The sequence below is a fragment of the Sinimarinibacterium flocculans genome (assembly GCF_003201205.1).
Lineage (GTDB): Bacteria > Pseudomonadota > Gammaproteobacteria > Nevskiales > Nevskiaceae > Solimonas > Solimonas flocculans.
In genome coordinates this window covers 57,672-112,239 of sequence record NZ_QICN01000012.1, presented here as the reverse complement: position 1 = coordinate 112,239, position 54,568 = coordinate 57,672, and the positions used below count along the sequence as shown (strand labels likewise).

At 68.6% G+C, this 54,568-nt stretch carries 53 protein-coding genes (2 of these 53 only partly in view); 15 read left to right on the top strand and 38 right to left on the bottom strand.

Translation table 11 applies throughout. The features are described 5' to 3' along the window. The 3 genes from C8D93_RS18100 to C8D93_RS18090 all read right to left on the bottom strand — a co-directional run. A protein-coding gene (locus C8D93_RS18100) for an ATP-binding protein (RefSeq protein WP_110266648.1) crosses the window boundary here: on the bottom strand, positions 1-789 show its 5' portion. It extends 375 nt beyond the left edge of the window; 789 of the gene's 1,164 nt are visible here — the first part of the coding sequence; its start codon is at positions 787-789; its stop codon lies off the left edge, out of view. 77 nt (positions 790-866) lie between these two features. Beyond that, the gene (locus tag C8D93_RS18095; protein ID WP_110266647.1) at positions 867-1,709 is read right to left on the bottom strand and encodes an alpha/beta fold hydrolase; all 843 of its coding nucleotides are present in this window, start codon (positions 1,707-1,709) and stop codon (positions 867-869) included. A gap of 21 nt (positions 1,710-1,730) precedes the next feature. After that, positions 1,731-2,006, bottom strand: a complete 276-nt coding sequence (locus C8D93_RS18090) for a hypothetical protein (protein WP_110266646.1) — start codon at positions 2,004-2,006, stop codon at positions 1,731-1,733. A gap of 132 nt (positions 2,007-2,138) precedes the next feature. On the opposite strand from C8D93_RS18090, the gene C8D93_RS18085 reads away from it, so the two are divergent. After that, positions 2,139-3,086 carry a LysR family transcriptional regulator gene (locus C8D93_RS18085; RefSeq protein ID WP_110266645.1) on the top strand — a complete coding sequence of 316 codons (948 nt, stop codon included), beginning with the start codon at positions 2,139-2,141 and terminating at the stop codon, positions 3,084-3,086. Between the two features lie 10 nt (positions 3,087-3,096). Here the strand turns inward: C8D93_RS18085 and C8D93_RS18080 are convergent, their stop codons facing one another. Next, the gene (locus C8D93_RS18080) at positions 3,097-3,729 is read right to left on the bottom strand and encodes a TetR/AcrR family transcriptional regulator (protein ID WP_110266644.1); all 633 of its coding nucleotides are present in this window, start codon (positions 3,727-3,729) and stop codon (positions 3,097-3,099) included. 114 nt (positions 3,730-3,843) lie between these two features. Here C8D93_RS18080 and C8D93_RS18075 point away from each other — a divergent pair, with 114 nt between their 5' ends. Then, the gene (locus C8D93_RS18075; RefSeq protein ID WP_110266643.1) at positions 3,844-6,246 is read left to right on the top strand and encodes a c-type cytochrome; all 2,403 of its coding nucleotides are present in this window, start codon (positions 3,844-3,846) and stop codon (positions 6,244-6,246) included. Here the strand turns inward: C8D93_RS18075 and C8D93_RS18070 are convergent. After that, positions 6,233-7,285: an AraC family transcriptional regulator gene (locus C8D93_RS18070; protein WP_110266642.1), complete on the bottom strand. Its 1,053-nt coding sequence runs from the start codon at positions 7,283-7,285 to the stop codon at positions 6,233-6,235. The two genes, C8D93_RS18075 and C8D93_RS18070, sit on opposite strands and share 14 nt — an antisense overlap. Positions 7,286-7,384: 99 nt before the next feature. On the opposite strand from C8D93_RS18070, the gene C8D93_RS18065 reads away from it, so the two are divergent. Next, positions 7,385-8,884, top strand: coding sequence for a flavin-containing monooxygenase (locus C8D93_RS18065; RefSeq protein WP_146216651.1), 1,500 nt, complete (start codon positions 7,385-7,387; stop codon positions 8,882-8,884). Positions 8,885-8,963: 79 nt separating this feature from the next. Beyond that, complete coding sequence (locus C8D93_RS18060; protein WP_110266640.1) at positions 8,964-9,656, top strand: acetoacetate decarboxylase family protein; 693 nt, start codon at positions 8,964-8,966, stop codon at positions 9,654-9,656. Between the two features lie 179 nt (positions 9,657-9,835). On the opposite strand, the gene C8D93_RS18055 is transcribed toward C8D93_RS18060, so the two are convergent. Genes C8D93_RS18055 through C8D93_RS18045 form a run of 3 tightly spaced genes read right to left on the bottom strand, consistent with a single transcriptional unit; the run spans position 9,836 to position 12,167 of the window. Then, positions 9,836-10,129, bottom strand: coding sequence for an addiction module antidote protein (locus tag C8D93_RS18055; RefSeq protein WP_110266639.1), 294 nt, complete (start codon positions 10,127-10,129; stop codon positions 9,836-9,838). Between the two features lie 3 nt (positions 10,130-10,132). Continuing rightward, positions 10,133-10,429: a type II toxin-antitoxin system RelE/ParE family toxin gene (locus C8D93_RS18050; protein ID WP_110266638.1), complete on the bottom strand. Its 297-nt coding sequence runs from the start codon at positions 10,427-10,429 to the stop codon at positions 10,133-10,135. 58 nt (positions 10,430-10,487) lie between these two features. Next, positions 10,488-12,167, bottom strand: coding sequence for an AMP-binding protein (locus C8D93_RS18045; RefSeq protein WP_110266637.1), 1,680 nt, complete (start codon positions 12,165-12,167; stop codon positions 10,488-10,490). A 316-nt stretch (positions 12,168-12,483) separates the two neighbouring features. Here C8D93_RS18045 and roxC point away from each other — a divergent pair, with 316 nt between their 5' ends. Further along, entirely contained in the window at positions 12,484-14,946 is a 2,463-nt protein-coding gene (gene roxC, locus C8D93_RS18040; RefSeq protein WP_110266636.1) for a putative rubber dioxygenase RoxC, read from the top strand. Here roxC and C8D93_RS18035 read toward each other — a convergent pair. From C8D93_RS18035 to C8D93_RS18015, 5 genes are read right to left on the bottom strand one after another with little or no spacing between them, the layout of a single operon-like run. Beyond that, entirely contained in the window at positions 14,933-15,211 is a 279-nt protein-coding gene (locus C8D93_RS18035) for a response regulator transcription factor (protein ID WP_110266635.1), read from the bottom strand. The genes roxC and C8D93_RS18035 overlap by 14 nt on opposite strands. Further along, the gene (locus C8D93_RS18030) at positions 15,208-15,444 is read right to left on the bottom strand and encodes a lipoyl domain-containing protein (RefSeq protein ID WP_110266634.1); all 237 of its coding nucleotides are present in this window, start codon (positions 15,442-15,444) and stop codon (positions 15,208-15,210) included. Before C8D93_RS18030 ends, C8D93_RS18035 begins: the two co-directional genes overlap by 4 nt. Further along, on the bottom strand, positions 15,441-16,472 hold the full coding sequence (locus tag C8D93_RS18025; RefSeq protein WP_110266633.1) for an alpha-ketoacid dehydrogenase subunit beta: 1,032 nt from the start codon (positions 16,470-16,472) through the stop codon (positions 15,441-15,443). Before C8D93_RS18025 ends, C8D93_RS18030 begins: the two co-directional genes overlap by 4 nt. Continuing rightward, complete coding sequence (locus tag C8D93_RS18020; protein ID WP_110266632.1) at positions 16,469-17,452, bottom strand: thiamine pyrophosphate-dependent dehydrogenase E1 component subunit alpha; 984 nt, start codon at positions 17,450-17,452, stop codon at positions 16,469-16,471. Before C8D93_RS18020 ends, C8D93_RS18025 begins: the two co-directional genes overlap by 4 nt. Further along, a complete protein-coding gene (locus C8D93_RS18015; RefSeq protein WP_110266675.1) occupies positions 17,442-17,879 on the bottom strand; it encodes a 2,4'-dihydroxyacetophenone dioxygenase family protein in 438 nt (145 codons plus the stop codon). Before C8D93_RS18015 ends, C8D93_RS18020 begins: the two co-directional genes overlap by 11 nt. Before the next feature lie 154 nt (positions 17,880-18,033). On the opposite strand from C8D93_RS18015, the gene C8D93_RS18010 reads away from it, so the two are divergent. Then, positions 18,034-19,017 carry an AraC-like ligand-binding domain-containing protein gene (locus C8D93_RS18010; RefSeq protein ID WP_170124097.1) on the top strand — a complete coding sequence of 328 codons (984 nt, stop codon included), beginning with the start codon at positions 18,034-18,036 and terminating at the stop codon, positions 19,015-19,017. Here C8D93_RS18010 and C8D93_RS18005 read toward each other — a convergent pair. The 7 genes from C8D93_RS18005 to C8D93_RS17975 all read right to left on the bottom strand — a co-directional run bounded on the left by C8D93_RS18005 (position 19,005) and on the right by C8D93_RS17975 (position 25,482). Beyond that, positions 19,005-19,664 carry a DUF4097 family beta strand repeat-containing protein gene (locus tag C8D93_RS18005; RefSeq protein WP_110266630.1) on the bottom strand — a complete coding sequence of 220 codons (660 nt, stop codon included), beginning with the start codon at positions 19,662-19,664 and terminating at the stop codon, positions 19,005-19,007. The two genes, C8D93_RS18010 and C8D93_RS18005, sit on opposite strands and share 13 nt — an antisense overlap. A 64-nt stretch (positions 19,665-19,728) precedes the next feature. Then, positions 19,729-20,124 (bottom strand): hypothetical protein, encoded by a 396-nt coding sequence (locus tag C8D93_RS18000; protein WP_110266629.1) that lies wholly within the window; start codon positions 20,122-20,124, stop codon positions 19,729-19,731. Continuing rightward, positions 20,121-20,945: a M90 family metallopeptidase gene (locus tag C8D93_RS17995; protein WP_245903982.1), complete on the bottom strand. Its 825-nt coding sequence runs from the start codon at positions 20,943-20,945 to the stop codon at positions 20,121-20,123. The genes C8D93_RS18000 and C8D93_RS17995 overlap by 4 nt, the downstream gene beginning before the upstream one ends. 135 nt (positions 20,946-21,080) lie before the next feature. Continuing rightward, complete coding sequence (gene uvrD / locus C8D93_RS17990; RefSeq protein WP_110266628.1) at positions 21,081-23,360, bottom strand: DNA helicase II; 2,280 nt, start codon at positions 23,358-23,360, stop codon at positions 21,081-21,083. 146 nt (positions 23,361-23,506) lie between these two features. After that, positions 23,507-23,875 (bottom strand): type II toxin-antitoxin system RelE/ParE family toxin, encoded by a 369-nt coding sequence (locus C8D93_RS17985; RefSeq protein ID WP_110266627.1) that lies wholly within the window; start codon positions 23,873-23,875, stop codon positions 23,507-23,509. Then, positions 23,863-24,120 carry a type II toxin-antitoxin system Phd/YefM family antitoxin gene (locus tag C8D93_RS17980; protein WP_110266626.1) on the bottom strand — a complete coding sequence of 86 codons (258 nt, stop codon included), beginning with the start codon at positions 24,118-24,120 and terminating at the stop codon, positions 23,863-23,865. Before C8D93_RS17980 ends, C8D93_RS17985 begins: the two co-directional genes overlap by 13 nt. 72 nt (positions 24,121-24,192) lie before the next feature. Further along, entirely contained in the window at positions 24,193-25,482 is a 1,290-nt protein-coding gene (locus C8D93_RS17975; RefSeq protein ID WP_110266625.1) for an alkaline phosphatase PhoX, read from the bottom strand. 125 nt (positions 25,483-25,607) lie between these two features. On the opposite strand from C8D93_RS17975, the gene C8D93_RS17970 reads away from it, so the two are divergent. Next, the gene (locus C8D93_RS17970; RefSeq protein ID WP_110266673.1) at positions 25,608-26,417 is read left to right on the top strand and encodes an SDR family oxidoreductase; all 810 of its coding nucleotides are present in this window, start codon (positions 25,608-25,610) and stop codon (positions 26,415-26,417) included. A 146-nt stretch (positions 26,418-26,563) separates the two neighbouring features. Here the strand turns inward: C8D93_RS17970 and C8D93_RS17965 are convergent, their stop codons facing one another. The 4 genes from C8D93_RS17965 to C8D93_RS17950 are packed head-to-tail and all read right to left on the bottom strand — an operon-like array spanning position 26,564 to position 29,990. Further along, the gene (locus tag C8D93_RS17965) at positions 26,564-27,157 is read right to left on the bottom strand and encodes an SPOR domain-containing protein (protein WP_110266624.1); all 594 of its coding nucleotides are present in this window, start codon (positions 27,155-27,157) and stop codon (positions 26,564-26,566) included. A 2-nt stretch (positions 27,158-27,159) separates the two neighbouring features. After that, complete coding sequence (gene argS / locus C8D93_RS17960) at positions 27,160-28,956, bottom strand: arginine--tRNA ligase (RefSeq protein WP_110266623.1); 1,797 nt, start codon at positions 28,954-28,956, stop codon at positions 27,160-27,162. Between the two features lie 51 nt (positions 28,957-29,007). After that, on the bottom strand, positions 29,008-29,721 hold the full coding sequence (locus C8D93_RS17955) for an alpha/beta hydrolase (RefSeq protein WP_110266622.1): 714 nt from the start codon (positions 29,719-29,721) through the stop codon (positions 29,008-29,010). Continuing rightward, entirely contained in the window at positions 29,697-29,990 is a 294-nt protein-coding gene (locus C8D93_RS17950; protein ID WP_146216649.1) for a DUF5808 domain-containing protein, read from the bottom strand. Before C8D93_RS17950 ends, C8D93_RS17955 begins: the two co-directional genes overlap by 25 nt. 99 nt (positions 29,991-30,089) lie before the next feature. Here C8D93_RS17950 and C8D93_RS17945 point away from each other — a divergent pair, with 99 nt between their 5' ends. Continuing rightward, complete coding sequence (locus tag C8D93_RS17945) at positions 30,090-31,895, top strand: amidase family protein (RefSeq protein ID WP_110266620.1); 1,806 nt, start codon at positions 30,090-30,092, stop codon at positions 31,893-31,895. Between the two features lie 7 nt (positions 31,896-31,902). On the opposite strand, the gene C8D93_RS17940 is transcribed toward C8D93_RS17945, so the two are convergent. Next, on the bottom strand, positions 31,903-34,059 hold the full coding sequence (locus C8D93_RS17940; RefSeq protein ID WP_110266619.1) for a primosomal protein N': 2,157 nt from the start codon (positions 34,057-34,059) through the stop codon (positions 31,903-31,905). A gap of 371 nt (positions 34,060-34,430) precedes the next feature. Between C8D93_RS17940 and C8D93_RS17930 the strand changes: the two genes are divergently transcribed. Further along, positions 34,431-35,345: a DMT family transporter gene (locus tag C8D93_RS17930; RefSeq protein ID WP_211307412.1), complete on the top strand. Its 915-nt coding sequence runs from the start codon at positions 34,431-34,433 to the stop codon at positions 35,343-35,345. Positions 35,346-35,396: 51 nt separating this feature from the next. Beyond that, a complete protein-coding gene (locus C8D93_RS17925; protein WP_146216648.1) occupies positions 35,397-35,927 on the top strand; it encodes a hypothetical protein in 531 nt (176 codons plus the stop codon). Positions 35,928-35,975: 48 nt separating this feature from the next. Here C8D93_RS17925 and C8D93_RS17920 read toward each other — a convergent pair whose 3' ends face one another. The 4 genes from C8D93_RS17920 to C8D93_RS17905 form a co-directional block, all read right to left on the bottom strand. Then, positions 35,976-36,632, bottom strand: a complete 657-nt coding sequence (locus C8D93_RS17920) for a TMEM175 family protein (protein WP_110266616.1) — start codon at positions 36,630-36,632, stop codon at positions 35,976-35,978. A 72-nt stretch (positions 36,633-36,704) separates the two neighbouring features. Continuing rightward, complete coding sequence (locus C8D93_RS17915; protein WP_110266671.1) at positions 36,705-37,610, bottom strand: NAD-dependent epimerase/dehydratase family protein; 906 nt, start codon at positions 37,608-37,610, stop codon at positions 36,705-36,707. Positions 37,611-37,620: 10 nt separating this feature from the next. Further along, on the bottom strand, positions 37,621-38,037 hold the full coding sequence (locus tag C8D93_RS17910) for a nuclear transport factor 2 family protein (RefSeq protein ID WP_110266615.1): 417 nt from the start codon (positions 38,035-38,037) through the stop codon (positions 37,621-37,623). Between the two features lie 77 nt (positions 38,038-38,114). Further along, a complete protein-coding gene (locus C8D93_RS17905) occupies positions 38,115-38,702 on the bottom strand; it encodes a TetR/AcrR family transcriptional regulator (RefSeq protein ID WP_110266614.1) in 588 nt (195 codons plus the stop codon). Positions 38,703-38,808: 106 nt separating this feature from the next. On the opposite strand from C8D93_RS17905, the gene C8D93_RS17900 reads away from it, so the two are divergent. From C8D93_RS17900 to C8D93_RS17890, 3 genes are all read left to right on the top strand, one after another. After that, on the top strand, positions 38,809-39,597 hold the full coding sequence (locus tag C8D93_RS17900; RefSeq protein ID WP_170124096.1) for an oxygen-binding di-iron domain-containing protein: 789 nt from the start codon (positions 38,809-38,811) through the stop codon (positions 39,595-39,597). A gap of 61 nt (positions 39,598-39,658) precedes the next feature. Then, entirely contained in the window at positions 39,659-40,111 is a 453-nt protein-coding gene (locus C8D93_RS17895) for an ester cyclase (protein WP_170124095.1), read from the top strand. Positions 40,112-40,178: 67 nt separating this feature from the next. Further along, complete coding sequence (locus C8D93_RS17890) at positions 40,179-41,534, top strand: pyridoxal phosphate-dependent decarboxylase family protein (RefSeq protein ID WP_110266611.1); 1,356 nt, start codon at positions 40,179-40,181, stop codon at positions 41,532-41,534. 10 nt (positions 41,535-41,544) lie between these two features. Here the strand turns inward: C8D93_RS17890 and C8D93_RS17885 are convergent, their stop codons facing one another. The 9 genes from C8D93_RS17885 to C8D93_RS17845 form a co-directional block, all read right to left on the bottom strand. Continuing rightward, positions 41,545-42,891, bottom strand: a complete 1,347-nt coding sequence (locus C8D93_RS17885; protein ID WP_110266610.1) for a short-chain fatty acid transporter — start codon at positions 42,889-42,891, stop codon at positions 41,545-41,547. A 21-nt stretch (positions 42,892-42,912) separates the two neighbouring features. Beyond that, positions 42,913-43,641, bottom strand: a complete 729-nt coding sequence (locus C8D93_RS17880; RefSeq protein ID WP_110266609.1) for a queuosine precursor transporter — start codon at positions 43,639-43,641, stop codon at positions 42,913-42,915. A 244-nt stretch (positions 43,642-43,885) separates the two neighbouring features. Beyond that, a complete protein-coding gene (locus tag C8D93_RS17875) occupies positions 43,886-44,722 on the bottom strand; it encodes an alpha/beta hydrolase (protein ID WP_110266608.1) in 837 nt (278 codons plus the stop codon). Positions 44,723-44,736: 14 nt separating this feature from the next. Continuing rightward, complete coding sequence (locus C8D93_RS17870) at positions 44,737-46,608, bottom strand: Lnb N-terminal periplasmic domain-containing protein (RefSeq protein ID WP_110266607.1); 1,872 nt, start codon at positions 46,606-46,608, stop codon at positions 44,737-44,739. 101 nt (positions 46,609-46,709) lie between these two features. Beyond that, a complete protein-coding gene (locus C8D93_RS17865; RefSeq protein WP_110266606.1) occupies positions 46,710-47,186 on the bottom strand; it encodes a DUF3015 domain-containing protein in 477 nt (158 codons plus the stop codon). Positions 47,187-47,369: 183 nt separating this feature from the next. Further along, the gene (locus C8D93_RS17860) at positions 47,370-48,530 is read right to left on the bottom strand and encodes an osmoprotectant NAGGN system M42 family peptidase (protein WP_110266605.1); all 1,161 of its coding nucleotides are present in this window, start codon (positions 48,528-48,530) and stop codon (positions 47,370-47,372) included. Then, a complete protein-coding gene (gene ngg / locus C8D93_RS17855; RefSeq protein ID WP_110266604.1) occupies positions 48,530-50,308 on the bottom strand; it encodes an N-acetylglutaminylglutamine synthetase in 1,779 nt (592 codons plus the stop codon). Before ngg ends, C8D93_RS17860 begins: the two co-directional genes overlap by 1 nt. A 13-nt stretch (positions 50,309-50,321) precedes the next feature. Then, on the bottom strand, positions 50,322-52,091 hold the full coding sequence (locus tag C8D93_RS17850) for an N-acetylglutaminylglutamine amidotransferase (protein ID WP_110266603.1): 1,770 nt from the start codon (positions 52,089-52,091) through the stop codon (positions 50,322-50,324). Between the two features lie 27 nt (positions 52,092-52,118). After that, positions 52,119-52,592, bottom strand: a complete 474-nt coding sequence (locus C8D93_RS17845) for a MarR family winged helix-turn-helix transcriptional regulator (protein ID WP_110266602.1) — start codon at positions 52,590-52,592, stop codon at positions 52,119-52,121. A gap of 169 nt (positions 52,593-52,761) precedes the next feature. Between C8D93_RS17845 and C8D93_RS17840 the strand changes: the two genes are divergently transcribed. Both C8D93_RS17840 and C8D93_RS17835 read left to right on the top strand, forming a co-directional pair. After that, positions 52,762-53,145 (top strand): DUF6394 family protein, encoded by a 384-nt coding sequence (locus tag C8D93_RS17840; RefSeq protein ID WP_110266601.1) that lies wholly within the window; start codon positions 52,762-52,764, stop codon positions 53,143-53,145. 17 nt (positions 53,146-53,162) lie between these two features. Next, positions 53,163-54,568, top strand: the 5' portion of a protein-coding gene (locus C8D93_RS17835; RefSeq protein ID WP_110266600.1) for a potassium channel family protein. 307 nt of this gene lie beyond the right edge of the window; 1,406 of the gene's 1,713 nt are visible here — the first part of the coding sequence; its start codon is at positions 53,163-53,165; its stop codon lies off the right edge, out of view.

Sequence of the window (54,568 nt, the reverse complement as noted above, 5' to 3'; positions counted from 1 at the left end):
CAGATGCAGCAGGCCGCTGTCGCGCACGTAGACCTTGGGTGATTTGACCTGCCGCTTGCCGATGTTGGCGTGCCAGGGCTGGAGCTGGCGGATCATCAACGCGTCGGTCAGCAGGTCCAGATAGCGTCTTGCGGTCGACTCGCTGACACCCAGCGCGCGCGCGGGCTCCGCCGCGTTCCAGGTCTGTCCGTGATAGTGCGCGAGCATCGTCCAGAACCGTTGCAGTGCGATGGCCGGCACGCGTACGCCCCATTGCGGCAGATCGCGCTCCAGGAGGGTCTGGATGAAGCTCTTGCGCCACGCCGTGCTGGCCGCCTCGCCGCGAGCCAGAAAGGCCAGCGGGAAGCCGCCGCGGCGCCACAGCGTGGGCTCGGCCTTCTCGCCGAGCTCGCTCAGCGTGAAACCGCCGATGACGATGCGCTCCATGCGCCCGGCCAGTGTTTCGGAGCTTTGCCGCAGCAGGTCGCCCGACGCGCTGCCGAGAATCAGGAAGCGTGCCGGTGCGGGGCGGCGGTCGGCCAGCACCCGCAGGACCGGAAAAAGCTCCGGACGGCGCTGCACTTCGTCGATGACGACCAGACCCTCGAGCGGGGCGAGTGCCGTCATCGGTTCGTCAAGGCGCGCGAGACTGGCCGGGTCCTCCAGATCGAAATAATTGGGCGAGCTTTCGTCGACGAGCTCGCGCGCCAGTGTGGTCTTGCCGCACTGGCGCGGTCCCACGAGCACGACGACGCGGCTTCGCCTGAGTGCTGCCGACAGCGCGCCGTGAATGGCGGTGCGTTTGATCATCGGCGCTGAATGTACCATGAAAAACCGTCATGACATCACCGATATTCATGTAGAAGGTTCGGCTGCCCGACTCCTGGTCAGGCCACCCGGCGCAGCGGTTCGGCGTTGACGAGGAAGTCGCTTGCCCGTCCGACCACGCGCGGGTCGGTGAGGATGCGCCAATGGCCGAGCCCTTCGGTGGCCAGGAACTCGGCGCCGGGCCAGGCTGCCGCCATGCGCTCGCCATGCTCGAACGGCACGAGCACGTCGTTGCGGTCGTGCACGATCAGTGCCGGCACCTGGTAATCGCGGGAGAGGTGGCGGATGTCGACCTCGTCCGGATGCACGCCGGTGTGGCGCGCGATCACGTCGAAGAAACGCGTCCGTGCGCGTGGCTGCAGGTTGACGCCGTCGGCGTACTGTTCGAGCACGCTGCGCAGGCTCGACGGCCCGCCGAGCAGCACCGCGCGCTGCGGCGACAGGCCCAGGCTGAGGGCGTAGCCGATCGCGCCGGCACCCATCGAGTGGCCGACCACCGCTTCGAGATTCGGGATCTCGACCGCAGCCTCGAGCAGCGCGTGCGTGAACAGGATCGCGTTGGACTCGTTGCCGGGCGATTCGCCGTGACCCGGCGCGTCGAGCGCGACGACCTGGCGACCGGCCTGCAGCAGCGGATCGATGAAATGCGCGAACTGTGTCGGCCGGCCTTCCCAGCCGTGCAGCATCAGCACCACGGGTGCGTCGCGCTCGCCCCAGCGCAGGGCCGAGAGCCCGAAGCGGAAGCCGACGCGCTCGGCGCGGGCGAGCGCATCCGCCTCCCAGGCTTTCGGCGCATGGGCGCGCGGCCGCATCAGCACGCGTCGCGAGACGCGGGCGCTGATACCCGGTGCCAGACGGCCAGTGACGGCGTTGAAGCGGCGCAGGGAATTGAGCAGGTTCATGGGGTTCTCCGGTGGGGCGAGTCAGTGCAGGGCGACTTCGACGGCGCCATCGATGCGTCGGCGCACCTCGGCGATCCACTTGCGCACCGGCGACTGCGGAGGCGCCGACGGGCGCGATGTGCGTGTTTCGGCGGGCGCGGTCGGCGTGGCGCTCACGTTGGCGACCGGGGCCTGCGCCTCGATCGTGCTGACGCTCATCGGCGCTGCCGATCCGTAGGCCTGGGCGGCTGCCGAAGGCGCGAGGATGGCGACGGTCAGGACGGCGGCCGCGAACCGGGACGGGGGGATGAGGCTCATGGCGGACTCCGGGGTCAGAGGGACGGAGCCAGACTATTCCTGTCGGAGAAGTTGATAAGCTGGGCAAAAGGCAAATGATTAATTCCATAGTGGAATGAATAGAAGAACGAATGAGGCGTGAGTGGAGCCGCGATGGACGATCTCAATCACGTGCTGACCTTTGCGCGCGTGGCCCAGGCCGGCAGCTTCGCTGCCGCTGCCGAACGGCTGGGCATTGCGCCATCGGTTGCGAGCAAGCACGTCGCCAAGCTCGAGCGCGCGCTGGGCGCGCGCCTGCTGCAGCGCTCGACCCGCAAGCTCTCGCTGACCGAGGCCGGGCGCGCGTACTACGAGCACTGCGCACGCATCGTCGAGGAACTGGAGCAGTCGCGCGCGGCGGTTGCGAGCCTGCAGGCCGAACCGGGTGGCCGCCTGCGGGTGACCTGCATCAACTCCTTCGCCGGCTGGGTGATCGCGCCGATGCTGCCGGCGTTCTTCGAGCGCTACCCGAAGATCGCGCTGGAGATCGTGACCAGCGACCGCATGATCGACCTGGCCGAAGAGGGTTTCGACCTTGCGCTGCGCATCACCGGATCGCCGCAGCCGAACCTGGTGGCACGGCGCATCACCGAGGTGCGCTTCCTGGTCGTCGGCACGCCGGAATACTTCGCGCGGCACGGCATGCCGGAGACGCCGTCCGACCTCGCCCGGCACAACTGCCTCGGCTTTCCGCTGAGCGTGGCCGAGCACGTGTGGCGTTTCACGCGCGGCGGCGAGCAGGTGGCGGTGAACGTCGGCGGCAGCCTCGACATCAACAACGTCGATGCGCTGCGCTACAACGCCCTGGCCGGCGTCGGCGTCGCCTTGCTGCCGAGTTTCGCCGTCGGCAAGTACCTGCGCGACGGCCGGCTGGTCGCGCCGCTGCCGGACTGGCGCGGCTTCAACGAGTCCACGCTCTACGCGGCCTACCTGCCGAACCGCTATGGCTCGCCGAAGCTGCGCGCCTTCGTCGACTTTCTCGTCGAGACCATCGGCGATCCGCCGTACTGGGACACGCTCGATCTGCCGGCCAATGCCCCGGTTGCCGCGCGACGCCGCTGAGCCGGCCGCGCTACAGCAGCTTGATCACCATGTCGACCAGCGTGCGCGTGAGCCGCTCGCGCGACAGATGCGCCGGCCGGTACAGCACGCTCTGCAGGATCGCCGACCAGACCATCGTCATCAGCAGGTAGGTGCTGGCTTCGAGGTCGTCGAAGTGGATCACGCGCTGGCTCTTGTGACCGCCCTCGCGGGCGATGTGCTGCAGCGTGTCCGACAGGTCGCGGACCTCCGGGATGTCCCAGAGAAATGGCACCTCGCGCAGGGCCACGCGCAACAGCGGCCCGCGTTTTTCCAGCGCCGCGGTCATTGCCCGCATCCAGTAGTCGATGCCGCCGCGCGGCTGGTCGTCCAGGGCCAGCGCGACGCGCATGCTCTCGGAAACCTCCTCGGCGATCTCGCGCATCACGCGCGCCAGCGCCGTGGCCACGATCGACTGCTTGTTCGGGAAGTACTCGTACAGCGAGCCGATGCTGACGCCGGCGACCTCGGCGACGCGGTTGGTCGAGACCGCGGCATACCCCTCCGCCGCGAGAAGCCGAGCCGCGCTCTCGACGATGGCGTCGAACGTCGCCCGTGCGCGGGCCTGCCGGGGCTGCTTTTTCGGCTGCAGCTCAAGTGCTTGACGGTGGCTGTCGGCGGTCATGCAGGGGACGCGGGTTTCCGAGTATTTCCGAGCTTTTATTCGGGATAAGCTTAGCGCCTTGGTCGTCAATCGGGCAGTACATCCGGTGGCGCGGCCGGGATCTGGGAGAGACACATGACGCGCAGCATCGCGCGGCGCACGGCCGCACTGCTGATCGCCCTGATGGCGGCAGGCTGCGCCGGCGACTACGAGGGTGCCCCCGGCGCCGGCAGCGGCGGCCCGGCGCCCGGCGGCAACGCGGGCAGCATCGACGCGTTCTACAAGCAGCGCATCGAACCGCGGCTGGCGTTCTGCCGCACCTGCCACGTGCCCGGCGGCGTCGCCGACGTCGAGGACGGGCGCCTGTTCATGCTGGGCGTCGAACCCGGCAACGACCAGCCGCTGCTGCGCGCCTCGTGGGAAGCACTCGGCGGCAACGGCGTCGGCGATCAGGCCGAGTCGCGCATCCTGTTGATGCCGTCGGGCCGCGACGCGCGCAGCCACAGTGGCGGCGCGCCGTGGCCGGTCGACAGCGCCGCCTATGCGGACATGGCGGTGATGCTGGCGTGTTTCGAGCATCCCGCGGGATGTCTGGACGGCACCGGCGGCGGGCCGGTGGTGGCGGACGCGCCGCTGCTCGGCAGCGCTCGCGGCGGTCACGCCTGGTTCGACTTCTGCGAAGGCCGGGACGATTCCGTCGCCTTGCCGCCCGACCCGCGCTCGCTGGTCGTGCCCGGCGTCAACGCCGGCAAGGCGGTGTTCTTCAATGCGTACTGGAAGGACTGCCATCGCGAGGACGTCCCGGTCGGGGAGGAAGACGCACCGACGACCTGCGGCGAACTGCGCGACCAGTGGGCGCGCGGCGAGGCGCTGATCAAGGGCGACGGCGCGATCGGCGCCGGCTGGTACTTCGGCGGCAGCGGCCTCGACGGCAACTTCAGCGCCGCCGACTACAACCTGCTGTGGCAGGCCTGGGGCCTGCCGGGGCGGCCGGACAACTTCGATCAGCTTGCCGCCGAGCGTTACGGCATGGCGCTGGGCACTGCGCGCAATCCGTATCCGATGCCCGGCGAAAATCCGGACGCGAGCGACGGCGGCAGCGGCCAGTTGCCGGTCGGCTTCACGCAGCTGCGCGGCAGCGACGGCACCTGGACCGGCAACATCGGCGTGAACTGCCATGTGTGCCACAGCGGCAAGGTCGGTGATCCCGACGAGGGCGAAGGTCTGGGCGTGGTCTTCGGTGGCAGCAACAGCCTCAGCGAGTTCGGCCAGATCGACATCGATCTCGGCGGCAGCGCGGTGCCCGGCGTGCCGCTGCCGCTCCCGGTGGTCGTCGGCAAGACGCGCGGCACCAACAACGCACTGGCGCTGCAGATCATCGTGTTCCTGATCGCGCAGGACATCCGGCCGCTCGATCCGGACTTCCTCGGCTTCGCGCTGCTCACGCCCAACGGCGGTTCGATCGACGCGCCTGCATGGTGGAACATGGGTCATCGTCCGGTGAAGTTCCAGGACGGCTTCCTGGCGATGGACGCGCTGCGCTCGGACTTCGGCTTCTACCTGCCGGGTCCGGGGCCCGGCGGCTTCGACTGGGTCAGGCAGCATGTGCGTGCCGGCGATACCTACATCAGTTCGCTGAAGGCGCCGGCGTGGCCGCAAGCGGTCGATACCGCGCTGGCCGAACAGGGGGCGGTGCTGTTCCACGCCAAGGACCTGTGGGCCGCGGAGCTGAACAACCCGGTGCCGCGCCCCGAGGCCGGCAACGGCTCCTGTGCGAGCTGCCACGGCGCCTATGCGCCGCGCTACGTCAACGATCCGGCCTTTCTCGACACGCCGGCGCTCGAAGGCATCGCCAGCTACATCGTGCCGCGCGACCTGATCGGCACCGATCCGGCGCGCGTCGACAGCGACAGCGAGGCGGCCGAGCAGCACGGCAAGGACAACTTCTTCGCCTATCCGGAAACGATCAACGCCGATCCGGATCTCGACTGCAGCACCCAGAACCGTGCCGAGATCCGCCAGGGCCGCGAGGTCGGCTATCTCGCGCCGCCGCTGTACGGCGTCTGGGCCAGTGCGCCGTACTTCCACAACGGCGCGGTGCCCACCGTCTGGGGCGTGCTCCAGCCTGCCGATCGCCCGACGATCTGGCGGCGCGTGTCGACGCCGACGCGGCCGGACCAGTTCGGCCAGGTGGTGATGGGCTACGACACGCGTTTCGCGCGCGCCTACGACCGCGAGCGGCTGGGCTGGAAGTACGACGTGCTCGCCTGCGGCGACGAAGGCACCACGCCCTACCTCGATTGCAATCCGTCGAACCATCCGGACGACCCGAACCTGTCGCTGCTGCTGAACCTGCTCAGCGGCAGCAACCCCTACACCTGGTACGTCGGCTTCGGCGCCACGCGCAACGAACAGCTCGAGGACCGCAAGATCTACAACACGGCGATGTATGGCCAGGGCAACCAGGGCCACGACTTCACCGCCGTGCTCACCGATCAGGAGCGCCGCGCGCTCATCGAGTACCTCAAGACGCTGTAGTGCGCGGAGGCCCGTCCTGTCCCGAGGTGCGCCGCTGTGCGCGATACGCGGTCGGTGTCATGCCCTTCCAGCGCTTGAAGGCGTGAATCAGGCTGGCGGGTTCCGAGTAGCCGAGGCGCTGGGCGACTTCTTCTAGCTTGAGGTCGGCGGTGGTCAGCAGTTCCTCGGCCAAGGTCTGGCGTACCTCGTCGCTCAGCGCGCGGAACGCCGTGCCCTCGGCCTCGAGCCGCCGGCGCAGGCTGCGCTCCGACATCAGCAGATCGCGGGCGACGGTGGTGGCATCGGGCAGCACGCCGGGTGTCTGCAGCAGGCGTTCGCGCACCTGGCCGGCGAGGCCGGTACGCGCCTGCCGGCGTGAGAGCAACTGCCCGCACTGTTCCAGGCACATGCGCGACATCAGCGGATTGGCCTGCGGCAGCGGCGCGTCGACGTCCGCGAGATCGAAGCGGGCGCCGTTGCGCTCGGCGCCGAAGACCGGCACGACGCCGCCAATCTCGGCAAAGCGCGCGGCATAGTCCGGCGCCGCGCAGCGAAAACGCAGCTCGCGGATCGGCAGGCCGCCGGGCCGCAGTTCGCGGATGACGTTGCAGCAGGCGGCGAAGTCGCGTTCCAGCAGGAACTGACGGACGTCGCCGGGAATCTCGTCGTCGTCCATGTCGACCCAGAAGGCGCTGCCGTCGTCGCCGAGACGAAAGCGCACGAAGGCGTAGGACAGATCGAGAAAGCGCGACACGACGTCGGCCACGGCGCGGAAATTCGGGCTGCTCAGCAGCGCGAAGCCCCAGATGCCGTAGGCGGACAGGTGGTAGCGCAGACCGGCGTCGAGCCCCAGGCCCGGGACATGACCCAGGTGCGCGACGAGATTGCGCACGAGTTGCAGTTCCTGCGCCGGCGCGATCTCGGCGTTCGGGTCGATCAGCGTCGGTCCATCGATGCCGGTGTCCCGCAGCGCGGCCTCGTGCGCCAGGCCGTGTTCGGCCGCGAGCTGCACGAGCAGCTGTGCGCTGACGACGGTGCGGCGGACGACGTTGTGCGGCATGGCCGGAATTATCAATCGATTGGCCAGCGCCGTCATCCCGCAGCGGGCGTCGAGCTGACAAGATGCGGCACGGCAACCCTGGTACAGGTGGAGGAGAACATGGCCGACGGCAGCAACAAGGCGGTCCTGAAGGTCGCGATCATCGGCAGCGGCTTCGGCGGCCTGGGCATGGCGTACTCGCTCAAGCAGTCCGGCATCGAGCACTTCGCGATCTTCGAGAAGGCGCAGGACCTCGGCGGCACCTGGCGCGAGAACACCTATCCGGGCTGCGGCTGCGACGTGCCCTCGCACTTCTACTCGTACTCTTTCGAGCCGCACTACCCCTGGGCGTGGCGCTACGCCCGGCAGGGCGAGATCCTCGCCTACCAGCATCACGTGGCGAAGAAGTACGACTTCGAGCGGCATGTGCGCTACGGCATGGAAGCCACCGCGATGACGTTCGACGAGGCGCTCGGCCTGTGGACGGTGACCTTCGCCGACGGCAGCACGGTCGAGGCCGAAAGCGTCGTCAGCGCGGTCGGACAGCTGCACCAGCCGGCGTATCCGGACATCCCCGGACGCGAGCGCTTTGCCGGCAAGACCTTCCACTCGTCCCACTGGGATCACGACTACGATCTGAACGGCAAGACCGTCGCCGTGATCGGTACCGGCGCCAGCGCCGTGCAGTTCGTGCCGGAGATCGCCAGACAGGTCGGCCGGATGCACCTGTTCCAGCGCTCGCCGGGCTGGACCTTCCCGAAGGTGGAAAAGCAGTTCTCGCGCTTCGAGCGCTGGCTGCTCGACACCGTGCCCTTCGTTCACGACCTCGACCGGCTGCGCATCTTCCTCATCTGCGAGCTGCTCGCGGCGGCGTACAACGGCAACCGGCCGCTCGCCTGGCTGGTGACGTCGATCTCCAAGCTGCAGGCTTGGTGGCAGGTGCGCGATCCGGCCCTGCGCGCCAAGCTGCGCCCGGACTTCCCCATCGGCTGCAAGCGCATCCTGCTGACCAATGCCTGGCTGCCGGCGCTGGCGCGCCCGAACGTCGAGGTCGTGGACGACGCGATCAGCGAGATCACCGAGAGCGGTGTACGCACGGCTGACGGCAGGCTGCGCGAGGTCGACGCCATCATCTACGGCACCGGCTTCAAGGCCACGCAGTTCCTGACGCCGATGCGCGTGCGCGGCCTCGGCGGCAAGGATCTGCACCAGGTCTGGAATCACGGCGCCGAGGCCTACTACGGCATGGCGGTGTCGGGCTTCCCGAACTTCTACATGCTCTATGGGCCGAACACCAATGTCGGCTCGGGTTCGATCATCTACATGCTCGAACGCCAGCAGCGCTATGTGACGCGGTTGCTCAAGGCGCGCGAGGCGCACGGCTGGGACTGGCTCGACGTGCGCGCCGAAGCACAGGCGGCCTATGCCGCCGAGATGCAGCGACGCAGCGAAGGCACGACCTACAGCGGCGACTGCCAGAGCTGGTACAAGACCGCGGACGGTCGCAACACCAACAACTGGGTCGGCTCGATGACGGAATTCTCGCGGCGGCTCAGACAGCCCGTGCTCGAGGACTACCGCGGGGTCACGCGACCGGTGGCCGTGCCCAAGGCAGCCTGATCCGCCCGGAGCGGTAAACCCCATTTCTCGCAGTGATCGCGACACACTGCGCATCCACCTGACGAACGAGCGCACGCCGATGCACGCCCGCCCGCCCGCCCAGATCACCGATGCGCCAGCGCCCTGGCGGCTGCGGGGTCGCGGCTACATCAGCCTGCTGCGCTTTCCCGGGAACAGCACGGCGCAGGACGCCTTCGTGCCGCCCAGCCTCGCCGGCCGGCGCTCGGGTTCGCGTACGGCGTGGATGATGTTCGTCGACTACGCGCACTCGGATGTCGGGCCGTACCACGAGCTGCTGTTCATTCCCGGCAGCTTCCCCTTCGAGGACGGCCGACGTCACCTGTCGATCAGCCGCATCTTCGTGTCGTCGATGGACAGCGTCGTCAACGGCCAGCGCAACTGGGGCATTCCCAAGGATCTCGCCCGGTTCGACGTGCGCTACGGCGACGACGGCATCGACGAAGTCACCGTGCGCCAGGACGGCGAGCTGATCGCCGGGCTGCGCTACCGCAGCTGGCCGCTGCCGCTGCCGTTTTCGACTGCGCTGGTGCCGCGTGCCTGGCGAACGCTCGGCCAGCACCGCGACGGCAGCAGCTTCATCTACACGCCGTCGGCAAACGGCTGGATCAGGCCGGCGCGTCTGCTCGAGGCGCGTTCGAATCCCGCACTGTTCCCGGATCTCGCCGGCGCCTCGTCGCCGCTGTCGGTCGCGGTGCCGCGTTTTGCGATGACGTTTCCGGTGTCGACGGTGCTGCCGCTGTCCATCGAGTAGTCTGGGCGGTAGAAACGCAGGCGGCTGCGGCTTCGCCGTTTCGGGCATCTTGCGCGTTGCTTCTCGGCCAATAGAACCCGCTATTGGCCTCAAACCAACGCGAAACCCGCCTCGAAACCGCTTTGACTCGCCTGCCAGCTTCCTACCGCCCAGACTCCTAGACGCGGCATGTCCGTCGCTCAGGCTGGAGCCAGCTTCAGCTTCAGGCCTAGCGCGCGAGCGACCTTGAGCACGGTCGCGAAACTCGGATTGCCTTCGCCCGACAGCGCCTTGTACAGGCCTTCTCGGGTCAGGCCTGTATCGCGCGCCAGTTGGCTCATGTTGCGCGCGCGCGCGATCACGCCGAGCGCATGGGCGATGTAAGCCGGGTCGTCGCCGCCCTCCTCCATCACCGCGTCGAGGTAAGCGACGATGTCTTCCTCGGTCTTCAGATAGTCGGCGCTGTCGTAGCGGCTGAATGTTTCCTTGACCATGCCTCAGTCCTTCCAGTCGGCAGCAATGCGCCTGGCCAGCTTGATGTCTCGTGGCTGGGAGGCCTTGTCGCCGCCGCAGAGCAGGACGATCACGAGCGAGCCGCGTCGCATGAAGTACACCCGGTATCCGGAGCCGAAATCGATGCGCATCTCGGAGAGGCCTTCGCCGATTGGCTTGACGTCACCGGGATTGCCGGTCGCCAGACGATCCAGCCGCGTCAGGGTGCGAGCACGGGTTTGCGCGTCACGCAGTCCGGTAAGCCAAGCGTCGAAGGTGGCGCTCCTGATGAGCTCGACCATATGTGAACTGTAACTGACAATCCGAAGGCCGTCAACTACAGTTCACATCTCGACGGGCTCACTCCCAGATCACCGCCTTGCGTGCGGCGAACCAGCCGTCGATCTTGGGCGCGGTGCGTTCCTCGATGATGTTGCGGCGGATCTTCATCGTCGGCGTGAGCGCGCCGTTGTCGATGGTCCACGGCTCCTTCATGACCACGGCGAAGGCGAGCTGCTCGTGCGGGTCGATGCCGGCATTGACTTCGTCGAGCAGCGATTTGAGTTCGCCCTCGAGTGCCGACTTCTGTTCGGCATCGGCCACGATCAGCTTGCGCGTGTCTTCCGACAGCAGCATCAGTGCGAACGTGGCCTGCTGGTTGGCGCCGCCGACGCAGACCGCCTCGACCTTCGGATGCGCGCCGAGCTTGTTCTCGATCGGCACCGGCGCCACGTACTTGCCCTTGGACGTCTTGAACAGCTCCTTGACGCGACCGGTGATGCGCAGCCGGCCCTGCTCGTCGATCTCGCCCATGTCGCCGGTCTTGAAGAAACCGTCCGGCGTGTAGCACTCGGCGGTCTTCTCCGGCTCCTTGTAGTAGCCCATCATCTGGCCGGGGCTCTTCACCAGCACTTCGCGCGTCTCCGGGTCGATGCGGCACTCCACGCCGACGTTCGCCTGCCCGACGTAGCCGATGCGCGCCGAACTCGGCCGGGTGAAATGCGAGTACGCCATGTTCTCGGTCATGCCGTAGGCCTCGAGCAGTTCGAGGCCGAGGCTGCGGTACCACGCGATCGTCGGCGGCGGCAGCGGCGCGGCGCCGGTCAGCGCGATGCGCACGTGGTCCAGCCCCAGGCCCTGCAGGATCTTGTGCTTGATCTTGCGGCCGAGGATCGGGATGCGGAACAGGACGTTCTGCTTCTTCTTCGGCAGCTTGGCCTCGACGCCGAGCTGGAACTTGGTCCATAGCCGCGGCACCGAGAAGAAGATCGTCGGGCGTGCTCGCTGCACGTCGGCGACGAAGGTATCGAGCGACTCGGCGAAGAAGACGTGGAAACCGTGATAGGTGGACTGCGTCTGCACGACCACGCGCTCGGCGACGTGGGCGAGCGGCAGGTAGGAGATCATGCGGTCGTCCGGGCTCGAAGGCATGATGTCGACCATCTTCGTACCGCAGACGTAGAACGAGCGGAAGCTCTGCATCACGCCCTTGGGCTGCCCGGTGCTGCCGGAGGTGTAGACCACCGTGGCCAGCTCGTCGAGGTCGCGGTCGGGCGTGCCCTGCAGCGGCGCCGTGCGCGCGACGATGTCGTCCCACTTCTCGCCTTCGGTCTGCGGCGCCAGCGGCAGCGTGATCACCGGCAGGCCGTCGGGCACGCCCGGCTTCATCGTCTCCCAGCCGTCGAGCTTGCCGACGAACAGGACCTTCGCCTCGCTGTGCGTGAGGATGTAACGCACGGTGTCGGCCGCCAGCGTGGGGTACAGCGGCACCGACACGTGGCCCGCCATCCAGATCGCCCAGTCGGTCATCATCCAGTGCGCGCTGTTCTTGCCGAGGATGGCGACGTTGCTCTTCGGCGGCAGGTTCAGCGACTGCAGGTGCGTGGCCATCCGCCGCACCTGATCCAGAATCTGCTTCCAGGTGTACTCGACGGCCTTGCCGCCGCCGACGGGCTGCGTGAGGTGGACGGTGTCGGGGCGTGTGCGCTCCCAGTGATAGAGGCACGCCAGCGGCGTACGCGGCGCTTGTGCGGCGGTCATCGGCAGATTCTCCTCCTGCTCGCGATTGGACTACCGGCACGGGCATGCCGGACAGGGGCGACTATATCCACCCGCCGCGTCGCCGGGAAAGGTCACCATCGCTTTCACGAGTAGGCCGGCGCGATCCGCACGGCCGCGGGCGGATTGTTCTTGGCAATTCATCCGCTTGCGGCTGCGCGCCGGCGTCCGGCAATCCGAGTGGAACGGAGGGGTCGGCGCAGGTAACGTAGGGCCACGATGAGAGCGGCGCATACGCCGCAGGCCTGTGCCCCTCGGTGCGGGCGCCGAGTGCGGAGGAGAGTCCGACAACGTGAACATGAAACTGAGCCGCTGTCTGCGCCCGGCTGTCGCCGCGCTGGCCATCGCCGTGGCCGGCTGCGCCGGGGAATACGATGGCCAGGCCGGTGGCGGCGGCGAAGGCCCGGCGCCCGGAGGCGGCAGCTACTCCGGCCCGCAGGACTTCTACGCCAAGCGCATCGAGCCGCGGCTCGCGTTCTGCCGCACCTGCCACGTCCCCGGCGGCGTCGCCGACGTCGATGACGGGCGACTGCTGATGCTCGGTCCCGAGCCCGGCAACGACTACGCCCTGCTGCGCGCGTCGTGGGAAGCGCTCGGCGGCAACAACCCGGTATCCCGCATCCTGCTGATGCCCTCGCAGCAGGACGAGAAGTCCCATTCCGGCGGCTATCCGTGGCCGGCCGGCAGCGCGGCCTACAAGGACATGGCCGTGATGCTCGACTGTTTCGAGGACCCGGCCGGCTGTCTCGACGGTGCCGGCGGCGGCCCGGTCACCGAGGATGCCCCGCTGCTCGGCAGCAAGCGCGCGCAGCACGTCTGGGCCCGCTACTGCGAAGGCAAGGACGACAGCGCGCTGCTGCCGCGCGACCCGCGCACCCTGGTGCAGCCGGGCACCATCGCGACCGACCTCGCGGTGTTCTACAACGCCTACTGGCAGGACTGCCACGCGCACATGCCCGAGGCCGAGCGGCAGGCGCAGACCTGCGGCGAATACCGCGCGCGGCGCGATCGCGGCCTCGCGTTCCTCATCGACGAGCTGCCGGTCGGCGCGACGAGCGCCGAGGACTACAACAACACCTGGCAGAAGTGGGGCCTGCCCGGGCGCCCGGACAACTTCGACCAGCTCTACACGCTGCGCTACGGCCTCAACCATGCGCCGTTCGACAACCCCTACCCGCTACCCGGCGAAGACCCGATGGCGACGGACGGCGGTTCCGGGCAGCTGCCGCTGGGGCTGCGCCAGCTCAAGGACGACAACGGCCAGTGGACCGGCGAGATCGGCACCTCGGCCTGCTTCCAGTGCCATGGCGGGCAGATCGGCGAGCCGGCGCAGGGCGAGAACCTGATCGGCCTCGACAATCTCGGGCTCGGCAACAACAACTACGACGTGGTCATCTCCGGCCAGGATGCGTCGCCGTTCGCCGGCACCTACTTCTCGACGCTGCTGCCGCCGCTGTCGGTGGATTCGCTGTTCAACATCGGCATCAAGCAGCGAGGGCAGAACAACGCCGTCGGCGCGTTCGAGTTTCTCGTCACCGTGCTCGACCTCGATTCGCTCGGCCTGAATCCGAATCCGCTGAAGACCATCGTCGGCGTCACCGGTGTCGTCGATGTCGCCCATCCCCTCGCGCACACGCAGGACACGCCGCCGTGGTGGAACATGGGTTCGCGGCCGCGCAAGTTCTTCGACGCCGGCGTCTCCAACGACTCCACGCGCATTATCATGGCCGCCGGTCCCGGTGAGTTCGAGGAGCTGGTGTCGGCCAGCGGCGATCTCTATCGCAATCGCATCGAGCAGTACGACCAGGATCTCGAAGCCTTCTTCCTGTCGCTGCGCTCGCCCCAGTGGCCGGGCGAGATCGACACTGCGCTGGCCGAACAGGGCGCGGTGCTGTTCCACACCAAAGACCTGTGGGCCGAGGAGGCCAATGCCGGCGCTCCGGCGCCGCTGGGCGGCAACGGCTCCTGCGCGAGCTGCCACGGCGCCTACTCGCCGCGCTACGTCGAGGACCCGGCCTACCTGCAGACGCCGGAACTCGAAGGCGTGGCCGGGCACATCTCGCCGCTGGACGTCATTGGCACCGATGCGGCGCGTTCCGACATGCTCACGCCGACGCTGCGCGAGCGCTGGGACACGACCTTCTGGGGCTACAACGACGGCGCCGAAGGCTATGTCGCGCCCGGCGACAAGGATCCGCTGACCGAACTGCTCGACGACATGTATCCGCTCGAACTGCGGCCGATGGGCGTCTGCGGCTGGGAGAAGGGCGTGATCGGCTACCAGGCGCCGCCGCTGTACGGCGTGTGGGCCACGGCGCCGTACTTCCACAACGGCTCGGTGCCGACACTGGAGCAGGTGCTCGATTCGTCGCAACGCCCGGCGATCTGGCAGCGCCAGTTGCAGGAGGATCAGGGCATCAGGGGCTTCGACCAGCGGTTTGCCCAGGCCTTCGATACCGAAGCCATCGGCTGGAAGCACACGGCGCTGGCCTGCACCGATATTCCGGGCAGTGCGGTGGCCAACTGCAATCCGGTCGACGACGAGGGGCCGTCGCTGGTGCAGATGACGCAGAACTTCCTCAACGGACTGGTGAGCTGGACCGGCATCGTCAACATTCCGGACCCGCTGCCGGGCGCCGTCGACAAGCGCCTGGTCTACGACACGCGCATCCTCGGCAACGGCAACGGCGGGCACACGTTCTCCGATGCGCTCACCGATGCCGAACGGCGCGCGATCATCGAGTACCTCAAGACCCTGTAGCCGTTGCCGTGCGCTGCGCCTGCTCGCGTACCGCGAGCACGGCGCAGACGCGGCCGTTGACGCCGAGCTTGCCGTAGATGTTCTTCAGGTGCCACTTGATGGTGTGATCGGTGAGCGCCAGCGCGCGGGCGATCTCGCGATTCGACCAGCCGCCGGCGACGTAGCGCAGCACCTCGAGTTCGCGGTCGGTCAGCGGTTCGCGCCCCGCCCAGTTGTCTGCAGCGGTCTCCGGCCAGTCCGCTCCCTGTGTGCCGCGGTCGATCATGACGGCTCGATCCTCGCGACGCGCATGCCGCGCGTGACCGGTTGCTCTGCCGCCACTTCGATGCGCAGCACGCCACTCGCCGGCGCGATCAGTTCGACGATCGCCTTGGACTCCATCAGCTCGGCGATGACCACGCCCTGCTGCACGGTCTCGCCGTCGTGCACCAGCCAGGTGGAGATCACCGCATCGCCGTCGTCGCCGAAGGCCTCCATCGGAATCCGCACCTCGCTCATACGACCTCCGCCTTCATCGATGCGCGCACCTGCGCGACGATCTTCGCTGCGTCCGGCAGCAGCGGATGCTCCAGCGCCGGCGAGAACGGGATCGGCACGTTCGGGTGGGTGACGCGCTGCGGCGCCATGCGCAGCGCGACGCCGCGTTCGCAGACGCTGGCGATCAGTTCGGCGGCGACGCCGCAGCTGCGGTAGTCGTCGTCGACCACCAGCAGCCGGCCGGTGCGTGCCACCGAGGCGCAGACCGTGTCGCGGTCGAGCGGCGCGAGCGTGCGCAGGTCGATGACCTCGGCCTCGATGCCGTCCTGTGCGAGCTGCCCCGCGGCGTCGAGTGCGTGATGCAGTGTCGCACCCCAGCCCACGAGCGTGAGGTCGCCGCCTTCGCGCACGACCGCGGCACGGCCGATGTCGAGCGTGTAGCGTTCCTGCGGCACATGCACGATCGAGCCCGGCACCGTGCCGAGCCAGCCCATGCCCTGCAACGCCTTGTGGAACATGAACACCACCGGGTTGTCGTCGGCGATCGCCGCGAGCATCAGGCCCTTGGCGTCGTGCGCATTCGACGGCATCACCACCTTGAGGCCCGGCATGTGCGCGAAGCTCGCGTACAGGCATTGCGAGTGCTGACCGGCATCGCCGTAGCCGCCGCCGACCGAGGTCATCAGCACCATCGGGCAGCGCACGCGGCCGCCGGAGAAGTACGACTGCTTGGCGGCGAGGTTGTAAATCGCGTCGAAGCAGACGCCGAAGAAGTCGACGAACATCAGCTCCACGACCGGCCGCATGCCCGATGCCGCGAGGCCCACCGCGGCACCGATGAAGCCGGTCTCGGAAATCGGCGTGTCGCGCACGCGCTCCGGTCCGTGCGCGGCGAGCAGGCCCTGCGTCGTACCGAACACGCCGCCGAGCTGGGCGATGTCCTCGCCCATGACCAGCACCGAGGGATCGTCGCTCATCGCCTGCGACAGCGCCTCGCTGATCGCCTTGGCGATCGTCAACCTGCGCGGCGAAGCGTGCGGGGCACTCATGCGAACACCGCGGTCAGCGCATCCGCGGCCTCCGGGTAGACGTCGTTACGCGCGAACGCGAACGCGCGTTCGACCTCGGCGCGCGCCTCGTCCTCGGCGCGATCCAGGGCGCCGGCGTCGTGGCCGGCGGCCAGCAGGCGCTCGCGGTAGGCCGGAATCGGGTCGCGCGCGCGCAGGCGTTCGAGTTCACCGCTGGGGCGGTACTGCTCGCCATCGCCCATGAAGTGGCCTTCGAGACGGTCGGTCTCGATCTCGATCAGCGTCGGTCCGCCGCCGCGGCGCGCGCGGGCAATGGCCTCGCCCGCGGCGGCGAAGATCGCGTCCGCGTCATTGCCCGGCACAAAGACGCCGGGCATGCCGTAGGCGGCGGCGCGTTCGGCATTGCGCTGCACCGCGGTCGAGGCGTTCTTCGCCACCGAGATGCCCCAGGCGTTGTCCTCGATGACGAAGACCGCCGGCACCTGCCACAGTGCAGCGAGATTGAGCGATTCGTGGAACGCGCCCTGGTTGGCGGCGCCCTCGCCGATGAACGACACCGCCACGCCGTCGCGCCCGCGCAGCCTGGCCGCCAGCGCGGCGCCCACCGCCGGGCCCATGCCCTGCGCGATGATGCCGGAGCAGCAGAAGTTCACCTCCGGATCGAACAAGTGCATGTGGCCGCCGCGACCGCCGGACAGCCCGTGGCGCTTGCCGAAGATCTCCGCGGTCATCGCGTCCAGTTTCACGCCCTTGGCGATGGCGACGTGATGCGGGCGGTGCGTCGCCGTGACCGCATCGTCGGTGCGCAAATGTGCGCAGACGCCAACCGCGCAGGGTTCCTGTCCGCTCGACAGGTGCATCTCGCCGGGAATCGGGCCCTTGGCCATGTTGAACAGCGGCTGCTTGCCTTCGAGGTAGGCGGGCTTGATCGCGTCCTCGTAGCAGCGGCTCTTGACCATGGTCCGGTACATCCACAGGCGCTGGCGCGCGTCAGGCTGCATCGCGTGCCTCCGTGTTCCCGGCCGCCCCTGCCGCGGCGAGTCCTTCAAGATAGCTGTGGTCGAGCATCGCCGTCACCGCGTCGTTCTCGCCGAGGAAGGCCACCGGCCCGTGGTTGGTGAACAGCAGCTCGGTGTACTCGGGAAAGGCCGTGTGATCGTGGATCGCGCCCAGCGGCTCGTAGCCCCAGGTACCGGCGAGTGCGCGGCCCATGCGGTACTCCATGCGGCCCTTGAGCACGTAGTACTCGCCGGCGCCGAAGTGGCGGTGACGCGGAAAGAAGCTGCCGGGCTGGCAGCGGAACATCACGGTCCAGCGGCCGGTCTCGGCGCTGGTGAACAGCAGACGAAAGTCGATGCCGGGCACGACTGCGTGCCAGGGCAGGGCCGCGGTCTCGCGCAGCATTTCGTCGGTCAGGTTCTCGCTCATCGGCTGGCTCCTCGTACGCACCGTCGGCGAAGGCTACGGCGCCGGTGCGGCGGCGTTCTTGGATTTGCGTGCACGCGCATGGCGACACGCGTGCATGGCGCCGCGACGGGGCGCGTGTAGACTGCGGGCACCGGTGCGAGTCCCGGAGGAGACAATGGCTGCCACAAGCCCACAGACGGGTGCCGCCCTGTCGGAATGGTCGTCGACGCAGCATCCGATGCAGCAGCGCTACGACGCCTGGGCCGGCGTGCTCGGCGAATACTTCCTGCCGTGGTCGGTGCAGACGCGGGCCCAGCCGGACTTTCGCGCACGTGTGCGCCAGCGCCGCATCGGCGATGCGCGGTTCCTGCGCTGCCGCTGCGAACCGCTGTCGGGCTACCGGGCCGCCACCGAACTGGCGCGCACGCCCGGCGACTTCTACAACATCCTCTACGTCGCCTCCGGCGCCGAGCGCCTGCGCCTCGACGGGCGCGAGGTGTCGCTGCGCGCCGGGCAGTTTGTGCTGTGGGACTCGGCGCGGCGCATGGACTTCGAGGTGCTACGCCCGCTCGACAAGCTCACGCTGATGGTGCCGGAAGCAGCCTTGCGCGCCGTGCTGCCGAACGCTGCCGATTACGTCGGCGTGGCACAGGACGGCCGCAGCGGGCTCGGCGCACTGTTCGCCGGGCATCTGCGCAACCTGACCCGCGAGGTGTGGACGCTGCCGGATTCCGAGGCCTGCGGCATCGTCGCGCCCACGCTGGAACTGTTCGCGCAGTCCTGCCTGCATCGCGACGGCCGGCGCCGGCCGCAGGGCCGCGAGCTGCTGCGCCAGCAGGTCTGCGATTTCATCCGCGGTCACCTCGCCGATCCGGAACTCACGCCAGCGCGCATCGCGGCCGCACACCGCATCTCGCTGCGCTACCTGCATGCGCTGTTCGCGGAGCAGCCGCACAGCGTTGCCGACTTCGTGCGCGGCGAGCGCCTGGAGCGCTGCCGGCAGGCGCTGGTGAACCCGGCGCTGGCGCACTACTCGATCACCGAGATCGCCGCGCACTGGGGCTTCGACGATCCGGGGCACTTCGCGCGCCTGTTCCGCCAGCGCTACGACGCCTCGCCGCGCGGCTATCGCGCTGCGTCTGCGGCTCAGTCGAAGTAGACCGGCTCCACGCCGCTGATCTTTCCGACGCGGGCGCTGCGGTGCACGCGCAGCTCGCCGGCTTGCTCGAACACGATCGGCCCGACGACGCTGTCGGCCCCGACGGTCACGCGCGGCTTGCCTTTTGAGGTCTTCGATCCGCGCGCCTCATGCACGGTGATCGCGCCGATCTTCGAGCCGCGCCCGGTCTCGATCTCGCCGGAAACGATCTCCAGCGCGCCGCGCACGCGCGCGCCGTCGAGCAGGATGCGGCCATTGACGGTGACCACGCTCTCGTCGACGTCGGCGCCGCGGCCGAGGCGGATGTCGCCATTGACCGTCTCCAGGTCGCCGCTGCAGCGCAACTCGACACCGGCGACGATGTCGCCGTTCACCGTCTCGGCACTGTCGATGCGCACGTTGTCGCCGACGTGAATGTCGCCGTTGACCGTTTCCAGGTCCTCGCCGCGGCTGTCGTCGCCGAGAAACACCGAGCCATTGACCGTCTCCAGGTCGCCGACGACCGAGTTCGCGCCCACCCGGATGCTGCCGTTGACGGTGTCGAAGCTCGAGCCGGGCGAGTCGATGCGCCCGACGTTGATGTCGGCGCAGGCGGCCAGCGGCAGTGCGAGCAGCGCCGCGAAGGCGAACGGTCGAAGACGAGACATGGCGGGCTCCCTGCAGTCGATGAACCGCGCTTTGACGCCTGGCCGGCCGCGCGGGTTTGAATGCTCAGCGCGCGAACCAGGCCACCGCGGCCGCCGCGGCGATCACGGCGGCCACGAAAACCCACGCAGACAGCGGGCGGCCCGGCGCAGGCGGCACCGTGGCGTCAAGCAGTTCCTTGGCCTGCTTCAGGCCGAGCCGGTTGCGTTCGCGCAGCAGCTTGATCGCCGCGATGCGCTGGCCCGACTGCGCGAGCTGGCGCACTTCCTGATCCACGTGCCGCGACTGCGGCGTCGAGGGTGACGGCGGCGGACGCATCGACGTCAAGGTGCCGGACAGGCGCTCGACTTCCGCCTTGGCCTCGGCCAAGCCCAGGCCACGGGTCTCGCGCAGCAGCTTGATCGCGTCGAGTTTGCGGTCGCGGGCGATCAGGCCGAGCACGTCATCATCGTTCGCCGTCATCGGTCGTCCCCTGCGTGTTCCGGCCACAGCGCGCGGTGCGCCGTCTCCACGCCATAGTAGTCGCGGAGCAGTGCGTACAGCTCGGCGTGGTGACGCGCCAGCGCCGGCCCGCGCTGGAAGAAGGCCTCGGTGACCACGCCAAAGAACTCGCCCGGACTTTCGGCGCCGTAGGGGTCGAGCACCGGCGGACGGCGGTGGCGCTGCAGGCGCTTGAACTCGCGATCCATGATCTCCGACCAGCGCGCGTAGTCGCGCATCGCCGGCGCGCCTTCCGTTTCCGGGTTCTCGTCGTCGAGCTGGTGTGCGAACTCATGAAGCACGACGTTGACTTCGTCCCCGTCCAGCGCTGCCTGCACGTCCGCCCACGACAGGATCACGCGGTCGCCCTCCCAGGACTCCCCGAGCTGCTCGACCGGCTCGTCGCTGACGAGCCCGAACTCGTCCGGTTCCTCGTGGCGCACATAGAAGCGATCCGGGTACAGCAGCACCGCGCGCACCATCGGGAACAGCCTTGCGCCGTCGCGCAGCAGCAGCAGGCAGGCGAGGCCGGCAACGGCGATGCGCATGTCGTCGGTGACCTCCAGGCCGTTGCAGCCGACGAAGCGCTTCTCGCGCAGGAAGCGGCCGACCGCGTTCCGATACCGGTCCTTCCGCTCATCGGGCACAAGCGCCGCCTGCGGGACCAGCGTGTCGATGCGTTCGCGCCAGCCAGCCGGTTCCGCGGCGACGACGCGCGGCGGGCGCGACCGGAACATCCAGCGCAGCAACAGCGCCAGCGCAATCGCCAGTGCGACGACGGCCTCGGGAGCGACGTTGCTCAATTCAATGCGCTCGCCGCACCGATCCCCTCGCCCGCTTGCGGGAGAGGGTGCCCCGAAGGGGCGGGAGAGGGCCGCGCGTAGCGCGGTGACGGCTGAGCCGTCCCTCCCGCCAATGCGTGATTACCGGGCACAAATCTAGGCCGGCACCAGATTGGCGACCGACAGCATCAGCCACTTGCTGCCGGCGGATTCGAAACGCACTTCCACACGCGTGCGCTCGCCATCGCCGTCGAACTGCAGGATCGTGCCCTCGCCGAAGCGTGCGTGGCGCACGCGCTGGCCGAGGTTCAGCCCCTGCGGGCCGCTGGTCTGACGCATGCTCTGCGGCAGTCGCGTGCGGCTGATCGGTGCCGATGCCGCACCCCATTTCCGGCGATATGGCTCGCGCACACCGGGCGCGAATGCGGGGCGCGAGACGTGCGCGCGCGGCCGCAGCTCGACGATCGCCTCGGCCGGAATCTCGCGCAGGAACTGCGACGGCGCGCTGATCTGCTCCACGCCATGCAGGCGGCGCAGCTCGGCATGGCTCATGTACAGCCGGCGGCGCGCGCGCGTAATGCCGACGTAGCACAGGCGCCGCTCTTCCTCGAGGTTGCCCTCGTCGGTCGCGCGCGCATGCGGGAACAGCCCGTTCTCCATGCCCACCATGAACACCACCGGAAACTCCAGGCCCTTGGCCGCGTGCAGGGTCATCAGCTGCACGCAGTCCTCGCCCGGGCCGGCCTGCTGCTCGCCGGCCTCGAGCGCGGCATGCGTCAGGAAGTTCGTCAGCGGGTCGAGTTCCGGCTGTCCTTCGGCCGGCGGTTCGATGGATAGCTCGAAGCTGCGCGTCGCCGAGATCAGTTCGTCGAGGTTCTCCAGGCGTGCTTCGGCCTGTTCGCCGCCCCCGCGCGTAGCGCGGGATTCGGACAGTGCCCCTTTCTCGTAGTGACCGCGCAGGCCGGAACGCTCGATCACGCGCTCCGTCGTCTTCGACAGCGACAGCTCCTTCGTCTCCGTCGCCATCGACTCGATCAGCGCGACGAATTCGCGCACGCGCGCCGCGGATCGGCCCAGCGCCGCATCGCCGCCGACGCGCGCCGCCGCCCACAGCGACAGGTTGTGACTGCGCGCGTAGTCGCGCAGCTTCTCCACCGTCGTGCTGCCGATACCGCGTGTCGGCACGTTCACCACGCGCTCGAAACCGCTGTCGTCGTCACGGTTGTGCAGCAGCCGCAGGTAGGCAAGCGCGTCCTTGATCTCCTGGCGTTCGAAGAAGCGCAGGCCGCCGTAGATGCGGTACGGCATGCGCGCACGGATCAGCGTCTCTTCGAGCACGCGCGACTGCGCGCCCATGCGGTACAGCACGGCGGTATCGTCGTAGCGGTGGCCGCCATCCACGTGCTCGCGGATGCGGTTGATGACGAACTCCGCCTCGTCGTACTCGTTGTAGGCCGCATAGAGCTGCACCGGCTCGCCGGCGCCGGTGTCCGTCCACAGCTCCTTGCCGAGCCGCGAGGTATTGCGCGCGATCAGGCCATTGGCAGCGTTGAGGATCGCGCCGGTGGATCGGTAGTTCTGCTCCAGCCGCACGATCTCGCAGCCGGGAAAATCCGTCGGCAGCCGCATCATGTTCTCGACGCGGGCACCGCGCCAGGAGTACACGCTCTGGTCGTCATCACCCACCGCGAACAGCACACCCGTCGGTCCGGCCAGTGTGCGCAGCCAGCGGTACTGCAGCGTGTTGGTGTCCTGGAACTCGTCGACGAGGATGTGGCGGAAGCGGCGCCGGTAGTGCACCTGGATCTCCTCCACGTCGCGCGTCAGCTCGTAGGCGCGCAGCAGCAGCTCGGCAAAGTCGACCACGCCCTGACGCTGGCAGGCCGTCTCGTAGGCGGTGTAGATGCGCACGAACTGGCGCTGCGTGTAGTCGCCTTCGTCGGCGAAGTGCTGCGGTCGGCGCGCCTCCTCCTTCTGCGCATTGATCCAGCCCGCCACGGTCTTCGGCGGCCACTGGTCGTCCGGCAGGTCCAGTCCCTTGAGCACGCGCTTGACCAGTCTTACCTGGTCGTCGGCGTCGAGAATCTGGAAGTTCTGCGGCAGATCGGCTTCGCGATAGTGCATGCGCAGCATGCGATGCGCGATGCCGTGGAACGTGCCCACCCACATCGCCCGGATCGGCACATCCACCAGCTGCTCGATGCGCGAACGCATCTCCGCCGCCGCCTTGTTGGTGAAGGTGACCGCGAGAATCGACAGCGGCGAGACGCCCTCCGCCGCAATCAGCCAGGCCACGCGGTGCGTCAGCACCCGCGTCTTGCCGGACCCGGCCCCGGCGAGCACCAGCCGGTGCTCCGGCGGCGCCATCACGGCGTCACGCTGGGCGGGATTGAGCGAGGCGACGAGGGGGGAGGTATCGAACGAGGAGAGACGCATCGGGCGATTTTAACCGCCGGGGGCTGCGGACCACCGGACACGCACAATGACAGAATCGTTTACAGCTTCAATGCCTCAGGAAGCTGCCGTACCCGCGACCTGCGTGACTGGCGGCTGACATTGACATGGTCGAACGCATGCGAGGTTCAAGGACGTTTCCGCCGAAGGCGAGGATGTCCCCTCGAACCAGTAGTTGTCGTTTCGACGCTGCGAGCACGGGCTGTCAGCTGCTTCGGTTTCAGCAGCCGCTCGGCCCTCATCACGTACAGGATGTAGACGCGCTCGCCGTCCTCTCGATAGAAGACACGGCAGGGAGGTTCGATTATCTGCCGGTAGCGCCAACCTTTCAGTTCGGGAGGCTTGGGTCCGCTCTTGGGGTGTCGCGCGAGCTGCTCGACATGCCGAAACACCTTTTGCACCAGCGCCCGAGCCGCCTCGGGATTCTCCAGCGCAATGTAGTCGGCAATGGCGTCGAGATCGGTGAGCGCCGGCTCGGTCCAGACTACCTGAGCCATCTGGCCATGCGCTTCTTCGCTTCGGCATGAGAAACGGTACGACCTTCCTCGATGGCCTTCTCTCCTCTGGCGATACCTTCCAGCAAGCCCATTCGCTGCTGCAAGGCTTCATACGTCTCGACGTCGACGAGATAGGCGCTGGGCAGGCCGTGCTGGGTAATGAGGATGGGCTCCCGGCTCTGCTCGATCTCGGACAGAAGCTCGGTCGCTTGGCGTTTGAGGGTAGTAACGAGTTCAGTGCGCATGAAGTGATACTAAAGTGGCACTTCGAGATGGGCAAGTCGCGCAGGTTCAGCGGCGAGCCCGCACAAGGCAGGTCATGCCGCAAACCAGGGCCCACTGACGCAATAGGTGATGCCGGCGAATCCGGTGACGCCGTTGGCGCCGGGGCCGCGCTGGGAGCTGAAGTAGAAGTGGCGGCCGTCCGGCGAGAACGCGGGGCCGGTGACTTCGCTGCCTTCCTGCCCGGCGAGTTCGATCATCGGCAGGATGCGGTTGTCGCGGGTGATGGCGACGGCCTGCTGGTTGGCTTCGGACTTGTCCTCGACGACGATGAGGTCGCCGCCCGGGGTGATGACGATGTTGTCGACGGAGTCGAGGATCGGTTCGGCGAACATCGCGTCGTCGTAGATGCATTCGACGGTCTGCGCGACCGGGTCGTGCGCCCAGATGCGGCGGTCGCCCTTGGTACCGAAGTAGACGATGCCGTCGTGATACCAGATGCCTTCGCCGCCGTCGAAGGCGGTGCTCTCGGGCACCTGCAGGCGCGTCGGATCGCCGGTGAGCACGCCGCCGAGTACGGGATTCGGGTTGGGCACGGTTAGCCATTCGACCGGCAGCGGGCCGAAGGTGCCGGGGGCATCGACCTCGTCCTGGGTGGCGAGCACGCGCATGACCTGCAGCGTGCCGGCGGTCAGGTCGGCGCGGCCGCCGACGTTGGGCGTGTCCGGCACGAAGCGGTAGAAGCGGCCGTCGGACTCGTCCTCGGTTTCGTAGACGTAGTTCGTGCGCGGGTCGACCGCGGCGGCTTCGTGGGCGAAGGTGCCGAGCGCGCGCAGCGGGCGCGCGAGCGCGTTGCCGAAGGGATCGCACTCCCAGATCAGGCCCAGCTCGTATTCCTCGCCGGAGAACCAGGTGTTCCACGGCGAGATGCCGCCGCCGCAGTTGATGCGCGAGACCAGGCCCGACAGCACGTTGTAGCCGTCGACGATCTCGCCGCTGGCATCGAAGCGCAGCGCGTTGGCGCCGCCCGGCAGGAACTCGCGGTTGGAGACGTAGATCCAGCCACCGTCGTCGGTGGCGTAGGTGGCTGCGCCGTCCGGGTCGGTGTGCCACAGCAGGCTGGTGTTGGGCACGATGCGGTTGGCCTCGGCGATCACGCGGGCGGTGAAGCCTTCGGGAATGCGGATGCCGATATCCAGCGGTTCGCCGAGCGGGCCGATGTTGCCGAGCCGGCCGGCGCCGCCCGCGCCGCTGCCATTGCTGCTCGATCCGCAGCCGGTCAGCGCGCGCGCCAGCGCGAAGTAGCCGACAGCCTGTGCGCCGCCGCTGAGCAGCTGGCGGCGGGAGATCGGACGTTTCCAGGGCGAGGCGGATCGGAGCAGCATGGCGGGCGGCAGGGTGCGGGAAGGAACGCACCAGCATAGTCGCCGATTGCGACACGCCGATGAAGTGGGCGATGCCCGCACCCGGCCTGCGGCCGATACACTGCCCGGACATCGACGACGGGGGCATGACCATGAAGACCATCCTCATCACCGGCGCCAGCACCGGCATCGGCAGGGCGACCGCGGAGCTGTTCTTCGCGCGCGGCTGGAACGTGGTTGCGACCATGCGCACGCCCAAGTCCGAACGAGAGGACGGCCGCTGGCTGGTGACGCGGCTGGACGTGACCGATGCCGATTCGATCGCCGCCGCGATCAAGGCCGCCAACGAGCGTTTCGGCCGCATCGACGTGCTGGTAAACAACGCCGGCTACAGCCTCGTCGGCACCTTCGAGTCGATGGATGAGGACCGCATCCAGCGCCAGTTCGAGACCAATGTCTTCGGCCTGATGCGCATGTGTCGCGCGCTGATCCCGCAGTTCCGCGAGCAGGGCGAGGGCACGCTGGTCAATGTCGCCAGCATGGGTGGGCGGCTCACGTTCCCGTTCTACAGCGTCTACCACGCGACCAAGTGGGCGGTCGACGGTTTCACCGAGTCGCTGGCCTTCGAACTCGCGCCGCTGGGCATCCGCGTGAAGCTGATCGAACCGGGTGCGATCAAGACCGACTTCTACGAGCGCTCCGCGGATTTCGTCCACGACCGCGAGCTGAGTGCGTACAACGCCATCGTCGACAAGGGCATGCGGCGCATGGGCAACGCGGTGAACAAGGGGGCGGAGGCCGACGCCGTGGCCGATGCGATCTGGAAGGCCGCGACCGACGGCTCCTCGCGGCTGCGCTACGTCATCGGCAACGACGCCAAGGGCCTGCTGGCGATGCGCCGCGTCGTGCCGGACGGGGCGTATCGCAGCCTGATCGCGAAGCAGTTGTTGGGGTGAGGGATCGTGTCTTTGCGAGTGCCGATGGCACTCGCAGCGATCCCGAACGCCCGGCCAAGGATGGCCGGGCAGGGGCTTCGGTCGGCGCTGCGGTTGCGCCACGGATGGCTTGAGCGAAGCGTCATGGCTGCGGCTTGAGCCGCGCCTTACTGCAGCTTGATCAACAAGGCCTCGATGCCGTTCTCGTCGAGGCGCGCCATCGTCGACTGCACCTTGCGCCAGTCGTTCTCCGGGCCGACGCGTACGCGGTAGTAGGTGTCCTTGTCGTCGATGGTCACGCTTTCGATGCGTGACTCGATGCCGATCAGCGCAAGGCTGGCCTTCTGCCGCTCGGCATCGTCCTGCGCGCGGAACGAGGCCACCTGGATGATGTAGCGGTCGCTGCCGGCCGGCGCGGCGCCGGGCGCGGGGGCATCCGGGTCGCGCGCCTGTTCCTTGGGCACGACGACTTCCTGGCTCTTGAGGATCTCGTAGAAGGTGAAGCGCGCCTTCTCCTTCGGCGGCAGCGGGATCGGCGCGTTCTTGTTCGGCTTGGCCGGCACGACCGCCGGCTCGGTGCGCACAATGGTCTTCTGCTCGACCGGCCGCGAGATGTAGACGAAGGCGGCGACGACCAGGCCGGCCGAGAGGCCGACGACCATCCAGATCCATCCCGGCAGCCCGCTGCGGGCGGACGATCCGCGGCCCCGGGCCTGATGCCGGCCGCTGCTGCGGCCGCGCTGTGCGTAGTCGCGGGCCATGGTTACATCTTCTCCGGCGCGGACACGCCGAGGATTGCGAGGCCGTTGCGGATCACCTGGCCGGTGGCCTGGATCAGCGCGAGGCGGGCGGCCTGCAGCTCCGGATCGTCCTCGACGAGGAAGCGGTGCACGTTGTAGTAGCTGTGCAGGGCCTCGGCGACGTCCTTGAGGAAGAACACGACGGTATGCGGCGTGTACGCCGCCGCTGCGCGCTCGAGCATCTCCGGATAGCGCGCGAGCAGCGTCAGCAGCGCCTTCTCGTGCTCGTTGGTCAGCCGGTGCAGGGTCAGGCGCGCGGTATCCGCGTCCCACTGCCCGTTCTTGTCGGCGAGCTGCTGGAACACGCTGCAGATGCGCGCATGCGCGTACTGCACGTAGTAGACCGGGTTGTCGTTCGACTGCGAGCGCGCGAGGTCGATGTCGAACTCCAGGTGCTGGTCGTGCGAGCGCATCAGGAAGAAGAAGCGCGTCGCATCGGCGCCGGCCTCGTCGATGAGGTCCTGCAGCGTGACGAAGTTGCCGCTGCGCTTGCCCATGCGGCCGCTCGACAGCGTGACGAACTGGATGAGCTGCACGTTGAGCGCGTCCTTGCGGCCGGTGAGCGCCTCGATGGCGGCGCGCACCCGCGCGATGTAGCCGTGGTGGTCGGCGCCCCAGACGTCCATCAGCACCGGCGGCACGCTGCTCTCGCCCTGCGTGCGCGCGAGCTTGTCGATGTGGTACGCGAGATCGTTGCAGAAATAGGTCGCGGCGCCGTCGGCCTTGACCAGCACGCGGTCCTTTTCGTCACCGAAAGCCTCGGTGCGCATCCACAGCGCGCCGTCCTTCTCGTAGGTGAGGCCCTTGTCCGCGAGCTGCGCCAGCGCCTTGGCGACGAAGCCGCTGTCGACCAGGGTCTTCTCCGAGGTCCACTGGTCGAAGCTCACGTTGAAGTCCGCGAGCGTCTTGCGGATGGTCGCGAGCTGGTCGGCGAGTGCGGCGGCCTGGATCTGCGCGTAGCCGTCACCGAGCAGCGATTTCGCGCGCTCGATCAGCGCGTCGAGATAGCGCTCCTGCTGCGTCTTGGCCTCGTCCTTCTGCGCGTCGGTCGCATTGTCCGGCGTCGCCGGGTCGGGCGGCAGGCCGGCCAGCACTTCGGCGGCCGGCTTGCGGAAGGCCTCGCCGTGCTGATCGATGAGCGTCGCCGCGGTCTGCCTGATGTAGTCCGCCGGGTAGCCGCGGCGGGCAATTTCGAGGGTCTCGCCGCAGGCCTGCAGGTAGCGCGTCCACACGCTGGTCGCGAGCACGTCCACCTGGCGGCCGGCGTCGTTGATGTAGTACTCGCGCCACACCGTCCAGCCGGTGGCGGCGAGCAGCTTGGCCATGGAGTCGCCGTAGGCGGCGCCGCGGCCGTGGCCGACGTGCATCGGTCCGGTGGGATTCGCCGAGACGTACTCGACGTTGATCCGCCCCTTGCGCCCCGAATCGTCGCAGCCGTAGGTCTCGCCCTGGGCGAGCACCTCGGACACCACCGACTGGAATGCCGCCTGCGCGAGAAAGAAGTTGATGAAGCCGGGGCCGGCAACCTCGACCTTGGCCACGCGCGTCGACTCCGGCAGGTGGCGCATCAGGATTTCGGCGATGGCGCGCGGCGGCTTGCCCAGCGGCTTGGCGATCTGCAGGGCCAGGTTGGTCTGGAAGTCGCCGAACTTCGCGTCGCGCGTCGCGTCGAGCTGGATCGTCGGCGCCAGATCGGCGCCGGCGTCGGCCAGGGTGCGCTTGAGCGCCGTGGCCAGCAGCTCCTGCAGGTGTTCTTTCATCGATACCGCTCGCAGCAAAAGGCCGCGAATTCTACCCCTTACGGCAGGCCGTCACGGGGCGGGGCGCGGTTCTGCCGGTTGCGCGCCGGCCGGGTCGGTGCCGTGCACCCAATCCAGCAGCGGAACGACCCATTCGTCCTGCGGCAGGAAGAAGGCGCCGTGGCTGCGGCCGGTGGCGATGGCGATTTCGGTGAAGGACGCCTCGCCGCCGCCGGACAGCAGCGCCGCGCAGCTTTCGCCGAGCGGGTCCGAACGCTCGTGGATCGACAGCACATGGGCGGAGAGCGTCAGCGGCCCGCGCATGCCGGGTGCGCAGCCGGCCAGCACGACCAGCCGCAGCGGCTCGGGCAGACCGGCGGCGGCGAGCATCGCAATGGCCGCCCCCTTGGAGAAGCCGACGACGACGATGCGCGGCGCCGGCACGCCGGCGGCGAGCAGGGCGCGCACCTGCTCCTGCACCGCTTCGGCGTCCTCGCGCACGCGGCTGCCGGGTGCGCGCTGTCGCGCGACCACGATCGCATCGCGCGCCGCCAGCGCGCGGCTCACCGCTTCCAGGTCGTAGAGTCCCCACTGCGGGTGCATCGCCCGCGGGCCGCGATCCTCGATGATCCGTCCGTGCAGGTAGAGCAGGTAGGTTGCCGACGGGTCGACGGTCATCGGCAGCGAATCGAGCACGGGCCCGGCGCCCGCGGCGGCACCCCCGGCCAGCAGCAGCGCCGCCGCGAGGCCGCGGCCGGCGATCAGCCCGCGCCGGCGCAGGGACATGCGAAGGCCAGCACGCCGATCAGCACCGCCGTCGGCAACAGCAGCAGGCCGAACATCCAGGCGACGCCGGCGGGGTGCGCGAGGTTGACGGTCCAGCCGAGGCCGGGCCGTGTCTTGGGCACCCAGATGCGCGGGTCGGCCTTGCTGAAATAGACGCCGAGCGGCCCGCGCGTGCTCCAGTTGGCGGGGTTTTCCCACTCGGCCTGCTGGATCTGTTGCGGCGTCACGATGCGTTCCTTGACGGGGTCCGCCGCCACTGTAGCGCGCATGGACGATCGGTGGGCACGACATTCGCCCGTCTCTGGCGCGGATCGTGCGTCCACGCCTGTCAGACGTGGCCGATCGGGCCGCGCGGGAGAGAAAACACCATGACGATCCGTAGTCCACTGCCGCTCGCGGCGGTGCTGGCGCTGGCCGCCTGTGGCGGCAGCGACCGGCCCGGCCCGGCGCTTCCCACGAGCGAGGCCGAGCCCTTCGCACTGATCGAGGCCGACCTGTTGCAGGTCCACGACGCACTGGCCGGAAGGCGAACGCTGGCCGACGGCAGCACGCTGAGTTGCGTCGGTCTCACGCAGATGTACATCGACCGCATCTTCGCCTACAACGACGCGCCGCAACCGAGCGGCCTGCTGCCGGTGCGCGGCGTGCTGATGATCAATCCGCATGCGCTCGACGAGGCCGCCGCGCTGGACGCGCTGTATGCGCGCGACGGCGGCATCGGCGAACGCGCGCTGCACTGCATGCCGGTGCTGCTCAAGGACAACTACGACACCTACGACCATCCGTCCACGCAGGGCTCGTACGCGATGCTCGGACATCAGGCCGGCGTCGATGCGCATTCGGTGGCCGGTCTGCGCAAGGCCGGCGCGGTGATTCTCGGCAAGGCGAACCAGGACGAGTTCGCGTTCTTCACCACCGGCTTTTCCGGTCGCGCGATCCAGGTGACGAACCCGTACAACACCAGCCAGAGTCCGGCCGGATCGTCGTCGGGCACCGGCGCGTCCATCGCCGCCAATTTCGCGCTCGGCGGCACCGGCTCGGATACCTGCCAGTCGATCCGGCATCCGAGTTCGGTCAACGGTCTGGTCGGCATCCGCCCGAGCCTCGGCGTGATCTCGCAGCACGGCATCTTTCCGCTGTCGCACCAGCGCGACACCGGCGGGCCGATGACGCGCACCGTGCGCGACGCGGCACTGATGCTCACGGCGATGGCCGGCGTGGACCCGCGCGACCCCAAAACCCTCGACTACCCGGCCGAGGCGCGTCCGGCGTCCTACGCCCGGTACCTCGACCGCGCGACGCACGGCGTTGCCGGCCGGCACATCGGCGTGCTGCGCCAGCTCGGCAGCAACACCAGTCCGGCCGGTACCGATGCGCAGGGTGCGTTGATCGCCGCGGCGGTCGAGCAGCTCGCGGACATGGGCGCGATCATCCATGACGTCTGGTTGCCGGACTTCGCCAGCCTGGGCGCCGGTTCGCGGCATTTCGACATGAACGACTACTTCCGCCAGTTCGAACTCGAAGGCGGGCACAGCGCGCGCCACTGCGTCAGCAGCACCTTCGCCACCTCGGCCAACGGTCGCGAGTCCTGCCTGCTGCGCGACGGCATCGTCGAGACGCTGCTGGTCGATGCCCGCTCGGCCGGCATCATGGGCACGGTGGCCCTCTCCGATCCCGACCAGGAGCCGACCGAGGCCGAACTGCAGGCCATCGTCGACATGCGCGCCTACGTCACCGGCGTCATGGACGCGCTGGTCGACGCCGACGGCGAACCGGTGCTCGACGACAGCGGCGCGCCGGTGCGGCTCGATGCGCTGCTGCTGTCGCCGGGCCCGACCGGCGGACGCACCTGCGATTTCGGCTCGACGACGCAGATGGGGTCGATCGTCGTGCCGGTGGGCTTCGACGAGACGGTCGGCGTACCGCGCGGCATGGAGATTTTCGTGCGCCGCTTCGACGAGGGCACCGGCATCGGCATCGCCTACGACTACGAGCAGGCCACGCATCACCGCGCGCCGCCGGCGCTGCTGCCGTCGCTGCTCAGCCTGCACCCGAGCATCGCCGCGTTCAATGCGCATCAGCAGCAGGCGCTGATGACGGCCACCTCGGTCGCGCCGGAGGATCTGCCGGTGGAGGTCTACCTGCAGGCGCTGCGCGAGCTGACCGGAACCTGAGGCGGCGTCACATCAGATCGTAGGGGTCCACGTCCACCGACCAGCGCAGGCGGCGCGCCTCCGGCATCTGCTGGAGCCTCGCCACCGCCGCGCCGAGGCTGCGGTGCAGCGCGGCGCGGCTGGCGGACTGCAGCAGCAGCTGGGCGCGCGCCAGGCCGGCGCGCCGTTCCATGCCCGACGGCAGCGGCTCGTAGACGGTGACGTCGGGCGCCTCGAAGCAGGGGCGAACGAGCTGCAGGAAGCGCAGCGCCTGCCCTGCTTCGCGCGCCTCCGCCCGCAGCAGGGCCAGGTGTGCGTACGGCGGCAGGCCGGTGTCGCGCCGCTCGGCCAGCAATGCGTCGCACAGCGCGCCGTAACCGTCCCGGGCCAGCGTCTGCAGCAGCGGGTGTTCGGGCTCGTGCGTCTGCAGCCAGACCTCGCCCGGCTGGCCGGCACGTCCGGCGCGCCCAGCCACCTGGGTCACGAGCTGGCCCATGCGCTCCACGGCACGGAAATCGGTGCCGTACAGCGCCTGGTCGGCGGAGACGATGCCGACCAGCGACAGGCCGGGAAAGTCGTGCCCCTTGGCGAGGATCTGCGTGCCGACGAGGATCTGCGTCCGGCCGTCGCGGATGTCGGCGAGCTGGCGTTCGAGCGCCTCGTGGCTGGTGATGCGGTCCGAGTCGAAGCGCGCGACGCGGTACTGCGGGAAGCGGTTGGCCAGCGCCTGTTCGATGCGTTCGGTCCCCGCGCCGACGGCGATCAGGCTGGTCGCCGAGCATGACGGGCAGTGGCGCGGCACCGCCTGCTGCGCACCGCAGTGATGACAGATCAGGCGGTTGCGTCCCCGGTGCAGGGTCAGGTGGGCGTCGCAGTGCGTGCACGGGGCGTTCCATCCGCAGGCATGGCACAGCAGCACCGGCGCATAGCCGCGCCGGTTGAGAAACAGCAGCGCCTGCCCGCCCTGGTCGAGATGACGGTCGACAGCCTGCAGCAGCGGCGGGGACAGGCCGTGATCCAGCGGCAGGCCGCGGACGTCGAGCACCCGCACCTGCGGCGGCGGCGTGTCGTGGACGCGGCGCTGCAGGCGGATGTGGCGATAGCGTCCGCTGCGGGCGTTGTGCAGGCTCTCCAGCGACGGCGTCGCGGTGCCGAGCAGCACCGGCACGTCGAGCCGCTGCGCGCGCAGGATGGCGACGTCGCGCGCCGAGTAGCGGAAGCCGTCCTGCTGCTTGTACGAGGTGTCGTGTTCCTCGTCGACGACGATCAGCCCGAGCCGTGCGAACGGCAGCCATACGGCGGATCGCGTGCCGACGACGATGCGCGCGCGCCCGTCGCGGGCGCGCAGCCACACCTGCTCGCGCGCGCGATCGGTCAGCGTCGAGTGGAAGCGGTGGACGCCGTCGCCGAAGCGCTCGCGCAGCCGCGCATCGAGCTGCGGGGTCAGGCTGATCTCCGGCGCCAGCAGCAGCGCCTGGCGGCCCTCGGCGAGCGCGGCCTCGATCCGCCGCAGGTAGAGCTCGGTCTTGCCGCTGCCGGTCACGCCTTCCAGCAGGTGGACGGCAAAGCCGGCATCGCCGGCGGCCAGCCGGTCGAGCGCTGCCGCCTGCTCGGGCGTGGGTGTCGGCGTCCCACTTGCGGGCGTCGCCGCCGGCGCGTCGGCGGCTTCGATCCAGCCGGCGTCGAGTGCGCGGCGCAGCACCGCCGCCGTGGCGACCAGATCGGCGCGGGACCGCGGCGCGGTGCTCAGGGCCTGCAGCAGGCTGCGCTGCGCGCGGTGTCGCGGCGGCAGGGTCTCGAGCGCCGCGCGTCCGGCCGCGGTCAGCGCGTAGCCCTCGGTCTGCGCGGTGGCCGGCATCGCGCCGCGGCGCAGCGCCGCCGGCAGGGCGGCAGCGAGCACCTCGCCCAGCGGGTGCAGGTAGTAGTCGGCGGCCCACTCGCACAGCGCGAGCAGTTCCGCCGGGATCGGCGGCTCGTCATCGAGCACCGCCTCGATGTCGCGCAGTTCGTCGGCGCCTTCGGGCAACTCGCGCGGTGCGCCGACGACGACACCCACCAGCGTGCGCCGCCCGAACGGCACCCGTACGCGGCAGCCGCGGCGCAGCCGGCCAGCCAGCGCCGCGTCGACCCGGTAGTCGAAGCTGCGACGCAGCGGAACCGGCAGGCAGATTGCCGCGGCCAGCATGCTCAGAGCCTGTGGATAACTGTGTGGATGCGCGATCCGTCGCCGGAGTGGCCTTTATCGGCCGCGCGGCCCAAGCGCGCCATCATCGTCCGAGTTCCCGGAATATCATCATCACAATCATTGGCTTGCAAGAACATGACGAGATTTTGACGGAAGTCGGACTTGATTATGTCGGCCGCCCGTGATCCTGCTGCGTTGTGCATAAGGAACGCCCGGTCACATGTGCGGACCCGCATCATATCGGTGCGAAACCCGGTCCGCAGACCGGGTGGACTGCTAGTCTTGCGCGCCATGAATCCCCCCTTCGGCCGTCGATCCGGAGCACCGCTCACCCGTCCGGCCCGGCCGGCGGGAGGGCGCGGGCGCGCGACGTGAGTCCCGCCGCGCGTGCGCTGCCGGCGCTGATCCTCGGCGCCGTGCTGATCGGCCTGGCGCCGATCTTCGTGCGGCTGGTGGAGGTCGGTCCCAGCGCCGCTGCCTTCTGGCGTCTGGCTCTCGCGCTGCCGCTGCTCGGGCTGCTGCTGGCGGCCCGGTCCGGCGATCGGGACGGTGCCGGACCCGGCGGGTCCCTGCGGTCGCTGCGCTGGCTCTGGCTCGCCGGCCTGTTCTTTGCCGGCGATCTTGCGGTCTGGCACCAGTCGATCGAGTTCACGTCGGTGGCCAACGCCACGTTGCTCGCGAACATGGCGCCGGTCTTCGTCACCCTGGCGGCGTGGCTGCTCTACGGCGAGCGCATCAGCCGCGGGTTCGCCCTGGGCCTCGCGCTGGCGCTCGCCGGCGCCGCCTGCCTGGTGGCCGACAGCCTCAGCGTGAGCCGGCAGACGGCTTTCGGCGATCTGCTCGGCGTGCTCGCGGCGATGTTCTATGCCGGCTACATCATCGGCGTGAGTCGCCAGCGTCGCGTGTTCGATACCGCGCAGGTCATGTTCTGGACCACGGCGGCGGGCGTGCTCGTCACGCTGCCGCTGGCGCTCGCCCTCGGCGAGACGATCTGGCCGACGTCGGCGCGCGACTGGGCCTTGCTCGTCGGCCTGGCGCTGCTGTCGCATGTCGGCGGCCAGGGCCTGATCGCCTATGCGCTCGCCCATCTGCCGGCCGCGTTCTCGTCGGTCAGCCTGCTCGTGCAGCCGGTCGCCGCGACGCTGTTCGCCTGGCTGCTGCTGGCCGAGGTCTTCGGTCCGCTGCAGGCGCTGGGCGGCGCCATCGTGCTCGGCGGCATCCTGCTGTGCCGCCTGGCGATGCTGCGCCCTGCCGGCGTCATGACGGCGAAATCCCCGCCGGGATAGCATCGGCCGCGCAGGGCGCCCGAAGACGCCCGGAACGAGAGAGGCAGGCAGATGAGATCGGCACTGTGTGCGGTTCTGGTCGTGCTGGGTACGGCGGCGGCGTCCGCCGGCGAGCCGCAGGTGCTCGAGCCGGCCCTGCAGATGAACTGGCAGTTCGGATCGCGCGCGATGTCGGCCGCGCCGCAATGGCGACTGGGCCTGTATCCCGGCGATCTGGCGTGGCGGCGGATATGCGCGGACCTGGGTATGCGCGAACTCGCGGAACGGTCTCCCCGCCCGGAGCTCCTGGGCCTGCAGATCGGCGGCACGTCGCGCTGGCATCTGGGCGGACTGGCGCTGGACGCGACCGAATCCTCCGGGCCGAACTGGCCGCTGCGCATCGGCATCGGTGTCGCTGTGGCCGCCGGCGTCTGGGTCGTGGCGATCGACAAGGTCGGCGAGGCGCTGGCCGAGGGCCTCGGCCCGCAGCCGGGTGAAACCGACGACGATGACGATGCTCAGGGCGGCATTCTCTGCATCGACGGCCAATGCGTGCTGCCCTGCGGCACCATCGGACCGGTCAACGGCTGTAACGGCGGCTGAGGTCCGCGGTGACACGCGCGGGCGCAGGCCCCGCTGCGGCAGGGCGAATCAGGCGCGTTCGCCCGTCCAGTCGTGCCGGGCGGCGAACAGGCCGATCAGGACCGGCAGCAGCGAGTAGACCCAGGGCGAGAACGGCGCCGTGGCGCGGAACTGCGCCAGCGCCGCCGACGCCAGTCCGCTGCCGCAGAGCAGGCTCCAGATGACGCACTCGCCGATCACCGCGGATCGGGTGGGCCCGGCCCCGGCGAGCTGACGCAGGCCATTGGCGAAGAGACCCAGCACCGCGGCCGACATCGCCGCGAAGCCGAGGCCGTAGAGGGTGAACAGTCCGGCGAGATCGGCGCCGCCGAGCCCGGACGGCTGGCCGCGGAAGTAGTCGACCATCGATCCCGCCATGATGCGCAGCGGATAGACGTAGACCAGCACGAGGAAGACCAGCGAGAAGGTCAGCAGCACCGATGCGGTGTCGCCGCTGCCGCAGAGACGGCGCCAGCGCAGGTGCGCATGCCAGAACATGCCGATCAGGGCGAAGCCGACCGCGAAGGCGGGAATGTCCCAGACGGCCTGGCGCAGCGCGTCGAAGCTCGCCGGGGCGTCACCGCCGCCGATGACCAGCAGCGTCACCGCGAACGCGAAGGCGGCATCGGTGAACGCGTCGATACGCGCCGCGCTGTTGTCATCCGTTGATGCCGGCTCCGGGCGCATCCGCGGATTAAAGCGGTCCGCACCGGCGCCGGCAAGCGTCGCGCCGACGGCGGGCGTATGCGGGATGCGACCTCAGGTCGCGTCGCGATAGAAGGCGACGATCTCGGACAGCGTCGCCTGCATGTCGCCGCGGCGGTAGCCGAGCAGGGCGGTTTCGGCGGCGTCCGGCTCGTAGTGGATCGTGCCGCCGCGACCGGCGTAGAGGATGGCGTCCGGCAGCAGCGGGTGCTCGCGGTCCAGCACCGGCAGCGGATCGTTTCTGCCGGCGGCGCGGAACAGGGCGCCGAAGTAGTCTGCAAAACCGAGGTTCTCGTCGCCCACGAGATAGGCGTGGCCCGGCGCGCCGCGCTGCAGTGCACCGGCGATGGCTTCCGACAGGCTGCGGGTGGACATGAAGTTGACGCCACCGGGAATCGCGAACGGCGGGATCTGCGGCAGGCGCCCCAGTGCGTAGGCCGCGTGCGCCGCCAGCCCCGGCACCACGAGCCCCGGAACGGTGCCCGCGACGAAGGGTGCGTTGACGCTGCACACCGCAAAGTCGTCGCCGGCCAGCGCGCGGGCACCGTCGTCCGCGAGCTTGCGCCCCCGCACATAGGCGTCGCGATCGACGAGGGCCGGCATGGCCTGCGGATAGAAGCTGCCGACGAGAACCGCGCGCCGGATTCCGGCGTCGCGTGCCTGCGAGAAGAAGCGCGGCACGCCCTCGGCGTTTGCGCGCTGCCAGTGCGCGTCGGCATCTGCGTCGGGCGGCACGTGGCGGATGTCGTTGCCGGCGCAGAACACCAGCGCGTCGAACCCGGCGAGTGCGTCCGCCTCCGCGTGGAGATAGTCCAGCGGCGCGAACGGCAGCGCCGCCATCGGCGTGGCCGCTGGCGGCGGATGGCGCGCCGCAATGTGCACCGTGTGCCCGAGTGTCCGCAGGTGCAGTGCGGCGTGGCCGCCGATCAGTCCGGTGCCGCCGACGACGAGAATGCGCAAGGCCATCGTCTCAGGCCGCCGGCGGGCGCTGGCCGCCGCAGAGAATGGCAGTGACGCGCTCGGTGTCCATGTATTCCTTGAATTCCACGACCTTGCCGTCGCGGAAGCGGAACAGGAAGTGGTACTCGTTGGTGTAATGCTGGCCGGAGGCGTGTCCGCCCTCGGATTCCGCCTCGACGGCGACGCGGTCGTCCTCGGCGGTCATCGTGCGGATGTGGAAGCGGATGCCGGTGGGGAAGGCCTCGAAGATCGCGCCGGCGGCCGCCGTGATCTGCGCCTTGGAGAACGTGCCGGAGATCAGCGTGCGTCCCATCGTCACGCAGCGCCCGTCCTCGGCGTACAGGTCCAGCAGGGCGGCGACGTCGCCGCGATTGAGGGCGTCGAAGAAGGCTTCGACCTGTCGCTTGTTGCTGCCCGGTGTCGTCATGCCTGCGCTCCGTCCGCGACCGTACCGGCGCAGTGTGTGCACGCGGAGCGCTCGTGCCCTCCCTGATTCGGAGTAGGTCAGTCGATGCCGTCGAGCCAGCGCAGCACCAGCGCGGCGGCCTCGCCGTCGGACAGGCCTTCGCGTGCCAGCGATGTCCAGGTCGCAAAGCGGACGGCGTGGCGCAGCGTTGCCGCCCGCTGCCTGCGCACGCGTGCCGCGCCGCGCCAGCCGGCGAGCAGGCTGTCGGCCAGTCGCTCGGTATAGGCGTGGAAGGCGGCCATTGGCGCCTGCAGGCCCGGCACGTCGGCTTCGTCGCGATGCGAGACCGTCCACATGCGCTGCGTCGCGCGGTAGTACGCGTATAGCGCACCGAGTCCGCTCGTCACCCGCCGCCGCGGGTCGGGTTCGTCCTGCCACTGCGCGGGGTCCGGCGGTGGATGCTCGCCGAGCCAGCGCGAGGTGCAGGCCTGGAACAGCTCGCTTTCGTCGGTGAAGTGCCGGTAGACGGTCAGGCGCTGCACGCCGGCGCGTTCCGCGATCGCGGAGATCGTCGCTGCGCGCGGGCCCAGTTCCTCGTGCAGGCGCATCGTCGCCTCGACGATGCGCGCATGGGTTTCGTCTCGGCTCTCGGCGCGCTTTTTCTGGACGTAGGGTCGTTTGCTCATGTGAACATCAGTGTATACCGAAATTGACAACGAGGCGTCGCCGCCGTACAGTCACATTCAGTGAACAACAATGTTCCATGAATTAATCCGACGATTGGAGATGCAGATGTCCGAACTCGACGATATCCCCGAGCCGCCACGGCAGACCGAAGCGCGGACGCTGGGAGACGGCATTGCCGTGCTGCCCGCCGTGCTGCCGGTCCCGGGACTGGGCCGGCTCGCGGTCAACGCCTTTGTCTTCGACGGCACCGAGCCGCTGCTGGTCGATACCGGTCTTGCCGCGCTGCACGAGAACTTCGTCGACGAACTGGCGACGCGCTGCGATCCGGCTGCGCTGTGCTGGATCTGGATCAGCCACATGGATGCCGATCACACCGGCAATCTCGTAGCGCTGCTCGAGGCCGCACCTCGCGCGAAGGTCCTGACCTCGTTCCTCGGCCAGGGAAAGATGATGCTGGCCGGGCTGCCGGTCGACCGTGTGCAGGTGGTCGAGGACGGCGTTCCGGTGCGCATCGGCGAACGCGAGCTGTTGCCGCTGCGTCCGCCGTACTACGACGCACCCGAGACCTTGGGTTTTCTCGATCGCGCAAGCGGCAGTCTGTTCGTCGCCGACGCCTTCGGCGCCGTCCTGCCGGAGGTACCGGCGAGTGCCGAAGCGATCGCGCCGGTGACCTTGCGTCACGGGCTCGCGCAGTGGTCTGCGCTCGACGCACCATGGCTCGCGCTGGCGCGGCGCGATGCGCTCCAGCGTGCACTCGATGCCATGACCCGCCTGCAAGCGCGGCGGCTGCTGTCCGCACATCTGCCGCCGGCGGCCGACACGGCTGCGCTGTGCCGGCACGTGATGAACGCGTATGACGCCGCAACGGCATCCGTCGTCGGCCGCGCCGCGTGACCGGTGCGGCGCCGCCTTCCCCGTTTCACTCCCCTCTCAAACCTTTCTTCTGGAGAACGACATGAATGACATTCCCGCCATCGCCGAACACAACCGCCGCGTCGTCGAGCACTTCCTTGCCGGTACCCACGCACCGGATCTCTCCGGCCTGTCGGTCATCGACGAGACCGTCGATCCGTCGATCCGCGGCTACGGATTCCCCGGCGGTCTGGATCCCGTCGACCTCGAAAGCTACAAGCAGTTTTTCCGCGTCTTCCGCGGCGCCTTCGGCAACATGACGTTCAAGATTCATTCGCTGGTGGCCGACGCGCATCACGTTGCGGCACGCTTCGAGGTCCACGTGGATCACGTGGCGCCGTTCGCCGGTATCCAGCCGGACGGGCGCCGGGTCGTCTTCGAAGGCATGGCGCTCTACGGCATGAAGGACGGACGCATCGTCCGCACCTGGCTGCAGATCGACCAGCTCTCGCTGCTGCAGCAGATCGGCGCCGTCCCGGTGGCGCGCGCAGCCTGATCCACGTCGCGGTACCGGGGCGCGGGCGCGCCCCGGTATCCTGCGAACGCAAACGAGGGGACCACCGTTGAACGAACTGGAACTGATCGCGAAGGCCGACGAGCGTGCCCGCCGCTATCTGGCCGGCGTCGAGGAGCGTCCGGCCTTTCCGTCGGACGACGCCGTGCGGGCCTTGGCGGCTTTCGACGAGCCGCTACCCGCTGTCGGCCACGACGCCGGGACGACATTGGCATTGCTCGACGAGATCGGATCGCCGGCAACGGTGGCATCGAACGGACCGCGCTACTTCGGCTTCGTCATCGGTGCGAGCCTGCCGGTGGCCGCCGCGGCAGACCGGCTCGCGCTGAGCTGGGATCAGTGCGCGTCGTCTGCGGTGAACTCCCCCGCGGCGGCGGCCATCGAGAGCACGGCCGCACGCTGGCTGCTCGAGATCCTCGACCTGCCGCGCGGCAGCGGCGTCGGCTTCGGCACCAGCGCCACCGCCTGCGGGCTGGCGTGCCTGGCCGCGGCGCAGCGCACGCTGCTCGGGCGCCTCGGCTGGGACTTCGACCAGGATGGCCTCGCCGGCGCACCGGAGCTGCGGGTCGTCGTGTCGGAGCTGGCGCACATCACTGTGCTCAAGGCGTTGCGCCTGCTCGGTTTCGGCATGGGTCGCGTCGTGCGCGCCCCGGTCGATGCGCGCGGGCGCATCGATCCGCTGCGGCTGCCGCCGCTCGACGGGCGCACCATCCTGTGCCTGCAGGCCGGCGAGGTGAATACCGGCGAGTTCGACCCCTTCGAGCCGCTCGTGGATGCGGCGCGGGCCGCCGGTGCGTGGGTGCACGTCGATGGGGCCTTCGGACTGTGGGCGCGCGCCTCACCGCAGCATGCCGCGCTGACCCGCGGAATCGAGCAGGCCGACAGCTGGACGACCGACGGGCACAAGTGGCTGAACACACCCTATGACGGCGCGTTGTCGATCTGCCGGGACGCCGATGCGCTCGCCGCGGCGATGAACGCGGACGCCGTCTATTCCACGGCAGCCCGCGATGCGCAGAAGAATCTGACGCTGGAGTTCTCGCGCCGCGCCCGCGGCGTCGCCATCTGGGCCGCACTGCGCACGCTCGGGCGTGACGGCGTCGCCGGAATGGTCGGGCGGCACTGTGACCAGGCGCGCCGCCTGGCCGACGGGCTGCGCGACGCCGGATTCGAAGTGCTCAACCAGGTGCCGCTCAATCAGGTGCTGGTCCGTTGCGATGACGACGCCATGACCCACCGCGTGCGCGACTCGGCCATCGCATCGGGCGAGATCTGGTTCGGCCCCACCGTCTGGCAGGGCCGGCCGGCGTTCCGTCTGAGCGTGAGCTCCTGGCGCACGCGCGACGAACACATCGACCGCGCCATTGCCGTGCTTGCGGCGGCCCGCCGCGACGCGGCCGGCTGAGGCCGGCAGGCTAGGCGGCCAGCAGCAGGGCCGCCACGAAGATCAGACCGCTCCACAGCATCGCGATCAGCGAGTAGCCGATGACGGCGCGCGCGGCGATGCCGGCGACGGTCAGCACCGGCAGCAGGATCAGCGGGTGAACCAGGTTGGTCCACTGGTCGCCCAGTGCCACGCTCATCGCCACCAGCGGCAGGTCGGCACCGAGCTGCTGCGCGGCGCCCATCATGATCGGCCCCTGTACGGCCCACTGTGCGCCGCCGGAGGGGATGAAGATGTTGAGGATGCCGGCGCTGAAGAAGCCGAGCACCGGCAGCGATCCGGTGTCGGCGATCGTCGTGAACAGGCCGACGATCGAGCCGGCGAGCCCGGAGCCGGCGATGAGTCCGGCGATGCCGGCATAGAACGGGTACTGCAGCAGGAAGGGCACGGCGATGCCGCCCCCGGCGACGACGTTCTGCGCGTACGTGCGCAGCGAGCCGGCGCACAGGATGCCGAGCATCAGCAGGGTGAAGTTGACCGAATTCAGCGTCAGCCCGGGGCCGTCGCCGGCGAAGTACCGGACCAGGGCGAGCAGTCCGAGTGCGACCACGGTTCCGGCGAGCAGGCGCGAACGTTCGAGCTTCGATGCAGGTGCGTCGGCGGACGCATCGGCATCCGTGACCTGTTGGGTGGATTCCGGCTCGCCCAGCGGATGGTCCGGCGCTTCACGGATCGCGTCGTCGGAGCCCGGGTGCAGGCGCCCCATCACCCATGGAAGGCTGACGATGACCAGCAGCGCGGTGATCAGGCTCCACCGCGAGAACAGCGTCTGCGAGGTGGCGATGATGCCGACCTGCGACTCCAGAAAATGACCGGGCGTCGCCAGCGTGAGGGGAATCGATCCGGACAGGCCCTGGTGCCAGACGACGAAGCCCGAGAATGCCGACGCCACCAGCAGCGGGTAGTGCACGCGCACGCCGCGTCGCTTGCATGCCTCGCCCACCGCGCGCGACAGGATGCCTGCAGCCACCAGCGCAAGCGACCACGACAGCAGTGCCAGTACGCCGGTGACGACCGAGACGATGGCGTAGGCCATGCGTGCGGAGCGCACGTGCCCGGCGATGCGCAGCAGCAGCCGGCGCACGATCGCGGCGCTCGCGAGCGCGTACCCGAACAGCAGCGTCAGGGCGATCTGGTTGGTGAAGGACAGCAGCGTCCAGAAGCTGTCGCCCCACAGATCGACGGCGGCCAGCGGCGCCATGCCGCTGACGGTGATCGCCAGCACGAAGGTGAGCAGGGTCAGGCAGACGGCGATGACCAGGGAGTCCGGGACCCAGCGCTCGAAGAAGCGCACCAGCAGTCCGATCGCCGTATTCATCGCAAGCTCCCCCGGATGTATTCAGTCGCGTGGACGGCGAACGCGGCCTTCGTCACGCAACGAGAACGGTGTGAAGTGGGTGTCGGTGTCGTAGACGTCCACGCCTTCCGCACGCTTGAGTCCGTTGACGACCACATAGGTCACCGGCGTCATGACGACCTCGACGGCCACCTTCATCGTGAAGTTGAACGCGATCACCGCGATCAGCGCATCGTTGGTCCAGATGCCGTAGAAGGCGATCGGGTAGAACAGCAGCGAGTCTGCGCCCTGCCCGCAGATCGTCGAGCCGATCGTGCGCGTCCACAGGAAGCGTCCCTGCGTCCACAGCTTCATCTTCGCCATCACGTAGGAATTGACGAAGTCGCCCACCCAGTAGGCGAGGATGCTGGCGGCGACGATGCGCCAGGTGTTGCCGAAGACGATCTCGAGCGCAGGCTGCAGCGTCGCGTTCCAGGGTTCGTCCGGATGCGCGGGAATCGCCAGCACGATCGCCGACATGATCGTCGCGAAGATCATGGCGCCGAAGCCCGCCCAGATCGCGCGGCGAGCGCGGGCGTAGCCATACACCTCGGTGAGCACATCGCCGAAGATGTAGGCGACCGGGAAGAACAGGTTGCCGGCGCCGAAGGCGAACGCGCCGATCACCGGCAGCTCGATCACGCCGACCTTGCCCGGCCCGATCAGATTCGAGCACAGCAGAACCGCGACCATGCCGGCGACGAGAAAGTCGTAGTAGCGGAAGCTGTGCATCAGCAATTCGTCTTTATCGAAGCAATAACGGGTCGCGGTCCACCAGGCTCGGCATCCATGCCTCGCCAAGTGGATCCGGCCAGGGGCATCCGCTGCCCTTGGCGTTCGCCGCGCTCGCAAGCCGTGCTTGCGAAGCAGCGCGGCTCACCCATGCCGGCGACGAGGAAATCGTGGTAACGGAAGCTGTGCATCAGCGGCCCCAAACCCTGACCCAATGATGCCGCAACATCGCGGGCAATGCGGTTCAGCCGCCCAGGGTACGGTGCAGGTATTCGATCAGCCGGTCCTGTACCGCCCTGCGACGCAGGGCGTCGATGTGATCGCCGTCCGGAATGCGCCAGAAGGTCTTCGGCTCGCGCGCGGCGTCGTACAGGCGCTGTGAGTGCCGGGCGTCGACGATGACGTCGCGCCCGCCGTGGATCAGCAGCAACGGGATGGGGCTGATGTCGGCAACGACGTCGACCGCGGCGAAGCGATCGGAGATCAGCAGCGACAGCGGCCATTGCAGTGGCCAGGTCAGCCAGGGCTCGGCGAGCTTTTCGCGCGCAATGCGCCGGTAGGCCGAGAACGCACTGTCGGCGATCACCGCACTCACGTGCTCGCGCAGCGGCGAGGTGGCGACGGTACGGATCGCCACCGAGCCGCCGATGCTCTGGCCGAAGACGACCAGCGGGCCGGTCCGGGCGGTGCCGCGCCCGACGAGCCAGGCCAGCGCGGCCTCGGCGTCCTCGTGCAGCGCGTCGACGCCGGCGTCCCCTTCCGAGCGGCCGTAGCCGCGTGGGTCGAGCGCGAGCACGGCGTAGCCGCGTGCCGGCAGCCAGCTCACCAGATGCACGTGGGAGCTGAGGTTCTCGGCGTTGCCGTGCAGGTGCAGCAGTGTCGCCCTGGGCGTGCCCTGTGTCGGCAGGTGCAGGGCGTGCAGGCGACTGCCGTCGCGCGCGTCGATCCAGACATCCTCGGCATGCGTGCCGAGCGGGCGGTCCGCCAGGTGCTGCACGCGATCCGGGTACAGGAACACCGAGGTGCAGCCGCTCAGCAGGATGCCGAGCAGCGCCAGACCCAGCCGCGCGTATCGACGCATGTCGAGTCTCCGCCTCAGTAGTAGTGCTGGTAGCGCACCCCGATGGCCAGCGTGTCCTCGGGCTGCTGATCGCGCCACAGCACTTCCAGATGCAGCGCCTGCTGGCGCGACAGGCGCAGATTGTGGCGCAGCTCCGCACGCAGGCGCGTGTGGCCGTTGGCGAAGCGTTCCGCGCCGAGGCCCCAGTGCATCGTTACCGGCCCGAGGTCCTGGAGCCAGCCGGCACGCAGTCCCGCAGCCGGCTGCAGGGGATCGGCGAAACCGTGGTTGTATTCGAGCCGCGCCGTCGCCAGCGCATAGGCGAGGCTGCCGGACCACGGCGTGCGGCTGACGCCGGCGCCGCCGTTGACGTGCGCGACGCGATGTTCGCTGCCCGCGGTCCACTGGCGCTCGATGCCGGTGGTCACGGCCCAGGACAGCGGCTTGAAGAAGCGGTCGCGCGGGCTCAGCGAGACGATATCGACGATGTCGAGGCGGTTCAGGTCGACATCGCCGTCCTCGTCGATGCGCAGGTCGAAGTTGCCGAGGTTGATCTGTGCGCCCATCGGAAAGCCGTTGCGATTCTCCTCGAGGCTGTGCAGCGACATGCGCAAACCCAGGCTCAGGTACTCCTGGTTCTCCTCGCTCCAGGCACCGATCGCGAGGCGGCGGCTGCCGTGGCTGAGGTCCGGCGACGTGCCGGGGTCGGCCAGCGCTGTGTCCGGCGGCAGCGCCGCGGCCTGCTGCTGCAGGGCCTGCAGCAGCTGGTAGCTGCGCCGCGCAATGTCCGGATCGCGCGTGGTCTTGTCCTGCGAATAGCGCAGGTAGCGGTACGCCGCCTCGATCAGGCGTGCGCGATCGGTGGCCGGCATGGTCTGCAGGTCGGCGTCGTCGAGACGCTGCGGAGCCTCGCCGAGCTCGACGACCGCAGCGCGCAGGTTCTCCGGCAGCGCGTCGATACGCTGCTTGAGGACCGTGCCTTGCGCCGGGCGGAACGACTTGTCGTCGACCATGCCGGCCCCTTGCACCGCGCGTACGGTATCGATCGGAATTGCGGTCAGCGGAAAGCCGCTGGTCAGGTCAACGCCCGGACGCGCCACCTCCAGCAGTTCGAGCACGCGGTACGAGCAGTTCTCGTCGAAGAAGTAGTAGGCGAAATTGATCTGCCGCAGCTCCCACAGGTGCCGGATCAGGCGCTCGGTCTCTTCTTCGTTGAGATTGAGCGGATATTCCCAGATGTCGCGGTTCTCGCTGCGGTTGTATTCCTGGATTTTCTTGTAGTAGTGATCGACTTCGAACTGGCCCGAGTAACCGCCGGCGAGGCCCTTGAAGGCATAGAACAGGCCGTTGTCGTCGGCGTCGACCAGCGCGCCGAAGTTGACCGCGAACGACAGGTACTCGGAGCCGCCGTCGGCAGCGCCGCGGTCGAGGCGCAGCAGCGTGTGGCCGAACATCGACGACGGGCTGTTGAGGTAGTACGACGGAAACACCAGGACGACGCGCGTGGCCTGGACCAGCGCGCGAAACTCGCGGTACTCCGCACAGTCCGGCTGCGGCAGCTCGGGCAATTCGAGCTCGGTACGCAGCCAGTGCAGGCGGGCGACGAAACGGCACTGCGCATGGGCATCGCCCAGCTCGGCCGGCGCCGCGAATGCGGCCAGCGTCGCTTCGAGTTCGGCGCGGGGATCTTCGTGACCGCGTTCGTCGAGGAAGAAACGCGCGTCGTCTGCATCGCTCGCCCAGGTGCCGGGCCACGCGCCGGCCTTGTAGTGGCCGAGCTTGAGCCACACGTCGTGCTGCCACAGGGACTTGGCCTGTGCCTGCGTCCACGCGTCATCCGCCGATCGCGCAGCGGCCGGCATCAGCAGGATCAGCAACGACATCAGGACCGCAACGGGTGCGCGCATCGGATCCGGGGTTCAGGCGCCAACAAAAAGCCCGGCATCTCGACGATACCGGGCCCGATGATGCGACCGGGCTGCCGCGACGAGGCGGCAGTCGCGGCGGATCAGATCACGTACTGCGACAGCTGCATGTCAGCCTTCATCAGCGTCTCGAGTTGGGCAACCACTTCATCGGCGGTCACGCTCTCGTTCGGGAACAGCACGGCGAAGTTCTGGTGCGTCAGCGCCGCGAACGCCTCGCGATCTTCTTCGGCGACGCCGTATGCGACCGCAACGGCGGTCAGCGCATTGCCGTGGCCGACGGCGACGTCGGTCGAGAACTCGTCGAGCATTGCGTTGACCATGGCCTTGCCGCCGTAGGTCAGGGTGCCATTGACCGAGCAGCCATTGGTGCCCGAGGTCATGCCGAAGGTGGCATTGCCGGAGGTGCCGTTGGTGGTGCTGGCCAGGAAGTGCGGACCCATGCCCGACTTGCCCTTCATCAACATGTTGCCCCAACCGCAGTTCGGGCCGCCCGGGGCCTCGGCAAAGGCAACCGACGAAACCGCGAGCAGAACCGCGCCAGTCATCAGCTTCTTCATGTACGTCTCCCAGTGGTGTACGGAATGAATGGACATCGACCGCAAGCCGCGCCCGATACTAAGTCCGCCGCGAACGTAACCGCAAGGCGCCGGTCGGCGATGTGTCGCAGTTCTCGGTTCGCCCTGCGCAACAGGGTCGCCGGCGCGCGTCTGCGGCATGGCGGCCGGCGACACGCCGTTTTCCTACAGGAACTCCTTCGGATGCGGCAGCGGCGCCGGCGGTTCGAGGTCCTCAGGCTTGTACTGGTGGGGAAAGCCTTCGATCGGGCCGATGGCCTTGCGGTCGCGGGCAATGACCGGGCCGTTCTGGGCGTAGAGCGAGATCAGCTCGGCCACCGCGACCAGCGCCGACAGGTGGGTGCGCTCATAGCCATGGGAGGAATCGCCGCCGAACCCGATCAGAGCATGTCGGATGTCGAAACCCGCCCGCAGCGCCGCCGCGGAATCCGAGAAGTAGTACGGAAACACGTCGCGCTGGTGCTGGATGTTGTGACGCTCGCACAGGCCGATCAGCTCGCGCGTGAGGTGGTAGTCGAACGGACCGGAGGAGTCGCAGATCGCGACGGTGACGCCGTGCTCGCGAGAGTTCTGCCCGGTGGCGGGAATCGCGATGTCGATGCCGACCATCTCGCTGATGCGTTCGTCGAGAATCGCCGAGGCGCCGAAACCGACTTCCTCGGTGACGGTGAACATCGGATGAAAGTGCACCGGCAGGCTGATCTTTGACTCGATCAATGCCTTGAGGGCGGCGAGCAGCGCTGCCACGCCGGCCTTGTCGTCGAGGTGGCGCGAAGCGATGTAGCCGTTCTCGTGCAGCTCCGGCTGAGCATCGACGGCGATGAAGTCGCCGATGTTGACGCCGAGATTCCGCAGCTGCTCGACCGACTGAGCGTCCTCGTCGATGCGTAGTTCGACGTGCTCCCATCCGACCGGCTGCGTGTCGACCGCCTCGTTGTAGGCGTGTCCCGAGGCGAGCAGCGGCAGGATGGTGCCGCGGTATGCGCCGCGGTCGGTGAACAGCGTTACCCGCGCACCCTCAGCGAAGCGGCTCGACCAGGTGCCGAGCGGCAGCATGGTGATCCGCCCGTTGGGCTTGAGCGCGCGCACGATCGCGCCGATCGTGTCCAGATGCGCCACGACTGCGCAGGCCGGCCGGTCGGTCTCGCCCTTGAGCGTCGCCCGGATCGCGCCGCGGCGGGTCAGTTCGAACGGCACGCCGAGTTCGGTCAGCTTGCTGCAGGTGTAGTGCACGACCTCGTCGGTGAAGCCGACCGGACTCGGAATCGACAGCAGCTCGAGCATCGTGTTGCGAAGGAAATCGGTATCGATCGCGAGCTTCTGCATCAGTAGGTCTCCGGCGCTTCGCGCGTGACGCTGAACGGGAAAAGAAAGTCGAGAAAGCGCTCAGCGGTGGGTTGCGGCTCGTGATTGGCGAGGCCCGGGCGCTCGTTGGCCTCGATGATCACGTAGTCCGGTTTGGTCGGCGCCGCGACCAGCAGGTCGAGTCCGGTCACCGGAATCTCCAGCGCCTTTGCGGCCTCGACCGCGGCAGCGCAAAGCTGGGGGTGCAGCACGTGGGTCACGTCGTGCAGCGTCCCGCCGGTGTGGAGATTGGCGGTTTTGCGCACGGCGAGCTGGACACCCTGCTCGAGCACCTCGTCCATCGCATGGCCGGCGAGGCGCACGCAGCGTTCGGTTTCCGCATCCATCGGGATGCGCGACTCACCGCCGGTTGCGGCCTCCCTGCGCCGGGACAGTTTCTCGATGAGTTCGCGGATGCTGCGCCGACTGTCGCCGGTGATGACTGGCGGCTTGCGCACCGCGGCCGCGACGACCTTGTAGCCGATGACGACGATGCGCAGGTCCTCTCCCGGGCAGTAGCGCTCGATCAGCACGGTTTCGTCGTAGCGGCGCGCGGCATCGATGGCAGCGCGCAGGCCCTCGGCATCGCGGATGTCGACCGAGATGCCCTGGCCCTGTTCGCCATCGGCCGGCTTGACGACAACGGCGCCGTGCTCGTGCAGGAACGCGGTATCGGCATCGCTGCCGTCGGCCTGCCGCTGGTCCGGTGTGTTCAGGCCGGCGCCGCGCAGGATGCGCCGCGTGATGCGCTTGTCCTGGCAGCGCGACATGGCGACCGCAGTGGTCAGCTGCGAGAGCGATTCGCGGCAGGTGATCGAGCGCCCCCCGAACGTCAGCCGGAAGTAGCCGCTTTCCGCATCGAGGATCTCGACGCGGATGCCGCGGCGGCGCGCCTGATCGACGATGATGCGTGCATAGATGTTCAGGCCATCGTCCGGCAGGTCGGGGCCGGTGAACAGGCGCTCATTGATCGCGTTCTTGCGCTTGATCGCGAACACCGGCACGCGCTCGAAGCCGAGCTTCTCGTACAGCGCGATCGCCTGCTCGTTGTCGTGCATCACCGACAGGTCCATGAAGGCGCGTCCGCGATCCTTGAAGCGCGTGGCCAGATCGCAGGCCAGTGCCTGACCGATGCCGGGTTGCGGGGCCCCCGGGTCGACCGCCAGGCACCACAGGCTCGACCCCGCCTCGGGGTCGCCGAAGGCGTTCACGTGATCGACGCCGGTCACGGTACCGACGATACGCCCGCCCACGGTGTCCTCGGCGACGAGGTAGACGATGTTGGGTGAGTGGCGATGCGTCCACAGAAAGCCGGGATCGGCCGGCACCATCTGGCGCGACAGGTAGATGCGGTTGATCGCCTCGGCGTCCTCCAGCGTTTCCAGCGGCCGGATGCGCAGCCCCGGCGGCAGCGCCGGCGCGTCGAACGACGGCAGCGGCAGACGGAAGGTGTGCGAAGGGTCCAGGAACAGGTGCAGCGGCGACTGCGCCAGGATCACATGCGGATCGCGCACGTAGATGGCGATGTTGCGCGAGCCCAGACGTTCGTCCTGAACGGCCGTGGCGACATCCTCTGGGCGCTCGAAGGTGTGCGCGAGGATCAGCTTTCCCCAGCCGCATTCGAGGATCACGTCCTCGCGGTTGGGCTGGGCGTCGCCGTCGAAGCCGTAGCGGTGGTGGGCGAGGCTGGCGGGCCCGTCCACCGCATCCGGATGCGCCGAAGCCAGCGGCAAGGTCGCACCTTTCTTGCGTTTGCTCATCCGTGAGCCTCCCTCAGATGCCATGCGCCTGCAGCCAGCCTTCGAGCGCCGCGAGCTGCCACAGCTTGGAACCGCGCAGCGGCGTGATGTGCGCCTCCGGATCGGCGTACAGGGTTTCGACGTACTCGCGCCGGAACAGTCCGCGGTCGCGCGCCACCGTTGCATCGAGCAGCGAGCGTGCGTAGTCCAGAAAGTCGCCCTGCAGGTACTTCAGTGCGGGGACCGGAAAGTAGCCTTTCGGCCGGTCGATGACGGCCGCCGGGATCACCTGGCGCGCCGCTTCCTTGAGCACGTGTTTGCCGCCCTGTGCGATCTTGTGGCGTCCCGGAATGCGTGCGGCGATCTCCACCAGTTCGTGGTCGAGAAACGGCACGCGTGCCTCCAGTCCCCAGGCCATCGTCATGTTGTCGACGCGCTTGACCGGGTCATCGACGAGCATGATGGTCGTGTCCAACCTCAGGGCCTGATCGATAGGCTCCGGCGCGCCGGCCTGCGCGAAGTGTGCGCGGATGAAATCGCGCGAATGGTCGCCGGTCGCCATCCGCGGGTCGACGACCTGGAGAAACTCCTCGTGGCTGCGATCGCAGAACGCCGCGTCATACGTGGCCAGCGCGTCCTGCGTCTCCAGCATCGGCGGATACCAGTGGTAGCCGCCGAACACCTCGTCGGCGCCCTGTCCGGACTGCACGACCTTGCTGTGCTTCGACACCGCCTCGGAAAGCAGGTAGAAGGCCACGCAGTCGTGCGAGACCATGGGCTCGCTCATGGCGGCGAGCGCCTCGGGCAGGCGCGGCAGCAGCGTCCGGCTGTCGATGAAGATGCGCTCGTGCTGCGTCGCGTAATGTTTGGCGATGATGTCCGAGTAGCGGAACTCGTTGCCTTCCTCGCTGCCGACGTCCTCGAAGCCGATCGAGTAGGTCCTGACGTTGGCGTCGGCCTCGCTCATCAGGCCGACGATCAGGCTCGAATCGACGCCGCCGGAGAGCAGGGCGCCCACCGGGATGTCGGCCACCAGCCGCCGCTTCACTGCCGTGCGCAGCGCCGCGAGTGTCATGTCGCGCCAGTCCTCGAAGCTGCGCCGCGACTCCTCGGCGTTGCGCGCATAGTCCGGTTGCCAGTAGCGCCGCTGACGCGTCTGGCCGTCCGGCTCGACGACCATCAGCGTGGCCGGCGCGAGCTTGCGCACCCCCTTGAGCATCGTGTGCGGCGCCGGCACCACGGCGTGGAAATGAAGATAGTGGTGCAGCGCGACCGGATCGATATCGGTATCGACGTCCTTGGCCTTGAGCAAGGCCGGCAAGGTCGAGGCGAAGCGCAGACGCTTGTCGTTCAGCGAGTAGTACAGCGGCTTGATGCCGAGCCGGTCACGGCCGAGCAACAGGCGGCCGCTGTCGCGTTCCCAGATCGCGAAGGCGAACATGCCGTGCAGGCGCTGGACGAAATCCGCGCCCCAGCAGTGATAAGCCTTGAGCAGGACCTCGGTGTCGCCCTCCGACCAGAAGCGGTACCCCTTGGCCTTCAGTTCGGCGCGCAGCTCGGGATGGTTGTACACGGCACCGTTGTAGACGATGCCCAGTCCCAGCTCGTTGTCCAGCATCGGCTGCTGCGCATGCTCGGACAGGTCCATGATCTTCAGGCGCCGGTGGCCGACGGCAAGCGGACCGGTGCTGAAGGTTCCGGCCCCGTCCGGGCCGCGGCGCGCCATCGTCGCGGTCATCGCGGCGACGGCATCGGTGTCAGCGAGTCGTCCATCGTAACGGCGCTCGCCGGCAAAACCACACATAGAAACCTCCTGGAAGAGAAACGTACCTCAGGCTGCCGTGCTGGCGCTCGCCTGCGGAGAAATTGACGTATCGACGCTGCGCATCAGCGCAGCGATGCGGTCCACGGCATCGAGCAGGCCGGCCCGGTCGCTGGCGGTCAGCGCGGCAAATCCGCGCAGGAAGTCCGCGTGCATCAGCGGCGGTGCCTTGCCCAGCAGGCTGCGGCCGCGTGGGGTCAGCGCGACCAGCACACGGCGCCGGTCGTCATTGGCCCGCGACCGTCGCACCAGACCGCGGGCTTCCAGACGATCGAGGATCGACGTGACCGTGCCCTGGGTCAGGCTGACACGCTGGGCGAGCCGCCCCGCCGTCGGTGCGTCGCCATCGCTGCGCAAGGCCTCCAGCAGCAGCAACTGCGGCAACGTCAGGCCGGCGTCGTGCTCGATGGTCTTCGAGTACGTGTCCAGCGACTGGGCGATGCGACGCAGGGCGCCGAGCAGATGCAGGGTATCGGGCGACATGGCAGATATTTTGGACGCAAAACATTATTCCAGAAAAATGCTTTGAATGCAAAGCACCTCGCTGACCTCAGCTGCGGCGTGCTTTCGCGAAGGCGCATTGCCGGTTATGTTCGAGTGACGCAGCCGGAGTCGTTGCTGCGACGACAGCGGGAGGCCGAAGCGGAACGATATGAACATCGAGAAAGTGCTGTTCGGATTCTTCGTACTGCTCGCCCTGACGCTGAACTTCGGATTCGTCATGGGAGATATCGACGATCCGGACCACCACCATGTCTATGAGCTGTTCGCGGCCCTGGTCGTGAGCCTCGTCGCGACCGTCCTGAAATTCGGCGATCGCAGTCACATCGGTGCGGTATTGCTGGCCACCAGCCTCGTCGCGGATCTGCATCTGCTGGCAGCCGCGGCTGTCTGGGGAACGGCCAATCACATCACCGGCACCGGTAGCGACCCGGGCACCGTCGCGAGCGTCGTGTCCCTGGCCGGGGGTGCATTGCTGGCGAATCTGGCGTCGGTGGTGCTGCTGGTCATCGAGACCGCGAATCTGCGGCGCTGAAGCCGCCACACGGCACCGTGGAGGACGTCATCTACCTGTTCCTGCGGCGCATGCGCGCGCCGCTGATCGTGCTGATCGCCGCCTATTCGGTGTCGGTCGGCGGCCTGGTGCTGATTCCCGGTGTCGACGACCAGGGCAACCGTTGGTACATGGACTTCTTCCATGCGTTCTACTTCGTCAGCTTCATGGGCTCGACGATCGGATTCGGCGAGATTCCGTATCCGTTCACCGCGGCCCAACGCCTGTGGGTCGCGATCTGCATTTTCTTCACCGTGCTGGCTTGGCTTTATGCGATCGGGCGCATCTTTGCACTGGTTCAGGATCCGGCGTTCCGCCAGGCGATGCGCGAGGCGCGCTTCATCCTGGCCGTCCGCGCGATCCGCACGCCGTTTCATATCGTCTGCGGCTACGGCGAAACCGGCAGCCTGCTCGTGCGTGCGATGGCGCGACGGGGCTTTCAGTGCGTCGTCATCGATCGCGAGCAGGATCATCTCAACGCGCTGGCACTCGAATCGCTGGGTTCCGACGTGCCCGCATTCTGCGGCGACGTCGGCGACACACAGACCCTGCTGGAAGCCGGCCTGCGCAAGTCCTTGTGCCAGACGGTCGTGGCGGTTACCGACAGCGACGACGCGAACGTCAAGGTCGCGATCACCGCCAAGCTGCTGCACCCCAGCGTCAAGGTGATCTGCCGCTCCGGCTCGCAGTCGGCGTCCGACAATCTCGCATCCTTCAACACCGACCACATCATCAATGCCTACGACGCCTTCGGCGAGCATCTGGCGATGGCGATGCGCACGCCCAGCGTGCATCTCCTGCATGCCTGGCTGATCAGCCTGCCGGGCAAGAAGCTGCGTCCGCCGGTTACACCACCCTACGGCAAGTGGATCATCTGCGGACATGGCCGCTTCGGGCGCGCGGTGCGTCAGTATCTCGAGCAGGAGGGTAACCAGACAATCGTCATCGAGCAGCGGCCCGAGTGGGCGCCGTCTGACGCAGTGATCGGTCCCGCCACCGAGGCCGGACCCTTGTTGCAGGCGGGCGTCCGTGATGCTGTCGGCATCGTCGTCGGCATCGATTCCGATACCAACACGCTGTCGTCGGTCATGACCGCACGTGCACTGAATCCGAGGCTCTACACCGTTGCCCGCCAGCAGCGCCGTGCCAACACGGCACTTTTTCAGGCGGCAAAGATCGATCTGGTGATGGAGCCGAGCCGCATCATCGTCTGGCGCATGTTGCCGTTGATCACGACTCCGATGCTGACACGCTTCCTGCGCCTGTTGCGCACCGGAGACGAGCGTCGGGCGCAGATGATTCTCGAGCGGGTGCGCACGGTCTGTCGCGGCATGACACCGCAGACCTGGTCCGTCGACATCGGCATCGACGCGACGCCGGCGGTACAGGCGCTACTCGACAGCGG

What these genes read in the sequence shown, in the direction of transcription:
- C8D93_RS18005 (WP_110266630.1), bottom strand. Translation starts at nt 19,664, where the DNA reads ATGTCTCGTCTTCGACCGTTCGCCTTCGCGGCGCTGCTCGCACTGCCG.
- argS (WP_110266623.1), bottom strand. Translation starts at nt 28,956, where the DNA reads ATGAAAGAACACCTGCAGGAGCTGCTGGCCACGGCGCTCAAGCGCACC.
- C8D93_RS18050 (WP_110266638.1), bottom strand. Translation starts at nt 10,429, where the DNA reads ATGGTCGAGCTCATCAGGAGCGCCACCTTCGACGCTTGGCTTACCGGA.
- C8D93_RS18065 (WP_146216651.1), top strand. Translation starts at nt 7,385, where the DNA reads ATGGCCGACGGCAGCAACAAGGCGGTCCTGAAGGTCGCGATCATCGGC.
- C8D93_RS17910 (WP_110266615.1), bottom strand. Translation starts at nt 38,037, where the DNA reads ATGACGACACCGGGCAGCAACAAGCGACAGGTCGAAGCCTTCTTCGAC.
- C8D93_RS17950 (WP_146216649.1), bottom strand. Translation starts at nt 29,990, where the DNA reads ATGCGCGCTACAGTGGCGGCGGACCCCGTCAAGGAACGCATCGTGACG.
- C8D93_RS18025 (WP_110266633.1), bottom strand. Translation starts at nt 16,472, where the DNA reads ATGAGTGCCCCGCACGCTTCGCCGCGCAGGTTGACGATCGCCAAGGCG.
- C8D93_RS17925 (WP_146216648.1), top strand. Translation starts at nt 35,397, where the DNA reads ATGAGATCGGCACTGTGTGCGGTTCTGGTCGTGCTGGGTACGGCGGCG.
- C8D93_RS17955 (WP_110266622.1), bottom strand. Translation starts at nt 29,721, where the DNA reads ATGTCCCTGCGCCGGCGCGGGCTGATCGCCGGCCGCGGCCTCGCGGCG.
- C8D93_RS17860 (WP_110266605.1), bottom strand. Translation starts at nt 48,530, where the DNA reads ATGCAGAAGCTCGCGATCGATACCGATTTCCTTCGCAACACGATGCTC.
- C8D93_RS18020 (WP_110266632.1), bottom strand. Translation starts at nt 17,452, where the DNA reads ATGCAGCCTGACGCGCGCCAGCGCCTGTGGATGTACCGGACCATGGTC.
- C8D93_RS18095 (WP_110266647.1), bottom strand. Translation starts at nt 1,709, where the DNA reads ATGAACCTGCTCAATTCCCTGCGCCGCTTCAACGCCGTCACTGGCCGT.
- C8D93_RS17845 (WP_110266602.1), bottom strand. Translation starts at nt 52,592, where the DNA reads ATGTCGCCCGATACCCTGCATCTGCTCGGCGCCCTGCGTCGCATCGCC.
- C8D93_RS18030 (WP_110266634.1), bottom strand. Translation starts at nt 15,444, where the DNA reads ATGAGCGAGGTGCGGATTCCGATGGAGGCCTTCGGCGACGACGGCGAT.
- C8D93_RS18080 (WP_110266644.1), bottom strand. Translation starts at nt 3,729, where the DNA reads ATGACCGCCGACAGCCACCGTCAAGCACTTGAGCTGCAGCCGAAAAAG.
- C8D93_RS17970 (WP_110266673.1), top strand. Translation starts at nt 25,608, where the DNA reads ATGACCATGAAGACCATCCTCATCACCGGCGCCAGCACCGGCATCGGC.
- C8D93_RS17875 (WP_110266608.1), bottom strand. Translation starts at nt 44,722, where the DNA reads ATGCGTCGATACGCGCGGCTGGGTCTGGCGCTGCTCGGCATCCTGCTG.
- C8D93_RS17850 (WP_110266603.1), bottom strand. Translation starts at nt 52,091, where the DNA reads ATGTGTGGTTTTGCCGGCGAGCGCCGTTACGATGGACGACTCGCTGAC.
- C8D93_RS18085 (WP_110266645.1), top strand. Translation starts at nt 2,139, where the DNA reads ATGGACGATCTCAATCACGTGCTGACCTTTGCGCGCGTGGCCCAGGCC.
- ngg (WP_110266604.1), bottom strand. Translation starts at nt 50,308, where the DNA reads ATGAGCAAACGCAAGAAAGGTGCGACCTTGCCGCTGGCTTCGGCGCAT.
- C8D93_RS17920 (WP_110266616.1), bottom strand. Translation starts at nt 36,632, where the DNA reads ATGCGCCCGGAGCCGGCATCAACGGATGACAACAGCGCGGCGCGTATC.
- C8D93_RS17905 (WP_110266614.1), bottom strand. Translation starts at nt 38,702, where the DNA reads ATGAGCAAACGACCCTACGTCCAGAAAAAGCGCGCCGAGAGCCGAGAC.
- C8D93_RS18090 (WP_110266646.1), bottom strand. Translation starts at nt 2,006, where the DNA reads ATGAGCCTCATCCCCCCGTCCCGGTTCGCGGCCGCCGTCCTGACCGTC.
- C8D93_RS18000 (WP_110266629.1), bottom strand. Translation starts at nt 20,124, where the DNA reads ATGACGGCGAACGATGATGACGTGCTCGGCCTGATCGCCCGCGACCGC.
- uvrD (WP_110266628.1), bottom strand. Translation starts at nt 23,360, where the DNA reads ATGCGTCTCTCCTCGTTCGATACCTCCCCCCTCGTCGCCTCGCTCAAT.
- roxC (WP_110266636.1), top strand. Translation starts at nt 12,484, where the DNA reads ATGAAACTGAGCCGCTGTCTGCGCCCGGCTGTCGCCGCGCTGGCCATC.
- C8D93_RS17985 (WP_110266627.1), bottom strand. Translation starts at nt 23,875, where the DNA reads ATGGCTCAGGTAGTCTGGACCGAGCCGGCGCTCACCGATCTCGACGCC.
- C8D93_RS18070 (WP_110266642.1), bottom strand. Translation starts at nt 7,285, where the DNA reads ATGCCGCACAACGTCGTCCGCCGCACCGTCGTCAGCGCACAGCTGCTC.
- C8D93_RS18015 (WP_110266675.1), bottom strand. Translation starts at nt 17,879, where the DNA reads ATGAGCGAGAACCTGACCGACGAAATGCTGCGCGAGACCGCGGCCCTG.
- C8D93_RS17945 (WP_110266620.1), top strand. Translation starts at nt 30,090, where the DNA reads ATGACGATCCGTAGTCCACTGCCGCTCGCGGCGGTGCTGGCGCTGGCC.
- C8D93_RS17980 (WP_110266626.1), bottom strand. Translation starts at nt 24,120, where the DNA reads ATGCGCACTGAACTCGTTACTACCCTCAAACGCCAAGCGACCGAGCTT.
- C8D93_RS17895 (WP_170124095.1), top strand. Translation starts at nt 39,659, where the DNA reads ATGAATGACATTCCCGCCATCGCCGAACACAACCGCCGCGTCGTCGAG.
- C8D93_RS17870 (WP_110266607.1), bottom strand. Translation starts at nt 46,608, where the DNA reads ATGCGCGCACCCGTTGCGGTCCTGATGTCGTTGCTGATCCTGCTGATG.
- C8D93_RS18055 (WP_110266639.1), bottom strand. Translation starts at nt 10,129, where the DNA reads ATGGTCAAGGAAACATTCAGCCGCTACGACAGCGCCGACTATCTGAAG.
- C8D93_RS18045 (WP_110266637.1), bottom strand. Translation starts at nt 12,167, where the DNA reads ATGACCGCCGCACAAGCGCCGCGTACGCCGCTGGCGTGCCTCTATCAC.
- C8D93_RS17965 (WP_110266624.1), bottom strand. Translation starts at nt 27,157, where the DNA reads ATGGCCCGCGACTACGCACAGCGCGGCCGCAGCAGCGGCCGGCATCAG.
- C8D93_RS17900 (WP_170124096.1), top strand. Translation starts at nt 38,809, where the DNA reads ATGTCCGAACTCGACGATATCCCCGAGCCGCCACGGCAGACCGAAGCG.
- C8D93_RS18060 (WP_110266640.1), top strand. Translation starts at nt 8,964, where the DNA reads ATGCACGCCCGCCCGCCCGCCCAGATCACCGATGCGCCAGCGCCCTGG.
- C8D93_RS17885 (WP_110266610.1), bottom strand. Translation starts at nt 42,891, where the DNA reads ATGAATACGGCGATCGGACTGCTGGTGCGCTTCTTCGAGCGCTGGGTC.
- C8D93_RS17840 (WP_110266601.1), top strand. Translation starts at nt 52,762, where the DNA reads ATGAACATCGAGAAAGTGCTGTTCGGATTCTTCGTACTGCTCGCCCTG.
- C8D93_RS18010 (WP_170124097.1), top strand. Translation starts at nt 18,034, where the DNA reads ATGGCTGCCACAAGCCCACAGACGGGTGCCGCCCTGTCGGAATGGTCG.
- C8D93_RS18035 (WP_110266635.1), bottom strand. Translation starts at nt 15,211, where the DNA reads ATGATCGACCGCGGCACACAGGGAGCGGACTGGCCGGAGACCGCTGCA.
- C8D93_RS17940 (WP_110266619.1), bottom strand. Translation starts at nt 34,059, where the DNA reads ATGCTGGCCGCGGCAATCTGCCTGCCGGTTCCGCTGCGTCGCAGCTTC.
- C8D93_RS17975 (WP_110266625.1), bottom strand. Translation starts at nt 25,482, where the DNA reads ATGCTGCTCCGATCCGCCTCGCCCTGGAAACGTCCGATCTCCCGCCGC.
- C8D93_RS17880 (WP_110266609.1), bottom strand. Translation starts at nt 43,641, where the DNA reads ATGCACAGCTTCCGCTACTACGACTTTCTCGTCGCCGGCATGGTCGCG.
- C8D93_RS18075 (WP_110266643.1), top strand. Translation starts at nt 3,844, where the DNA reads ATGACGCGCAGCATCGCGCGGCGCACGGCCGCACTGCTGATCGCCCTG.
- C8D93_RS17865 (WP_110266606.1), bottom strand. Translation starts at nt 47,186, where the DNA reads ATGAAGAAGCTGATGACTGGCGCGGTTCTGCTCGCGGTTTCGTCGGTT.